The following is a 57,671-nucleotide window of genomic DNA, read 5'->3' on the forward strand; positions in this document are numbered from 1 at the left end:
ATATTAAAGATAATGAGTTGGTAAATATTACTAATCTAGCAAATATTATATGTTGACTTTTATTATTTAAATCTAAAGTTCTAAAACCATTTCTAATTTCTCTCTTAGTATTAACTATTTTAAGTAGCTTATTTTCAAAAACAAAAAATACCGACATAATAATTACACACAGAAGAGTATAATCAACATTCTCTCTTTTTATTGCACTTATGATGATTATTAATGCCGTTATTAGTCTTGAGGTTTGAAATGAGGAAGTATTTTTTTTAAAATATAGTAAGGTCGATATTAAATGGAAAGCTCCAAATAAGAATAAGACGCCAGTTACATCACCAGTACCAAAGCTTAAAGTGATGAATAAGATTAGTGCTAACACTACGAGAAAAAGATCATTTTCTTTTCTCATTTTATTTATTATGAAGTTCATATATTGTATATCAAAAAAACAGCACTTAAATTAAGTGCTGTTAATTATTTAAAGTCTAACCACTAGATTCTGGCTATCAACAAATCTACCGACATCACTCTCAAGCATGGCGATAACATTAGCAACATGACTTGGTTGCATGATTGTTGTTGGATCTTCGTCTGGTGCTAAAGTTTTACGCAAGTCAGTAGCACAGCGACCTGGAGAGATACAAACAACGCGTGTTCCATATATAGATAGTTCAGCCTTCATGACTTCACTCATATTGATCATTGCAGCCTTAGAAGCTGAATATGTTAACCAACCTGAACGACCATTCATACCTGCTGTTGATGCAATATTGACAATCAGCTCAAACTTATTTCCAGCTTGAAGCATTTTCTGAACGATCGTAAATGGAGCATATAAGTTTACTTCCATTGTACGTTCAAAATCAGAGAACTCAATTTGCTGAATACTTTCAGGCTTTGTAAAACCTGCATTGTTAATCAAAATATCAATGTTGTTATATTCAACATTAATATTATTAATTACGCTTTGAACTAATTCTCTATCAGCAAGATCAATAAAGTAATGTTTGACATTTTTATTGAATGGATTATTGTCACTTAATTCTTGCAGCAACTCTTTAAATGAATCTGATTCACGCGCCAACAAAATAAAGTTTGTTACGCTATTATCTTCATAAAAGAAGCGCTTACACGTCTCAAGCCCAATCCCTTTTGATGCGCCTGTTATTAGAATAGTTTTACTCATTTGAATCATTTCCACTTAGTAAAAAACCAGCAACTTTTACGTCAACTGGGGTTGTAACTTTAAAATTATTATCAGAGCCATCTGTAAATAAAACTTCAAAACCCATTGATGCTAAAAGCGTTGCATCCTCAGTAAAATTTAAACCTTTATCTTTCGCCATTGTATGAGCGGACTCAAGCTCTGACTTAACAAACTTTTGAGGTAGTTGTACATTACGCAATTTACTACGCTCTAAATAGCCAGTCACTTTACCAGTTTCTGGTTCTACAGGAGCAACAGTAAATGGAATTTCATGCATATAGCTCACATTGCTTGCATGATGTTCAACAAGCGATTGGAAATCATCAGAAGTAATCATTGGGCGAGCAGATTCATGAATGATCACATTATCAGATGAACATTCACTTACCATCAGTGCAACGGATTCATGACGGGTTGCGCCTGCTTCTACATACTTGACAGCTTTTTTAATCCCATACTTTTCAACAATTTTTTGTGTCTGCTCTAGCCACCCATGCGGGTAGTTTATCACTATCTCATTGATCTCATCACAACCATCCGCAGCCACGAGAGAAAAAACAATGATAGGGATACCATTAATATTTAAAAATTGTTTAGGTCTGTCAGCTGCTACGCGTGAGCCGACGCCACCATTCAGTAGAATTAAGCTATACATAATACTTCCTTTTTAAACAATCAAGTTTAACACTATAAATTGAATATTAGTAGTATAAAAATGAATTACCCCGGTTGGGGAATTCAAATAAAAACATTTAAGTTCAATGAGTTAAGAAAAAATGAGTAACTATTTATTTCGAATATCTTCATTTTTCACACTCACTTTAACGGGCTTTCCTAACAGGTTAATCAGCATGAAAGAGCGCTTCTCGCCATCAGGCTCCTGGTAAATCGCTTCTATCCCTTTGAATTGACCTTTACTCAATTTCAAAGTCTCGCCCGGTTGTGGTAGGTGAGAGAGCTTCTTACGCTGCTCTTCACTGTCTTCATTGACCATCAACCCATAAATCAAATCTGGCTGAACTACCTGAGGTACCGCCCCTTGGCGAATAAAATTAGCGACCCCACGAGTAGAACGGACTGTGGTATAGGTGACCACTTCAGGATCGAAGTAAACAAACATATAACTCGGGAACAAAGGCTCAAAAGCCTCAACCCGCTTGCCACGAACTACCTTTTGAACGGTAACCTGAGGGTAGTAACATTCCACCCCTTGACGATCTAGGTTGATCACGGCGCGTTCTTGCTCACTGCGCTTACAATACAAGAGATACCAATCTTTCATTTTGCCTTACCCAAGACCGTTATTTGCTGTTACTCATTATAAGTTCAACAATTTAAAGAACAATGTCTGATCTTCTTTTGGCACAATTTTCAAACAGCCCGCTTTGTAACAAATATGAAAAAGTAGATTTCACGGTTTTTCACATCACACAAACCCAAAAATTCAGCACATAACACCAAAAAATCCAACACCAAAAGATTATACATCCAAAAACCGTTTCTGGAACTTAGATTTCATTATTGAACCATTTTCATACAAGCTTTTATTAATCAAGCACTTAAAATGTTTTTAAATTGTATCGCCTATGTGATTATTTGCAGTTCTAAAATTTGTCGATTATAAAAGTCCCCGCATTAGCAAACACAAAACCAACTAAATATAGAGAATAATCATGAACAACCTTAATCGTGGCACGCTATTTGGCCACCCGAAAGGTTTGTTCTTACTGTTTGGAACCGAACTGTGGGAACGCTTTTCATACTACGCCATGCGCGCCATTCTTGTTTTATATCTAACGGATAAAACCATCAATGGCGGCCTAGGCTGGACAACCCAAGACGCCTTGAACCTTTACGGTATCTACACCGGCCTTGTTTATATCACCCCATTAATTGGTGGTTGGATTGCCGATAACTTCCTCGGCCAGCGCCGCTCAATCCTGATCGGTGGCGTGCTGATGGCTTTGGGCCAGTTTACCCTTGCCCTGCCTAACAGCATGGTTGATCCCTACTCTGCCAACGCTTTCTACCTTGGCTTAGGCTTGCTTATCATTGGTAATGGCTTATTCAAGCCAAACATTTCCACTATGGTGGGTGATTTATACCAAGAAGGCGATAACCGCCGCGACGGTGCATTTACCATCTTTTACATGGGGATCAACCTCGGCTCACTGCTTGCTGGTATTATCGCAGGCTCGGCTTCTGCCGCTTATGGCTGGAAAGCAGGCTTCTTAACTGCCGGTATCGGTATGCTCATCAGCCTGGTGACCCAAATGGTTTTCGCCGAACGCCTACTTGGTGATATCGGTAAGGTGCCAGCAGCAAAACGTGCTGCGGCAATGAACAAATCAGGCAAACAGGAGCCACTGACCAAAGAAGAACGTGACCGCCTGAAAGTCATTATGATCATGGGTATGTTCGTGGTTATCTTCTGGGCTGGCTTTGAGCAAGCCGGTGGCCTGATGAACATCTTCTCGCAGCAATACACTGATCGAATGATCGGTAGCTTCGAAGTACCTGCTGCTTGGTTCCAGTCGCTTAACCCGTTCTTCGTGATCACCCTCGCGCCTTTGATCGCCTCTATCTGGGTGAAAATGGGGCCGAAAGAGCCAAGCTCTCCAGTGAAGTTTGCGATGGGTTTATTTTTCCTCGCTGCAGGCTTTGTGTGCATGATGGGTGCGGTAATGCAGCAGGGTGGCGACGTGACTGTGAAAACATCCATGTTGTGGCTGGTTGGCGCGTACTTTTTCCATACTCTTGGCGAACTGTGCCTGTCCCCAATCGGACTGTCGATGGTCACTAAGCTTGCACCACTTCGCCTGGCGTCTCTGATGATGGGCGCATGGTTTGGCTTCAATGCCATTGCCAACTATGTCGCCGGTATTATCGGTGCCCATGTCGGTGAAGCAGGCCCGATGGCTATCTTCAGCGGTATTGCTATCGCGGCTACCGTATCGGGGATCTTGCTACTGCTTTGCTCTAACCAACTTATCCGCTGGATGCATGGTGCCGAAGGCAAAGTCGTTGACGATGAAGCCGCTGCCCAGCCGGTGGAAGCATAAAATAGAAGCATAGTTTATTGCCGTTGGCACAATAGCAATAAAAAGCGAGAGCCTAGCTGCTAGGCTCTCGCTTTTCAATTTAGGTCCAATTGAAAGTCAGCGTTTACGCTTAATGGTCAAGCTAAAACTGGCTGAGCCAATCTCACTCAATGAAAGCCGGCCACCCGACTCAGCCAGCTTCAATCTTACCGTCTCATTGCTGCCGGCTTTACTACCCAACCAGTTTTGCCCTTCAATCGCATAGTTGCCGTCACTCGTTTGCAACGCGGCAGACAGGCCAGCCGCGCACACCGCCACACTACGATCTGTCGCATCAAATATACCGAAAATGGCCTTGATCGGTGAGGCATAGCCCGAACTTTTCATCCCATTTTCAATTAACTTCACCAACCCTTTACTGCTTGTCTCGCTAGCCATCCGGTTGCGTAAGTAATCATTGAAAAATGCACGTATTAACAAGGTGGTTGCAGTCCCGTTCTCTTGCCCAGTGGCTGAATCCACTAAATAGAACGCCAACCGCCCGTCCATCAGCCAGGCATAATCTAACAGCACCGGTTGAACATCTGCCGGTTGTAGAACACAGTAATTGAGTTGCCAATCACCTAATGTCGATTCGGTTTCCGGCATCAATCCCATTAACAATTCACGAGAAGCAACAGGGTTAGCCTTCAGCTCTTCGATATGCCATTCCAGCTCTTCATCAACCACCGTTTCATCTTCAACACTGATCCACAGGCTGGAGAAGTCCCCTCCCTCCGTCACCGTATCATGCAGCTTCAGTACCGATAGCATGGCAGATTTCAGTACCATGATGTTATCAAGTGGCTTTACCAGAAAATCCTTAACCCCAAGGCGCAAAGCCGAAGCAACATCGGCCATATCTCCCGACCCTGAAATCACAATAATCGGTATCATTGGGTACTGAACAGAAGCTTCCTCGACAAATTCCATCCCCGTCAACACGGGCATGGCCAAGTCACAAAGGAGCACATCAGGAATCCCCTCGCGCAACGCCCTCAAACCTTGCAAACCATCCTCTGCTTCGCGAACATGGCATCCCTGGCTTTTAAGAAAGCCCACCAGCATTGTTCGGAACACAGGATCATCTTCAACAATGAGAACATCTTTATCTTCCAGCAAAGTCTGCTCCCTCCGAGAGTGGTGATGATTCTCCCCGACTGTACGATTTCGGGGATGATGTTGAGAGTTAATATTCATAAATCCCCAATTCATATCTTCTCACACGCTTAACAAAAGCATAGGTCGGATTTGTTCATCCGTCAGGAGGAAATACAGTCAATGGTTTGAATAAAACGATTTCTGTTAACAAGGTCTAAAAACGAACAAATTCAAATATTAAAGTTATCAATAAAGCTGCACCATCCCATGCAAATAACGGATACCACGCGTACAAAAATAAGCCACAACATGCATACCTTTGAGGTTAAGCGACTAAATTACCGGCATCCGGATGTTAATATCATGAATAGTTTGCAAGCTATAGTTTGATTTACGACAAAACATGTAACGATATGAAGCTCTCGTTAAGTATTTTGTTATACAATTCCCGATTATAAGTTTTCAATGATATGAAGTTATGAAGCTTGACGATTTAAATTTATTCCGCATGGTTGTTGAGAATGGTAGCTATACTGCCGCCTCTCGCAAGACCCAAGTACCGGTTGCAACACTGACAAGACGTATTCAGGCACTCGAAGAATGTTTGAATATCCGGCTACTAAACCGTCATGCCAGAAAACTATCGCTGACTGAAGCGGGTCAGAAGTTCTATGATGAATGCAGCCCACTGCTAAAACAGTTGGTCGATACAACTGAACATATCAGTGAAGAATCGAAGGGTGCGGCAGGTAAACTCAAAATTGCTGCCCCATCAAACCTCACCAAGGTCATGCTCCAGCCAATGCTGAATGCATTTATGGCACAGCACCCGGCGATCAGTATCGAAATCTCAATGAGCAACGATCCTGAGCTGCTTGACCCTACTGACTGGGACATTATTTTCCGCGTTGGCCCTCAACGTGACTCGACGCTTATCGCCCGAAAGATTAACGCCGTAAAAGATATTTTGGTGGCGAGCCCGGCGTACCTTAAGCAAAACCCTGAGCCTAAACACGCCCAAGATCTTCACCAATTACCATTGCTAAAAGGTAAACCGCTACTACGCTGGCGCTTAACCGACAGCAACGGAGAAACAGTGACCATTGGCGAACGCGGGCGATTTGAAGCCAATGAACTCAATGTTGTTCGTGAAGCCTGTATCTCTGGGCTCGGTATCGCACTGATGCCTGACGCCATGCTAGAAAAATACATCGGCTCGGGGCAACTCGTCCAAATACTGCATAACTGGTCTGCCAACCCGCGTGAAGTTTACCTCATGTACAACCACCGTGATTACCAACCAGAGAAACTGCGTTTGTTTATCGAGTTTGCCAGCGAATACTTCAAGCTATAGCGCAAACGACTATTCACGATAAGTTTGCCGCTAGAATCCTCCACTAAAGCGATCCCGCATACAGCTGCTGCAACTGATTTGGTCTCAAATCAGTTGCAGGCAATTTCTTGCCAACTCTCCCAACCCCGACTAAATGTTTAATATGCCCAAAATGACTTGGGATTAGCACTATGGATAAGAACACATTGTGTTTGGGGAACGTGTTCTTTGCTGAAAAGTTTGTGCACTAGGCACAATAAAAACGGGGAAACGTTATGATTCTGGGACACTTATTTGGGCTGTACACCCATCCGAAGCAAGAATGGCGTACCATAGATAAGGAACATGAAGGCGTGCAAAGCAGCCTTAGCCACGTAATGCTCATTGCGTTGCTGCCACCGACATTTGCCTTTATTTCCAGTGTATTTATAGGTTGGCGTATAGGTGTTGGCGAGCCTATCTACCTCACACAAGGCAGTGCCCTTGCCATGTCTGTTGCCATGTACTTTGCGTTAATTGCAGGCGTATTTGCTTTAGCTTACCTCACCTATTGGATGAGCCATACATTTGGTTCGACGCCGACCTACACGCAGGCACTGGAGCTGGCGTCTTATACCGCTACACCGCTGTTTATGGTCAGTATTGCCGCCATTTACCCGCAGGTTTGGTTCCTAATGATTGCGGGGTTGATCGGCATCGCCTACTCCGTCTACCTACTGTATACCGGTGTACCGATATTGATGCACATTCCTGAAGAGCGAGGCTTTATTTATTCCAGCTCTATTGTGACTTGTGGTCTGGTGCTGTTGGTATCCATCATCGCGGGATCGGTCATTCTGTGGAACCTGGGTATAGGGCCGCAGTTTAGCCACTAGAAGATGGTTCTGTGGTTCTGTGGTTCTGAATTCTATACACAAAAAAGCGAGAGCCTAGTGGCTCTCGCTTCTTTTTATTCATAGGACCTTAGGAACATAGCACCGCTCTTACACGCCTTCGTTGTGCAACTCTAGGTTTGCCAGATCCTGCTGGATTTCACGCTTGGTTTTCGAATCTTCGCTGCGTAGCGACTCAAGGTAATCAAGGTAGCCCTGATCGATATCACCCGTTACGTAAGAGCCACTGAATACTGACGTTTCGAACTTGTTGATATCCGGGTTGCCCTCGGCAACAGCCGCAACCAAGTCTTCAAGATCTTGGAAAATCAAGCCATCCGCACCAATCATCTGGCAGATTTCATCCACTTCACGGCCGTGAGCAATCAGCTCATTGGCACTTGGCATGTCGATGCCATATACGTTAGGGAAACGGACCTCAGGCGCCGCAGAAGCAAGGTAAACCTTACGCGCCCCCGCTTCACGTGCCATTTCGATGATTTGCTCGGAGGTGGTACCGCGAACAATGGAATCATCCACCAACAGTACGCTCTTGTCTTTGAACTCAGAGCGAATTGCGTTTAGCTTGCGGCGAACCGACTTGCGGCGCATTTGCTGACCAGGCATGATGAAGGTACGACCAACATAGCGGTTTTTCACAAAGCCCTGTCGGTATGGCTTATCCAGGGTACGGGCAATCTCAAGCGCACTATCGCATGATGTTTCAGGGATTGGGATCACCACGTCGATATCGAGATCGTCCCACTCACGCTTGATCTTCTCACCCAGCTTTTGCCCCATACACACGCGCGCGCTGTATACCGACACTTTATCGATGAACGAATCAGGGCGGGCAAAGTAGACAAACTCAAAAACACATGGGTTTAACGCTGGGTTATCAGCACATTGTTCAGTGAACAGCTGACCGTCGAAGGTAATGTAAACGGCTTCGCCGGGTGCAACATCACGCATGAAGTCAAAACCAACAGCATCCAGTGCCACCGACTCTGATGCCACCATGTATTCAACCTTGCCTTCGACTTCGCGCTTACCAAGGCAAAGCGGGCGAATACCGTTTGGATCGCGGAATGCAATCAAACCATGGCCAATCACCATCGCAACCACCGCGTAGGCGCCAGCAACCGTGCGATGCACTTCACGCACAGCTTTGAAGATTTCTTCCGGTTTGATTGGGTAAGACGTTGCTTCTTCGAGTTGGTTAGCCAATACGTTCAGCAAGATCTCTGAGTCAGAGGTTGTGTTGACATGGCGACGCGCTTTTTCAAACAATGTCTCGCGAAGATCGGCTGCGTTGGTCAAGTTACCATTGTGAGCCAAAGAGATGCCGTACGGTGAGTTTACGTAGAATGGCTGTGCCTCAGATGCACTAGAGCTACCTGCTGTAGGATAACGAACATGGCCAATGCCCACGTTGCCCTGAAGTCGCTGCATGTGTTTAGCTTCAAACACATCGCGTACTAATCCATTTGCCTTACGCAGACGAAAACGATTGCTTTCCAAGGTAACAATACCAGCGGCATCCTGGCCGCGATGCTGCAGCACGGTCAATGCATCATAGATAGACTGGTTTACCGGGGTTGACCCCACGATTCCGACAATACCACACATGTCCTAAATCCTCGTCACGCTTTAAGTAGCTATTTAAAATTTCAGCGGGTATCTGGCTATTTTTCAACTTACTTTAGTTGAAAACCAAATATCCGCTGATAACTGTAAAACTTGCCTTATCTCAGCAACCACTCGGTTGCTTAAGTAGATAGGCATTTATCACTTGGCGCTAGAGTCCATGGCACAAACCCTGATGTGGTTCGCCTGTTAGAACCTATCGCCAGTGAAGAAGCTCGATGTGTCTTTCAGGTAAGTAAAGAACCATTCGATAATGATGCCAAACTGTGGGATAAGCTGCGATTGTTTCCACCAATCCGCATCCGAAAACCCAGTAAATGCATCAATAAAGAACAGCACAGCCGCGACAATCAATACGCCGCGAACCCCACCAAACACAATACCCAAAACCCGGTCTGTTCCAGACAGCCCCGTTTTATGGACAAGCTGCCCTATTACGTAGTTAACGACTGCGCCGACAATCAGCGTCGCGATAAATAGAGCAGCAATGGCGCTACCATTCCGTAGCATTTCATCCTGAAAATTAGTGAAGTGGGCTGCTAGCTGCGGATAAAAGTTACTCGCGACAAAAAATGCTGCAAACCAAATCACCAGTGACAATGCTTCTTTTACAAAACCACGGATTAAACTAACCAGTGCAGAGAAGCCTATTACGCCTAAAATTACGTAATCAATCCAGATCATCATTTGTTGTATTCGTCTTGTTGGTGCGTATTCTAACAGAAAAAATGAGAACGCAAACGTTTACCTAAGGGTTTAGTGGATTAAATCTGACCAATCGGCCCTTTAATCCGGTTAATTTTTCCAATTCTTTGAGCTCGGTAGTCAACTTGGATTTTGATACATCAGGGCCAACAACCACCCGGGCCAAATCCCCAGCTTTTGGCTGCTTCGGAAAAACATGCGCTTGATAGCCTTCGTTGCGCAGCCTCTCAACCAGTTTATGCGCGTTGTCAAAGTTACGGAAAACCCCTAGCTGGACCACCCACCCGCTGTCTTGGTTTGTTCCCTTTGGCTCAGTCACAACCGGCAGCTCAACATTAACAGGTTCGTTAGCTACCGCAGTATCAACGGTGGCATCACCCGCTTCCCCATCGATAACGACAGTCACTGGCTCCGGAGGCAGACCCACCTCGGCAAACTCTGGCTCAGGAATGCGCTCATAGTCATCGTCGGCCTCCACTTCTGGTTGCAGTGGAATACTGGCAAACTGCTCCTGATAATGCTGTTTCTTACCATCGAATAGATCAGGAAGAAAAATAACGCCGATAGCGACCAAAATAATGGTACCGACTAGGCGACTCTGAAATTTACTTGCCACACTGACTCCTATTCACGTGTTGCTAGGTGACTGGAAACTTGTCCCACAGTGTAAAATGAGCCAAACACAATTACCATATCGTCATCCCCAACCTGTGTCAGGGCTGCGTCATAAGCTTGTTCCGGGGTATCAAACCCGACTGGGTTGCCCGGTAGTTGAGCGATAATTTCGCTTGCCGTGGCGGCACGCGGGCCAGAAAGCGATGCGGGATACCAAACATCAACAATGTCTGTCATCTCGGCAATGGTTGCAGCTATGTCTTTATCGTGCAGCATAGCAACAACAGCATGAATACGTACTTTGCCTTCTTGTTGCTTGATGTTGGCCAGCTGCCCTGCAAAGTACTGCGCGGAATGCGGGTTATGGGCAACATCCATGATCACCAATGGCTGCTCGCAGGCTCGCTCCATACGCCCCGGCAATGAGGCTTTAGAAAGGCCATCCGTGATATGCTGGTCAGTAATGTCCAACTCGGCGGTGGCTAACGCCATCAATGCGGTGGCGGCATTAGGGAGTGGTAGCGAAGGTAAAGGCAGGCTATCAAGATCAAATGCACCGCACTGCCAACGCCAAGTGCTGCCCTGCACTTCATAGTTGAACTGGTAGCCCACCTGATGAAGCTCAGCACCAATATCGTCGGCATGGGCCGGTACGGTAGCCGGTGGGTTTGGCTGGCCGCAAATGGCAGGCTTTTGAGCGCGGAAGATACCGGCCTTCTCGTAGCCAATCACATTGATATCATCACCCAGCCAATCCACATGGTCGACAGCCAAGCTGGTGATCACCGATACATCATGATCGGCAATGTTGGTGGCATCCAAACGGCCACCGAGACCAACCTCAAGGATCGCCACATCGACCTGCAGGCTTTTAAACAGCTGCAGCGCCGCCAAAGTGCCGAACTCAAACAGGCTTAAGCTAACATCGCCACGGTATTGCTCAACGGCCGCAAAGGCTTCGCTATGAAAGCTGTCGGCAAGCTCTTGGCCATTAATACGCACTCGCTCATTGTAGCGAACCAGGTGCGGTGAACTATAAACACCCACCTTGTAACCCGCCTCTAGCAAAATGGCTTCAAGGATTGCACAAGTCGAACCCTTACCATTGGTACCGGCAACGGTGATCACTTTCTTCGCGGGTTTGGTTAGCGCCGCCTTCTCGGCAACGGCTTGTGCCCGGTCAAGTCCGAGATCTATCGCGCTAGTGTGGAGTTGTTCTAAATAAGATAGCCATGAGGCCAAAGAGGAGGTTGCTTGTGGTGCTGTCAATCCGGACATTCTTCATCGTTTTATAGTAATCGCAATATAACGACTAATTTAACATCTTAGCGAAGAATACCAAAGCTGCCGATGCAGACATTTGTTATGAAAAGCAAAACGGGGCATTAGCCCCGTTTAACGATAACCTTTCGGTTAAAAGCAAAATACTGAGTGAATACTTACTCTTCGTCTTTCGCTTCTTCAGCATCGGCCTTCTCAGGCTCTGCTGGCTTAACCGCCGGTACGACCATTGGCGATTCAGCATGAGTCAGCTTGGCAATGATACCACCAATACGCTGGCGCATTTCGCGACGGTCAACAATCATATCAATCGCACCGTGCTCAAGCAGGAACTCACTACGCTGGAAGCCTTCTGGCAGCTTCTCGCGTACCGTCTGCTCGATAACACGCTGGCCGGCAAAGCCAATCAATGCCTTTGGCTCACCAATGTTGATGTCACCCAGCATCGCCAAGCTTGCTGATACGCCACCCATTGTTGGGTCTGTTAGTACCGAGATAAATGGTAGGCCTTTATCAGACAAGCGCTCTAGTGCCGCACTGGTTTTTGCCATTTGCATCAGCGACATCAGCGCTTCTTGCATACGCGCACCGCCACTGGCGGAGAAACAAACCAATGCACAGTTATTGGCAATGGCTTCGTCAACCGCGCGGACAAACTTGGCGCCCACAACAGAGCCCATTGAACCGCCCATGAAAGAAAACTCAAAGGCACAAGCGACAATAGGTTGCTCAAGTAGCGTGCCTTTCATTGCCACGAGGGCATCTTTCTCACCGCTGTTCTTTTGCGCGGCAGAAATACGATCTTTGTATTTCTTCGAGTCACGGAACTTCAGCTTATCTTTCGGCTCCATGTCTTCTGCGATTTCAACTTGACCTTCAGCGTCAAGGAACGTTTCTAGGCGACGACGCGCCTTCATACGCATGTGGTGGTCACACTTAGGGCAGACTTCTAAGTTACGTTCTAGATCTGCGTGATAAAGCACTTGTTCGCATGAAGTACACTTGGTCCATACCCCTTCAGGAATAGACGCTTTGCGAGAAGAAACAATATTGCTTTTTGTAAGGATCTTTTCCAGCCAGCTCATGAATGACCTTTCATCTTCTTATTTCCCTGCCAGCCCACGCTCTATCGCAAACGTATCTGGCAGAGAATTACAAATTCGTTAATTTACCGAGGTGGAATTAAAGCACAAAGTTGTCAGTCTGTAGATAAAAAACTGGTATTACAAGTTAGTCCGGCAGAAATAGAGGCCCGATCGGCGCTCTTGGCAACGCATATTCTTCCGGGTAATCAACATCGACCAGGTACAAGCCTTCCGCTTTCGCAGTCGCGCCTGCCAAGGTGCGATCTTTTTGTGCTAACAACCATTGGATCCACTCAGGCTTCTCTTCACCGCGCCCAACTTTGATCAGGCTGCCAGTGATGTTTCTCACCATATGGTGAACGAATGCATTGGCCTTGATATCAATGATCACAAAGTTACCTTGCCGCGAAACATTCAAGTGCATTAGGTTACGCCATGGGCTACGAGATTGACAATACACAGCACGGAAGGATGTGAAGTCATTCTCACCCAATAAGTACTGCCCCGCCTCATGCATGGCTTTTTCATCTAGCTCGCCGTGATAATGGCTCACGCCAGTATTAAGGATCGCAGGGCGCAGGGCATGATTATAAATCACGTAGCGGTAACGGCGGGCTGTGGCGGTAAAGCGAGCATGAAACTCTTCGTCCACTTCTTTCGCCCAGCGAACGGCAATATCTTTAGGCAAGTGGGCATTCACCCCCATCGACCATGCGACCATCTTGCGCTCGACATTCACATCGAAATGCACAACTTGCCCCGTGCCGTGCACGCCTGCGTCAGTTCGACCAGCACACTGGACTTCAATCGGCTGATTGGCAATTTTAGTCAGGGCCTTTTCCAAGCGCTCCTGAACACTGTCTACATCTCGCTGACGTTGCCAACCATAGTATTTCGCGCCGTCGTACTCGATACCTAAAGCTATTCGCATAATTTACTTCGTTCTTACCTGTGCCAATACCAACCGGATGAAAACTCGATGAGTCGTTAATCCCGGTTGGTATGAGTAACCTAAAACTAATTGTTGCAAAGAGGGATCTTTGCAAGTTCAAAAACACTACATGTGAATTAGCCCAGTAGTATATACCTAGCAGGCTTAATCCCCTAGAAAATGAAAACGCCTTCACTGCTGAAGGCATTTTCATAAAAGTGTCAACCCATATCAGGACGGGTCAAAGATACAAAAAGATAGGCGACTAGCCTAGCAGCTTCGCCAACAAGGTTTTCGCTTCCTGCTGGCTACTACCATCCCCTCGGCTTGCCACTTCCTCAAGCAGCCCCATCGCCCCCTCTTGATCGTTCATCTCAAGGTACGCCTTGGCCAAATCAAGCTTGCTGGCATATTCACCTTGGCTATCGACATCATAGCTATCGATACCCGAGAGTACATCCGGGAACTCATCCAAACCGACTTCGAGGTTAAGCGGCGCTTCGTCAAGCTCTTCATTCTGCTCTGGCGCATCAAGATCTTTCATCAGCTCATCAATGCTAATGTAGGACTCTGAGCCGGTAGCCGTGTCTTGCAACTCTTCAGGACTAACGCTGGTGACCTGCAGTGCATCCTCTGCAACCAACTCGCTACCCGCTTCGTTAACGGTATCGAACTCATCGTCCATTACGAACGGGTCGGCAGACTCGGTCAGCAATGAATCGGTATCAAATGCATCGATTTCATCATCTTGCATTTGCGGTTGGTCAGCCCAGTCTTCCACTGCCAGTTCAGGTTCAGGGTTGCTCGCCGCCCAAATTGCCGAATCTTCTTCTGACATTTCATCACCGAAGTCGGCTGAAGCATCAGTATTCTGCTCAGGCATTGCCAGTAGCTGCTCTCGCTCATCATCGCTTGTGATCGACTCGTGCGGGGCAAACGCCGTTTCCTGTGGCTCATGTACCGCTTGCACAGCCTCATCTTGTTGCGGTTCGTTGAGCAGTGCGTCCATATCAAGGCCAGCCGTGTCCACCAGCTCCTGATCAAACGCATCCATTCCTTGATGGATATCTTGACGAATACCTTGAGGCTGAGTGGCTACTTCCTCGGGTTGTACCGCAGCCTCTTGAGGCTGTACGGCAAGGTCTTGAGATTGAGTAACTGGCTGCGCCTGCTGCTCCTGGGGTTTTAAACCTTGCTCGGCTTCATATTGCTCCAGCTCGTACTGCTCATCGAATGACGCTTGCAGCGCATCATCTTCACCAAACTCTGGCAGCATTGCAGGGTCAAGCGCTTCAAACGCAATGTCCTGCTCACCGTGGATAGAATAGTTGCCATCGATACCTTGCTCGACTGACTCGTCCTGAGCAACCTGTGGTTGAATATCTTCAGGTGCAGGAGCAGATGATGGCTCTTGCGCAGAAAACCCTTGTAACAGCGCATCACGCTCAGCTTGCTGAGGCTCTGCCGCTTCAGCTGCCTGCTGCAATTGCTTCACAATGTTATCAAGTACAGCCTGCTCTTCATCTGCGCTCAGCTCAGGCGCAGCCATTTCCTCCTCAAGCTCTTGCGCTTCAGGATCATGCAGGGCGGCTTCCTCATCGAATTCAGGCAACTCATCCAGGTTGATTGGCTCGGCTTGAGGTGGTTCAGGCTGGGTTTCGTGAAGGCTATCTTCTTGTTGGAACAAGTTATCCAACATTTCAGCTTCTGCCAACGCAGTTTCTTCATCGAAAACCGGGAAGTCATCGCCCGACAAAATCGCATCGATATCAGGCTCGATTTCTTCCAGAATATCGTCATGCGCGACCGTTTGTGGCTCTGGCGACTCTTGCGGTACTGATGACTGTTGCGGCTCTAAAACATCTTGGTGGGCGACAGCCGTTTCTTGAGCGGCGGCCTGTTGTTCACCAGCTTCAATTTCAAATCCAACGTTGTCGCTGCTCTCAAGATCAGTATCTTCAAAATCAGTGCCCTCAAAATCGATGCTCTCCAGCAGCTGATCGACCGTTTTACCAATCGTTTCAATATCATCTTCATCAGATGACTGGAGTGACTCGGCAGATAAAATGTCTTCAACATCCGCCACCAGCGTATCGATTGTTTCGTCCGGTGCACCATTCAAGCTTTCAGCAGGAGCCTCATCTAGCTCACCTAACGTGGCATCGACATCATCAGCGGCCGCCTCTGATCCAGTCACTGACTCGGCTTCAGGCTCCGAACCGGTATTTTCCGCCAGCGCTTCTTGGAAAATGTCATCAAATGCCGCACTTTCAGGGAAGTCAGCATCTTCTTGTTGTTGCGCAGCTTGCTGAGGCTTTTGCTCAACTTCAAGCGGCTGTTCAAACTCAGGATCGAATTCAGAGTCAAGCCCCGGCTCTTGCATAGCCTCTTGGACTATCTCTTGCGTAGCCTCTTGCGCTTTATCCGGCGTAGCCGCTGGTTCTGGCATTGCCGCTTCGGCAGCTGGCTCAACCTCACCACTGTGCTGCGCCAAGATATCATCCAGCAAATCAGTGCTGGTTGGCTCAATATCAATGTTATCGATATCGACTACCGGCTCAAGATCATCAGCCAGTAATGCTTCATCGACGTTTTTTTCTTCGTCGTCGAGATCCGAGACTAACTCATCCAGCAAGGCGGTGCTGTTTTCATCGACAACAACATCGGTACTCAGGGTGTCGGCCTCTGCCTCTTCTGCCAGCAGCTCATCGAGCAGTGCGGTGCTGTTTTCCTCAAGCTCGATGTCACTGCTTAAGCTGTCGTCGTCGCCTTCGATCATCTCATCAAGCAGCGAGGTGTTATTGGCATCGAAAATCGACTCAATATCATCTTGAGTCATGTCCGGGCTTTCAACGGCCGCTTGGCTCTCAGCGTTTGCCGGTAGTTCAGGCTCGACCTGTTCGTCCGCTTGCGCTTGTACAGGCTCTGGTGAGTTAGACTCACTCGCTAGCAGCGCATCGATATCGTCGAGATCAACATTGTCTAAGTCAGACGTATCTAGCAGTTCAGCTTCAGAAGCCGCAAACATATCGGCATCAGCTAGCGCTTGATCGACGGCTTCATCCTGTGCTTCTGAAACCGCCACACTATCAAACAAGGAATCTAGCTCGTCTTGGCCAATCAGTTGCTCAGGATCAACATCGGGAGTCGCTGCGGGCTCGTCGCTACTTTCTGCACGTTTTTCTTCTTGCTCCACTTCTGAGAGCAGATCATCAAGCAGCGATTGGTCAAGCAAACCATCTTCAATGCCTTGCTCATCCAGCGAGCTATCCAACGAGAAGTCGTCCTCGCCATCGGACAGATCGAAACTATCTTCGTCGTCATCATCACTTTGCAGCGATTGCTCCCACATCGCCGCAAGGGCTTCGTCTGAGCTCGGCTCAGATTTTTGATCCATTTCATCCAGCGCGCGCTCCATATCTTGAAGCCCAATCGCCTGATCATCACCCTTCACCGAGATGCTGCTTGGGCCTAAGCCACTATCGATCTCAAACTCATCATTGCCATTGCCGCCCAAGCCTTCGTCGTTAGAGAACAAGCTTGATTCCGGGTCATCAAACAAGGAGTCGTTGTCTGTCGCAAACAGATCATCAATATCGTTATCATCGCTCAATGCCAACTCTGGCATTGGCTCATCGTCAACCGCTGCCGGCGGTGGTGCCACCATCGCCGGATCGCTTGCTTGCTCAGGCGCATCCAGGGACTTAACGTCACTCTCTTCTTCTTTTCTGCGACCCAGCAAGAAGTAGGCAACTAGGCCAGCAATCAAGGCCCCAGGAATTAACGCCATGGCGGCAACAGCCCACGGGTTATCAATCAAGCGATCAAAAGCAGATGGCTGAGGCGCTTCAACCGCTACCGCTTGGGCACGTTGTTGTTCAATGAAACCCTTAATTTGCTCACGCAGCACTTCATCATCGCTGATTTGATCTTTCAGCGCGGCAACTTCATGCTGCATTTCAGCCAAGCGAACACGCAGTAAGTGGTTACTTTCTAGCAGCTTGGTGATCTGCTCATCCGATGCATCCAACTGGTTTTGTAGCGCAACGGGCTTGGCAGGGATCAACGTCGGTTTTTCAGGTTGGGCGTCTGTGCTATTCGCGGCCACTTTTGGCTCGGATACCACTTCTTCTTTCGGTGGTTCCGGCTGAGGGATCGGCTCAGCCACCACTTTAGGCTCTGGCTTAGGCGCCGGCGCTGCTTTTGGTGCAGGTTTTGGCGCTGGCGTTGCTGCGGCTCTGCGGGTCGCTGAACGGCCTTGATCCGCTTCTAGCTGACGTTTAACCGCGTCGGTATCTTCACGGCGAACTTGAGCAAGTGATGGCATGGTCAACACACTGCCTGGCACTAGCCCATGGATATTGTTGTTTTCGAATGCCTGCGGGTTGGCACGGTAAATCGCACCAATAACCTGATACACCGACACTTGGCTCGATGGACGGTTACGCGAGGCAATAGACCATAACGTTTCGTTATTGGTGGTTGGGCCGTAGCGGCTAGCTGATGCATTGGTTTGGGCAGCGGGTGCAGCCAATGCCGCCGTACTGGCTGCATTGGCTTGCTCTTCAGCTGACGGGCCGATAATACGTATCGTATTTGCCTGAGCCGGTATTTGAATAGCTGATGTGAGAAGTACCGGTAAAATAAGGCGTTTAATCATTGTCGAAAACTCAGACACTGCCCGCGATCCTCTTTGGCAGGAAGAAAAAATGGTTCATACGAGGTATCCCCCCGATTTTGTATGCATGATACAAGAATAATGGTTATCGGCATACTGACAATAAACTTGAAGGCGAGTTTGTGAGGAGTGTTCAGGAATCGTGGCGATAGCACGTTCTGGTGGCCTGCCTAAATACCAAGTATAAATAACAAGCACATACAAAAAACGAGAGCGCGAGGCTCTCGTTTTGCATGCTAGGTCGGTTTACAAACACAACCGATTACAGGTACTCAGCGATCAGGGTTTCGGCAATTTGAACACTGTTGGTTGCGGCGCCCTTGCGAACGTTATCGGCAACAACCCACATGTTCAGGCCACATGGGTGGCTGATATCTTCACGGATACGGGCAACCATGACATGGTCTTTGCCTGTTGCATCACTCACCTGCGTTGGGTAGTCATTGCCGTGGAAGACTTCAATGCCTTCGGCATTTTCCAGCAGGTTAATCGCTTCTTCAATATGAACTGGCTGGCATGTTTCAACGTGGACCGCTTCAGCATGGCCGTAGAACACCGGTACTCGCACACAAGTTGGGTTAACACGGATATTGTTGTCGCCCAAAATCTTCTGGGTTTCCCACACCATCTTCATTTCTTCTTTGGTGTAGCCGTTGTCCATGAACTCATCGATGTGCGGCAGGCAGTTAAACGCAATTTGCTTGTCGTATGCCTTGTTTTCAGCCGGAAGGCCGTTCAGCAGCTTGGCGGTTTGGCCCGCAAGCTCGTCAACACCCTTTTTACCCGAGCCCGATACCGACTGGTAAGTCGCCACGTTAATACGCTCGATACCATAGGCTTCGTGGATTGGCTTCAATGCCACCATCATCTGGATAGTTGAGCAGTTCGGGTTAGCAATAATGTTGCGGTTACGGTAATCCGCCAATGCATGCGGGTTCACTTCTGGCACCACCAGCGGTACATCATAGTCGTAGCGGAAACGCGAGGTGTTGTCGATCACCACCACACCGTAGTCGGCCGCAATCGGTGCCCAACGATCGGATGTTTCAGCACCGGCAGAGAAAATTGCCAGCTGTACCTGTCCCCAGTCGAATTCTTCAACATTGGTAACACGCACATTCTTACCTTTAAAGCGCACGGTTTTGCCGGCACTACGCTCAGAAGCAAGCAAATAAAGATTACGAACAGGAAAATTGCGTTCTTCTAGTACTTCTACAATGGTTTCGCCGACAGCGCCGGTTGCACCGAGTACTGCAATATCAAATTCCTGGCTCATGGCCTTTCCTCTACTGTAAAACCTAAATTAGCCAGCGACTCTACCCCAAAATGGGTCTCGCCCGCTACAGTAATCGCACTATATTCACGTCGATCCCAGTAATTTTTCCGCATCTGATCAAAAGCTGTCGCCATTTGCTCGCTATCGGCTGGCTTTTGGCTAATTTCTCGGCGGAAAAGCGCATCATCACGGCGGACATCGTAAACAATCTGGATCAAACCAAACAGATCGGCTTCGTCCCACTGCTTGCTCAAGCTAACGTGGGGAATTGGCGCAACCGGCAACAAACTCGCCGCTGCTACCTGCTTGTCGAGACCCAGGAATTGGCAATAGCTGTTATAAACCATGGTCGTGCCACGGGCCTTGCCTTCGAGTCCATAACCGGCCACATGGGGGGTGGCAAAAGCCAATAATGGCAATAGCTCAAGATCAACCAATGGTTCATGCTCGAAGACATCAAGCACCGCCGTTAGTTGTTTTCCTGTACCGTTATTACTCTGCTGCAGCGCCAGCTTCAACGCATTGTTATCCACCACAGGGCCGCGCGCGGCATTGATCAAAATGCTGCTTGGCTTCATGGCGGCAAGAAACTCGCTATCCACATAATGGTATGTCGGATAATCGCCATTACTGGTGATTGGCGTATGGAAGGTGATCACATCACACTGCGCTAGAATTTCATCAACGGTGTGAAATTCACGGCTATCGCCAGCAGCTTGTTTGATTGGGTCATTGAGCAAGTAACGGATCCCCAGCGCATCCAAGCAATTGGCAAGATAGCTACCGACGTTACCCGCCCCGATAATCCCGACGGTTTTATCGAAAATTGAAAAGCCTTGTTGCTGTCCAAGTACCATCAGGCTGCTTAATACGTACTCCGCAACCCCAACCTTGTTGCAACCCGGCGCCGCGGTGAAGGTGATCCCCTTGCCGGCCAATAACGCCTCATCGACGTGATCTTGCCCAGCTGTTGCTGTACCGACGAATTTCAGCTTATTGGCTTTCTCCAGCAAGGCTTCATTTACTTTTGTCACCGAGCGGATCATCAGCGCATCAATATCAATCAGGTCATCTGCCGTCAGTCGACGTCCAGGCTTGCTGATCACTTCGCCAAGCTCATCAAACAGCTCAGCGGCATACGGCATGTTCTCATCAATGAGAATTTTCATGGGGGAAATTCCTAGTAAAACGGTTCTGAAAGCACCTTAGCACCGATTTTAGATACAAAAAAGCCCGACAAAAACTGCCGGGCGATATCCAGGAAATAAAAACATCGACTGAGCTCATAGACAGATCCCGCAAAAGAAAATACTATTCATCCAGTTAATGTCGCGTCTGTTTCATAGGCACAGGCTATTGTTGCAACCTAATAGAGTCTCCGCTAAAAGCCCTGTTCGGTTTTGGCATTAGCCAGTGCCAACCCTGGAAAATGACAAAAGTCATTGTCAGTGGTGGCAGCCTTTCCTAACTCCCGCTCACCGCTCAATTTTTTAAAGCATGATCGACTGTTTGCGATTATGCCTCGTATTTTTTGATCACCAACGTCGCGTTAGTACCACCGAAACCGAAGCTGTTAGACATGACTGTCTTCAATTCTTGCTCGCGGGTTTCAGTCACAATGTCCAAGCCTTCCGCTGCTGGGTCCAATGTTTCTACGTTAATACTTGGGGCAACAAAGCCGTTGTCTAACATCAAAGTTGAGTAAATCGCTTCGTGAACACCTGCCGCACCCAGTGCGTGACCAGTCATCGCCTTGGTAGCTGAAATTGCAGGGCTGTTCTCACCAAATAGCTCTTGGATAGCACCAAGCTCTTTGACGTCACCCACTGGGGTAGACGTACCGTGAGTGTTGATGTAGTCGATTGGTTCTTCAACGTTCTGCATTGCCATCTTCATACAACGCACCGCGCCTTCGCCTGATGGTGCTACCATGTCGTAGCCGTCTGATGTCGCACCGTAACCCACGATTTCACCGTAGATTTTCGCGCCACGCGCCAATGCGTGCTCAAGCTCTTCGACAACCAGCATGCCGCCACCACCAGAGATAACGAAACCGTCACGGTCAGCATCGTAGGTACGTGATGCCTTAGTTGGATCATCATTGTACTTGGTTGATAGTGCGCCCATGGCATCAAACATCATAGTTAGCGACCAATCTAGCTCTTCACCACCACCGGCAAAAACCACATCTTGCTTGCCCAACTGGATAAGCTCAAGCGCGTGGCCAATACAGTGTGCAGACGTTGCACATGCCGAGCTCATGGTGTAGTTCACACCACGGATCTTAAACGGAGTCGCCAAACACGCCGAAACTGTTGATGACATCGTACGAGGTACCATGTAAGGACCTACACGCTTCACGCCTTTCTCGCGCAGGATATCCACTGCGGCAACTTGGTTATAAGACGAAGCACCACCAGAACCCGCAACTAGGCCAGTTCGGTCGTTAGAAACTTGTTCTTCTGTCAGGCCTGCATCTTCAATGGCCTGCTCCATCGACAAATACGCAAATGCGGCTGCATCGCCCATGAAACGCATTTTCTTACGGTCGATATGCTCTGACGGGGTCATTTTCAAATCGCCCCAAACATTGCTTCGCAGCTTCTTTTCCGCGAACTGTTCAGAGAAGTTAATACCGGATTTACCCGTTTTCAAAGACTCCAGCACTTCTTTCACGTTGTTACCAATGCTGGATACAATACCCATGCCTGTAATTACGGCTCGTTTCATGATGAATTCCTACTGTCATTTAACGTGGTTGATAATAACGGGTTTATTGCGCAAAAGTGGTCAGCTTTCCTTTTGATCGGGTACAATCTGCCACAATTTTATCAGCACAATGCATGGTATCGGCCAATTTTCCCGCCGCAGCCATGCTACCGATACACCAACAGTGAGGTTTCTCCCTTGTCTATAACTCCGAAACGGTCTGAAGCGTCAACTAGCCGTATTGCCAATGCCGTCCTAGACTGGAACGACTCAGGCACGCCTGTGTCCAACGACTTTGATGATGTTTACTTCTCGAATGCCAATGGACTGGAAGAGACCCGCTATGTATTCCTAAAACAAAACGGCCTGCCTACCCGCTGGGAGCATTTCGACCGCCGCCGCTTTGTTATCGCCGAAACCGGTTTTGGCACTGGCCTTAACTTTCTAGCTGTTTGGCAGTGGTTCAAGGCATTCCGCCAAGCAAACCCAGATGCCACAACCAAAGAACTGCATTTCATCAGCTTTGAGAAATTCCCGGTGACCAAAGAAGACTTGGTCAAAGCCCACCAAGCATGGCCTGAGTTGAGCGAGCTGGCTGAGCAGCTCCATGCCCATTACCCACCCGCTGTGGCCGAATGCCAACGCATCGTGCTGGAAAATGGCATGATCACCCTCGACCTCTGGTTCGGTGATATCAAAGAGTGTATGCCACAAGTATGGACCAACGATGAAGGGATGGTAGACGCATGGTTCCTTGATGGCTTTGCCCCGAGCAAAAACCCAGAGATGTGGAACCAAGATCTGTTCAACGGCATGGCGAAATTGGCAAGGGTGGGCTGCACCACAGCCACCTTTACCGCCGCCGGCTTTGTTCGCCGCGGCTTAGTTGAAGCAGGCTTTGACATGGCCAAGGTGAAGGGCTTTGGCACCAAGCGGGAAATGCTGGCCGGTGTCGTGCGAGAGCGTCAATACCGCGCTAATGCCAAGCCATGGTATGCAAGGCAGGCTGCATCTTCATTAAGTTCGACTAATGATGTTGCCATTATTGGCGGTGGCATTGCTTCGGCAACCACAGCGGCCGCCCTCACCCGCCGCGGTATCAAGGTTACGCTCTATTGTGCAGAAGCGCTTGCGGCAGAAGGGGCCTCTGGCAACCGCCAAGGTGCTGTTTACTCGCTGCTTAATGGCTCCAACGATGCACTGTCGCGTTTCTTTGCCCCTGCATTTTTATATGCCCGTCAGTTTGTTGAACAGGCTGCAGAAAAGAAGACCTTTGCCCATAGCTGGTGTGGCGTCACCCAACTTGCCTGGGATGACAACGCCACCAGCAAGCTTGAGAAAATGATGTCGGGCGGTTTCCCATCTGAGCTTATCCGCCAACTAGATGTGGAACAAACCGAGCAAGTGACAGGCGTCAAAACCGGTCACGCGAGCGTCAACTACCCACTCGGTGGCTGGCTATGCCCGCAAGCACTGACACGCGCTTTAATTGAATTAGCTATTGAGAGCGGACACCTGACATTCAAGCCAGAAACAGACATTTGTCAGTTAGAACAGCAAGCGGTGGATATTGATACCACTACTACGGACACAACTACTGATGCAACTGCCGATGCAGCTGAAGCCGCGCCATGGCTACTTACCGATAGCAAGGACAACCACTACTCTCACCAAACGGTTATTGTGGCCAACGGCCACCGTTTTGCTGAATATCCGCAAACTGAAAATATCCCTGCTTACTCGGTGCGTGGGCAGGTTAGCCATATTCCAACCAATGAATCGCTTGCCGAGTTAAAAACCGTGCTTTGCTACGATGGATACCTCACTCCGGTAAATAGCCCTAACAGCGATCACGCGGGTAGCCATTGCATTGGTGCGAGCTACCGCCGAGGCAGTACTGATCTCACCTTTAGCGAGGAAGAGCATTTAGATAACAAGCAACGCTTGGTTAACTGTTTGCCAGAGGCCAATTGGCCGAACCAAATCGACATGGCGGATAACCAAGCCCGTGTTGGCGTACGTTGCGCCAGCCGCGACCACCTTCCGTTTGTCGGTGACGTTTGCCAATATGAACAACTGCTTGAGCAGTATGCTGATTTAAGGGAAAAACAAGACAGTGCCGATGCCGTACCTACCTACCAGAACCTCTACGCCATGATTGGCCTTGGCTCTCGCGGACTCAGTTCAGCACCGCTATTAGGGGAACTATTGGCTTCGCAGATCTGTGGTGATCCGCTACCGCTGCCAAACAGTGTACTGGAAGCACTGCATCCAGGGCGGATGTGGGTGAGGAAATTGGTGAAAGGGAAGAAGGTTTAGCCACTACCTTAAACTAATCCTTCTCCTAGTTGCATAGCCCTCTTGGCTGTCAGCGAACAGGGGAAGGAATAGAGCGTAGCACTCGCTTATTTCCTACCATCAATAGGAAAGAAATACTCGTTTGGAGCAAGCTTTTGCTCCTCCCCTTTTCAAGGGGAGATACAAGGCCGGGAGGGGTAAAGACCAGAGACTACTCTGGTTCAGTCGTATTCGGCGGCCCAGAGTCCCCGCCGCTATCTGATACCGCAACACCAATGACAATAGCGGCAACACCAACGGCAACCACAGTGGCAGTAATACCACCAGCCGACGCCGCAAAGGCGGTGTCAATGCCCGCCGCAGTGCCTTTTGCATCAGCAGCTGCCTGCACAGTAGTGGTCGATGTAGTTGTTGGTGAACTGGCCGTAGAGCCCGAAGAAGCTGTTGAACTTGCAGCATTCGTTGTTGATCCATCAGCAGCAACTACCGACAGACTCATCAACGCTGATGCAACCAACGCAATGACTGATATTCTCATAACGCATCCCCAAAGAATCAAAGACCTGCAGTCATCAAAACATTATGGTGCTGCAGAATTGGTATTGATATACTTGTAAGTATAGAGGCTAATACATAACTTGCCTCTTCATTTGCTTCCGCAGGTGATACATGAAAAATAAAAAGCAAGGAAAAAAACAAACTAGCTTTTAGAAGTTGTAAAAAAAGGCAACCCAATAGGGGTTGCGCATCTAACAATGAATAATTCCGATATTAAGCAGTAATAAATAATTAATAAAAAATATCATTATTAATTATAAACTAACTTGTTACACTGCCTTTAAAAGACTTTTGAAGTCATAAATAAATTTATTTGTTTTTTTACTTTCTAAATGTTCAATAATATTTGTATGACCAACAGCTAAAAATGCCACATCAAATTTGTTATCAAGCTCAGATTTAATCTCGATACCGTACTCACTCTTAACTTCATCTACATTAGCCCAAGGATCATAAATTGTAACTTGAAAACCTAGACCTATAAGCTCTAAATACAAATTAAACACCTTTGTATTTCTAATATCTGGACAGTTTTCCTTAAAAGTAAAACCAAATAAACCAACATGACAGTCTATTGGGTTGATCTTTAACCTCACTAACTCATTCAAAAAGTCTTGAGCTAGGTAAGCAGGCATAACATCATTAATTTCTCGAGCTTGGCGAATTAAGTCTGGAATGTAACCACTTTTTTGAGACTTATCAAGCAAGTAATATGGATCAACACCAATACAATGGCCACCAACTAAGCCTGGTTGTAAAGACATAAAGTTCCATTTGGTTGAAGCAGCCGCGATAACATCTTTTGTATTGATGCTGAGTCGTGAAAATACCTGATGAAGCTCATTTACCAAAGCTATATTTACATCTCGCTGTACATTCTCGATAACCTTAGATGCTTCAGCGACCTTAATCGAAGGTGCTTTATGTGTTCCTGCAGTAATAATAGTTTTATAAAGCTGATCAACAAATTCAGCAACTTCAGGTGTAGAACCACTTGTAACTTTAAGAATATTCGTTACACGATGCTCTTTATCTCCAGGGTTGATTCGTTCGGGAGAATAACCAGCATAAAAGTCTTTATTAAATTTAAAACCAGACACTCTCTCAACAACAGGGATACAGTCTTCTTCAGTAGCACCTGGATAAACAGTTGATTCATAAATAATTATATCGCCTTTAGATATAACTGCTCCCAATGCTTCAGATGCTTTAATGAGTGGAGTTAAATCAGGCTGCTTATGCTCGTCAATAGGTGTCGGAACAGTAACAATATAAACGTTGCAATTTTTTAATTCTTCAAGAGATGAGCTATATTTCAAGCAGCTTGCTTCGGCAAGCTCTTCATCAGTACACTCTAGAGTGCTGTCAGTACCGCTAATTAGCTCTTTAACCCGCTTAGTATCAATATCAAACCCAATAGTTGCAAACTTCTTCCCAAACTCTACTGCTAGAGGTAAACCTACGTAACCTAGCCCAACAATACCTACTTTAGCATTTTCAACTATTAAGGACATTTTTATACCTTATTTGCAAATCAACCAATTTGTAATCAAACTATACAATTATCAACCAACTTCATTAACTTTCATTAACCATTACTCAACAATTTTCATTACCTGTTTTTTCAACAGAAATTTTAAGTAAAGTTTACTATTACAAACAACATTATTAGAGATTATATTGGAGTAAAGTGAGAGCAGCAAGTACAGCAGAATAAATTAAAATCTCATATAAGCTCAGTAATCGTACAGAGCAATATTCTATAGTTTCTTCGATATCTCTCTAAGAATACTTTGGAGGCAGAAACTCACAGATTAAGAAACAGGCGCCTCATCTAATGTAAGCACCTGCTGTTCTGACAGTTACGCTTTAGGTCGCATAGATGCCTCAATCAGAGCCAAACAAATCTCGAGTATAAACCTTCTCTTCAACGTCCTGCAGCTCTTCTACCATACGGTTAGAAATGATCACATCTGCCGTTTGCTTAAACTCGTTTAGATCCGAAATCACTTTAGACTGGAAGAACTCGTCTTCTTTAAGCACCGGCTCATAGACCACCACCGGAATACCCTTGGCCTTAATACGCTTCATGATGCCTTGAATAGAAGAGGCACGGAAGTTGTCAGAGCCCGCCTTCATGATCAGACGGTACACGCCAACCACAGCCGGCTTTCTCGCGATGATGGAATCAGCGATAAAGTCTTTACGGGTACGGTTAGCATCAACGATTGCACCAATGATGTTGTTTGGTACTTCCTTGTAGTTCGCAAGCAACTGCTTGGTATCTTTCGGCAAGCAGTAACCGCCATAACCAAATGATGGGTTGTTATAGTGCGAACCAATACGTGGGTCTAGACCAACACCTTCAATGATCTGGCGGCTATCCAAGCCATGCGCTTCAGCGTAAGAATCTAGCTCGTTGAAATAAGAAACACGCATCGCAAGGTATGTATTAGAGAACAGCTTTACTGCTTCAGCTTCTGTTGAATCAGTAAATAGGACATCGATATTTTCTTTTACTGCACCTTGTACCAATAAATTAGCAAATGCCTGAGCACGCTCAGATTTCTCGCCAACAATAATACGAGACGGATGCAAGTTATCAAACAGTGCTCGGCCTTCTCGCAGGAACTCTGGTGAGAAGATCAGGTTGTCACAACCCAACTCTTGCTTAACACGCTCTGTGTAGCCAACAGGTACGGTTGATTTAATTACCATGACCGCATCTGGGTTAATTGCCATCACATCCTTAATAACCGCTTCAACCGATGAAGTGTTGAAGTAGTTTGTAACCGGATCATAATCGGTTGGCGTGGCGATAATGACAAACTCAGCACCTGCATAGGCTGATTGCTTATCGATTGTCGCTGTCAGGTTCAACTGTGCCTCAGATAGATACTGAGAAATTTCTTTATCTTCAATTGGCGAAACACGTTGGTTAATCAACTCAACTTTCTCTGGCACTATATCCAATGCAACCACTTCATTGTGCTGTGCTAAAAGCACCGCATTAGAAAGCCCGACATAACCTGTACCTGCTACGGTAATTTTCATTACTGAACCTCAAAAAAACTATTTAATTCAATTAGGCAACATTTGCCTTAAATACTGTTAAATCACTTCAAGTTAGTTATCTTTGCAAAGATGTCTTTACCAAGAAGACCTGTAACGAAGTCAACTACTTGAAACAACTTTCTAACCACGGCTTATATGGAATAGCCTAAAACTTGCCACAAAATACTACTTCTCATCGAAAATGTGAAAGCCTCGCTAAGAAAAGGCTGGAAAAAAATATCAAAATTATGGTTGTCGATCATAACTGGGTACTTATTGCTCAGCCGCCAACACAATTTCACTCTCAGGCCGTATTGCTTGCAATGCTTTCGCCAAGGCTTTTTGAGCGGCATATTCACCATGGACAATGTGTATTTTGGATGGCCCGTGATTAATATTGGCGACAAATTTCAGTAAATCGCTCTGATCTGCATGGGCAGAATAGCCAGACATAGTATGAACACTGGCTTTCACCGATACTTGCCGCTGGTTAATTTGCACTTTACCCCTTTCCTGAGCCAATTGGTTACCAAGTGTTCCCCTCGCTTGATAGCCAATCATAATTATGTCGGTACGCTTATCTGGCAACAATGCTTCGAGATAGTTCATGATCCTACCTCCAGTACACATCCCACTGGCAGCCACAACGATAGCGGGCTCGCCAGACGCTTTAAGCCGATTAACCAGCGCAAGGTGTTCTTGATGGCTTTCAATGGTAATGCATTGCTTAAATGAAAGAGGGTGGCGCCCACCAATAACCCGCTCTTTTGCCTCCTTCGACCATAACCGTTGAAACAACTCATACTGGTCAGTAATTTCAGCTGCTAATGGCGAGTCCAGAATCACAGGCAAACGCTGCCAGTCGATATCCTCTTCACCATTACTTGGCATTAGCGGAGACACCTGGGAAATAATAGTTTCAAGATCAAACAGCAGCTCTTGGGTTCTCCCCACACTAAAGGCTGGAATCAATATGGCCCCGCCATCTTGTAGCGATTGGGTAATAATGCCCTTTAATCGCCTTCCCCTATCTGCCACACTTTCGTGGTTACGTTGACCATACGTACTTTCAATCACTAATGTGTCTGCTTGAACGGGAGAAACCGGATCAACTAACAACGGTGTATTGCAAGGCCCAAGATCACCGGAAAACACCACATTGCTATTATCAGGTAATGTAAATTCGATATAAGCAGAGCCCAGTATGTGGCCAGCTGGCTGAAACCGAGCCTCAATTTGGCTGCCATCAGGGAAGGTAATGGGCGCATGCGCATCAAAGGGGACGGGACGAAGTTGTGAGTTAACAAGGTTAATGAAACTCGCCCGTTGCTGCCGATTCAAGTTGAGCTGGATCTTCAAACCATCATCCAGCATCAAGGGTAAAAGGGCAGCTGTAGCTTCTGTTGTATAAATCGGCCCTCGAAACCCGGCAGCCAGTAACCATGGGATGCGACCTATGTGATCAATATGGCAATGGGTTAACAACAAGGCTTGGATATGACTAATTGGAAAGTCAATATCTAGTGATTGCTTGGTTTCATCGCCTTGGAACAGGCCGCAATCAATAAGCACGCCATATTGGCCTAACCGAAGCTCATGGCAAGAGCCGGTTACGCCCGTTTTTGCCCCGTGATGAATAATCTGCATCGCCCCACCTAAATCAACGTCACTACATAGATGGCGTGATCTTGGCAAAGACGATAAGGAGATACAGTCAACGAATGAGATTAGCCGAGTTATATCACGAAAATACTTTTACCAATTTCTTATTTCAGCCTAAAAAAGCGCACTATACCGAAACCACACACTAGTAGTAGCTAGCCTGAAAGGTAAATTACTGGAACCAGCTCGCATTAATGTGCAATATGTCAATAAATTGACTACCATTAGAAGACAAATAAGTCACACTAAGCGTAAAAACTTGTTACCCTGCTCGCTTTTTAAACTATTTTGTGTGAAATCTGTTTTAAGTCACTTTTCTGCAATATGCCACAGGTGTAATATTTCGAGGTTTTTTGATACCTCAAAGGAAAGAGCATGGATAGTCGACTCACTATTATTTTCTTTTTTTCACTTCTAAGCCTCATCGTGTTACGAAAGTTGGCAAAGAAAGTTGCCCTAGTCGATATCCCTACAGCCAGAAAGCAACATCAAGGTAGCATTCCACTCATTGGCGGTATTAGCATCTTTCTCTCTGTGTGCCTGGCCATTGCTATCATGCCAGCGGCAATGCCTCACAGTACACTCTACCTACTCAGCGCTTTCATCTTAGTTACCGTGGGTGTTATTGATGACAAATACGATATCAGCGTCAAAGCAAGGCTGCTCGTGCAAACTATCGTTTCTATCACCATGATTACGGTGGGTTCGATGTCACTCAACCAGCTCGGTGATATTGCAGGTTTTGGCGATTTAGCCCTAAACAACACTGCCAGCTATTTTGTTACCACACTTGCGATAATCGGGGCTATCAATGCGTTCAATATGGTAGACGGCATCGATGGCTTACTTGGAGGTTTAGCCGCTGTAACCTTCAGCTCTCTTGGTATCTTATTCTTGGCTAACAACCAAGTTCATTTATTCCAGTTCTGTCTGGTGATCGTCACCGCCGCCATCCCGTATATCATGCTCAACTTAGGCTTTCCTTTCGGGCAACGATATAAAGTCTTTATGGGCGATGCTGGTAGTATATTTATCGGTTTCACCGTTATCTGGCTGCTGATTTGCGGCTCCCAAACAGTTGATAGTTCACCGCTTGGTAATTCCACGCTTGATACTTCAGCGCTTAATGATCCGGCATTTCGTCCGGTAACAGCACTATGGCTTATTGCCTTACCGTTGATGGACATGGCAACGATTATGATCCGGCGTATACGTAAAGGCCAGTCACCATTTAAACCTGATAGAGAGCACCTGCACCATATTTGCCAACGCCTTGGCTTAACACCAAGAATGACATTAATCTGTATTTGTAGCTTCGCCAGCTTGCTTGCCTATGTCGGTATCATTGGCGAGCAATACCAAGTTGCTGAAAGTATCATGTTCGTGTCGTTCGTCATGGTCTTTGTGATCTACTACACCACAATATGCCATATCTGGCGTATCACCACCTTCATCCGCCAAAAGCTCACCAGTGATATGGTAACTGCAAAAAATGACAACCCGCGTGGTAATATACCGAAGTAAATCGGGCTCTAACGTCTTAGGTTCTCACTTCTATTCTGAGAATTGAAATTGAGTGAATAGACGTCTCACGAAAATAGCATGTTTGTCTTGTTCTTGCTGTAATAACAACTTACAACTACACAATTGGTCAAATCACCATATACTAAATATATAGTTGAGTGATTTGGGAGGTTGTGATGTACGTTAACCGATTGAATAAAAAACTATTACCCCGGCCTCCCTACTTTGCTACCGATATTCTATTCATTGGCATGCTCAAGCTCTCCCTTTGCCTTGAACAGCTCGAAAAATACGATAAAGAAGCGAAGGCGATGAGAAGAGAGGATAGGATGAATCAATAATCTAAAGTCATTGGCTCTATACTCTTTAGCACTAAATTCATAGGCACTAAACTCATTGCACACTACCTTCTTGCAGGCAGTTACCTCCAAATTCCCCCAATAAAAAGGAGCTATGCCTTTCAGCATAACTCCTTTTTAATTTGGTTCTAGCTACCGCAAAGCTAGAGGATCTTAGTTCAGTAAAATTATTTTTTAGTTGGCTGCGCCGAGTCCATTTCAACATTGAACTCTATTGGTTTATTGGTACCAAATAGTTTGTGAATAGCAGTGATAATTCGCCAAATGTGGCTGATAACAAAAAAGTAAACTGCAAATACTGCCAAGAAGCTCATAAACATGACTGATTCACGGACATCGTTCATGTCCGACCAAATGCCAATAGCTGCCATTAAACTTGCCATTGAGCAGATCACCACCAGGGAAGCTCCAGACGACAAACCAATACGCTGGCAGATATGGTGCAGGTGCTCTCTATCTGGTTTAAATGGCGACTGCCCCTTACGAATGCGACGCACCATAATGGTCGCCATATCCATTAATGGGATGGCAATAAGCCATAGCGCAGTGACAGGGCGAATCGATGTTGTATCAGGTCCTTGTGTCGCTTCAATCAAAAGCCAAATAACGGTAAAGCCGATAAAAATACTACCAGCATCACCCATAAATACCTTAAAACGACGGCCAAGAGGAATACCAAGGTTAAGCATGATGTACGGCAGCATCGCGACTACAATAAGCATGCATACCGCAGCTGGTTGGCTATTGCCATCCATATAGAACATAAACCCAAGCGCACCAAAAGTCACCGATGCCAAACCACCTAGCAGGCCATCAATACCATCAACCATGTTAAATGCATTGATTGCACCAATAACACCCAATACAGTGATTACATAGCTCATACCAACGGAAAGCTGAATCGCATCACTACCCATTAAGTAGCCTAAGCTATGCAAACTCATATCGCCAATGAGCATCATGGCAAAAGAGACGCCAGCCTGGATGAATAGACGAACCTTAAAGCTAATGTCGTAACGATCATCAATGACACCAGTGATCACCAGTATCGTTGCACAGACCAAGAACAACACCGTATTTGGGGTAAGCTCTGAGAACAACAAAAAGGTAATCGCGATAGTGGTAAAAATAGACACGCCACCCACAAGTGGGATAACGCCTTGATGAAGTTTGCGTGCGTTAGGTTTATCAACTAAGCCAACACGCTTTGCAAGCTTACGAAAAATAAATAAGCTACAAAACGATAAGACAAACACAAAAAACAATGCGGTAGTTGTCATAATAATTTTTCTTTTTAATTTATGATAAAAACATCAGCGTCATCAATAGCCACTGCAAACGCTGATATTCAGTGAGGGGATTTTAACTAACTAGTTTTAAATTTTCATTATGTTTTAAAAGCGTCTTCAAATATGATGAAAATTCATCACCTAGCGAGTCATGGCGAAGACCATACTCAACAAAGGCTTTTAAATAACCAAGCTTATCACCACAGTCATGAGATCTACCGGTCATATGGAATGCTTCAACCGTTTCTTCAGCCATCAACATGTCAATCGCATCGGTAAGCTGTATTTCATCACCTGCTCCAGGAGGGGTAATGGCTAGCTTCTCCCAAATATTAGAAGAAAGGACATAACGACCCACTACAGCGAGGTTTGATGGTGCATCTTCGACCGCAGGTTTTTCAACCATCGCCTTCATAGCATGGGACTGACCACCTTCAAGCACAGCACCTTCGCAGTCAACAACACCGTACTTTGACACTTCTGCCATAGGCACGGGTTCAACCATAATCTGAGATGCAGAAGACTCTTCAAAACGATTAACCATTGCTGCCAGGTTCTCAACTGACTGATCAGCAGTGTATTCATCCAAAATAACATCAGGAAGTACAACTGCAAATGGCGCATCACCTACAAGTGGTTTAGCACAAAGGACAGCATGCCCAAGTCCTTTTGCTTGACCTTGGCGCACATGCATAATAGTTACATCATTAGGACAAATAGATTGCACTTCGTCCAGTAGTTGACGCTTAACACGCTTTTCAAGAGTAGCTTCAAGTTCGAAAGATGTATCAAAGTGATTTTCGATGGCATTCTTTGAAGAATGTGTAACTAACACAATTTCCTTAATTCCCGCTTCAATGCATTCTTTAACAATGTATTGAATTAGAGGCTTATCAACTAAAGGAAGCATTTCTTTAGGGATAGCTTTAGTTGCAGGAAGCATACGCGTGCCTAGCCCCGCCACTGGGATGACGGCTTTTGTAATTTTTTTCATTATAATTCCTTAATAGAGTTAACATACCTGTCGCTCTATAGGGTTAGTCTCATAATACCAATTATTTATGCGTACTAAAAAAGCCGGTAAGTAGGAACTACCGGTTCATGATAAAGGTATTGTAAGACTATAATAGACAGCCATATTAAGCGAACCAGGCTGTCACACCCATGGTTCAGAAATGAACCTGCTTGATAAAGAGGAAGTTTTTTAACGATCTAAATGAAAGTAGTAATCATGCAAATAGGGCAAACTATTTACACTTTAAAAGTACTTAAATTAATCGCTTCCGAATAGGTCGCGGGTGTAAACTTTATCCTCAACATCAGCTAACTCTTCAGCCATTCGGTTAGAGACAATCACATCTGAAATGGCTTTGAACTGATCGAGGTCTTCAATTACTGCTGAGTGAAAGAATTCTTTCTCATCAAGAACAGGTTCATAAACAACCACATCAATACCTTTAGCCTTGATACGCTTCATGATGCCCTGAATGCTAGAAGCACGAAAGTTATCAGAACCTGATTTCATGATCAAGCGATAGATACCTACCGTCTTAGGCTTGCGGCTAATGATAGAATCAGCAATAAAGTCTTTACGCGTGGTGTTAGCATCAACAATCGCACCGATTAGGCAGTTTGGCACATCCTGATAATTGGCACGAAGCTGCTTGGTATCTTTTGGTAGGCAGTAACCACCATAGCCGAATGATGGGTTGTTGTAATGACTCCCGATACGTGGGTCCAAACCAACGCCTTCGATTATTTGACGCGCATCTAAACCATGGGATTCAGCATAAGAATCCAGCTCGTTGAAGTAGGCAACACGCATAGCTAGGTAGGTGTTAGAGAACAACTTTACCGCTTCTGCTTCTGTTGAATCCGTAAATAAGACTTCGATATCTTTTTTAATCGCACCTTCAACTAATAAATTAGCAAAAGCCTGAGCACGTTCGCTTTGCTCACCAACAATAATACGAGATGGATGAAGGTTATCAAACAAGGCACGGCCTTCACGCAAGAACTCAGGTGAGAAAATGATATTTTCACATCCAAACTGTTCTTTAATTTGTTTTGTGTAACCAACAGGAATAGTAGATTTGATGACCATCACCGCATTTGGGTTAATCTCCATCACATCTTTAATCACTGCTTCAACAGAAGATGTATTGAAGTAGTGATTAACAGCATCATAATCAGTTGGAGTAGCAATGATAACAAACACAGCATCTTTGTATGCTTGTTGTTTATCAAGAGTAGCTGTAAAGTCCAGCTCTTTATTCGCTAGGAAATCTTCAATCTCTGTATCAACAATCGGTGAAACACGGTCATTAAGCATGTTAACTTTATCTTCGATGATATCAACAGCTATGACTTCATGATGCTGAGCTAGTAGCACAGCGTTGGACAGGCCAACATAGCCTGTACCTGCAACTGCAATTTTCATTATTACCCTAAAATTTATTTATAGAACATTTATGAATAGCTTAATAAGTTACCTAGCTTGTTATCCCAATCTCCACTAGGTTTTGTTAAACCAGATTGATGATGAAAAGTTAACTCACCAAAGAAAACTTTATTATTGATTGTAAACAAATCAACTCGAACATATGGGAAATCTTCAGATAACTTACGAGAAAGAGATAACAACTCTTCAAGATTATCAGGGGGAGCAACACCTTTTTCTCCCCCCTTCACATTAAAGTTGTTATTAGAGAATGATAAGTCTAATAAATTCCATTGTTCATCGTAATAATTCTGCTTATGGGAGCCAAATCGGTCAACATCAAGTTGAATTATCTGTGTTAAAGAGCCATCGCATTGTCTAAAGCAGTGAATTTTTATGTCACTAGGTACTTTACCACTTTCATCAAGTAACATTTCCTCAACAATAATACCAGGTGGAACGTTTTTATATTGCCATTCACGACTGTGGTAAAATTGATTGAATTTCAGCCAACGGCGAAAATCATCACGAACAATATCCCAATTCATTGTAGTAGAGTCAAAAACCAAGTGATTCATTCCACTTCCATGTGTTCCTTTCATAACACATTGATTAGGAATTTCATTCAGATTAATTTCATTAAAGTCCTTGAAATATCCAACCATAGGTATCAAATATTCACTACCAACTTTATTCTCAACGTAAGTTCTTACTTGATACTTATCACAACATAAAGTCAACAATTCCTTTCGGTAAAAAAGTTTTGACCACTGTAGCTTTTCTGTATAAGTAACAGGAGCTGATAAATTTAGTTTTTTTCCAAGCTTGATCCTATAAGCTACTTTTAGAAAAATTTCATCAGAAATATAACAGGCAATATTGTTAAGTAAAAAATCTCTAGCAATTTTTACATTCATTATACAGCAATACCTTTTCTAGAACTTGACAAGTGAAGCTTATAATAAGCTACTATACCTACACCTAACCATACAAATAAACATATTGCTGAAACAAAAGGTATATTCGAATCGAACCAAGGTGTTAGTAGAAAAATGAGGAATAGCAAGGAACAAAGAGTTCCTAATACAGCATAAATTTTATACTTTAAAGTAGATGCTAACTTAAACGCTGCCATACAAGTAATAAAATAAGCAAAAGAAGCACCAACAGAAGATAAATCAACAAACCAAATTAGAGCGTTTCTACCAAAAAAAGGAACAATACACGATAAGCACCCAACAATAACAACCAAATAATTAACGCTAATTGAGGTTTCTGAATCTTTGTATTCATTCTTAATTATAGCAAAGAGAAGTCTTGACGCCCCCATAAAAAAACCATTAAGACCAGATATGACAGCACCAAACATAGCAATGGCTAGAATACCTAGTGCAAAAGAGCCTAGAATTTGGGATACGGCTTGGCCTGTTGCCCACGTAGCATTTTCTAAATCATTGCTAGATACACCAAAAGCTGTGTAAATATTCAATATATTATAAACAATGCCACCAAAGATAACAGCAACTAATGCGCTAAAGGATGCCTTTTTACTATCCACTTTAAACTCTTCAGACATTTGAGCAACTGTATCAAACCCGATAAAGGCCCAAGGTGCAAAAGCGATGATTCGAACAACTTGTGACCAATCAAAATCACCGAAGTTAGATTTAAAATTGTTATAATAAGTTGCTTCATATTTAAAAAAGGATAAAAAAACAATAATTAACAAAGAAAAAAGCAAACCAAAAACACATAGGTTCTGTGCTAACTTTGATGAATTAATTCCAAGATAGTTAATATAAGTAAAAAAAACAATAATAGATAAGGAGACTATTAAATCATTTAGATAGACAGCATATCCAGCAAAAACGTATAACATCTCACCCTTTGAGTACCAATTGGTAATACTTTCCAAAACCATTGGTACAGCAGTTGCATTTAAGGGGATGATTGACAAGTATGCTATTGTCAATAGCCAACCAGTTGCAAAACCAGTCTTAGAACCAAATGTTCTACTAGCAAACGTATACTCGCCTCCGACACTAGAATAAATACTCAACAATATAGAATAAGATTTTTCAATAAAGAAAATCATGAAAATTGCTATAGTGAAACCAATAAATGTATTAAGAACACCAGAATTAGGCAAAAAAACATTACCTGGTAAAACAAAAGCTCCCCAGCCGATTACTGAGCCTAAAGCAATAGAAAACAAATCCTTTGTACCTAATTGCTTAGTCATGCTTTTTCACCAAGCTTAAATCATATTCATAAAATTCCCGATACCAAGTTACGAACTTATTTACTCCCTCTTTTATACCTACTTGGGGTTTATAGCCCGTTGCTTCAAACAAATCTTGAGTATCAGCATAAGTTTGGTACACATCACCTGGTTGCATTTCGCGGAAGTTTTTATTAGCTTCAATGCCTAAAGCCGATTCAATTTCTTGAATAAAATCCATCAATTTAATAGGACTGCCATGACCAATATTATAGACAGCATAAGGCGCAGAGCTTGTCGCAGGTGTACCAGATTCTACTGTCCATTGTTCGTTGCAAGTAGGAATAACATCAGCAATACGTATCACACCTTCAACAATGTCATCAATATAGGTAAAATCGCGCCACATATCACCATTATTATTAATATCGATAGTTTCACCATTAAGAATTTTTTTTGTAAAAATGAAAGGAGCCATATCTGGCCTCCCCCATGGGCCATAAACGGTAAAAAAACGAAGACCTGTAGTTGGAATTCCATACAAGTGTGAGTATGAATGGCTCATCAATTCATTGGACTTTTTAGTAGCAGCATAAAGAGAAACAGGGTGATCTACAGAATCAGATGTCTCAAAAGGTGTTTTTGAATTTAGACCGTATACAGAACTTGATGAAGCATACACAAGGTGCTCAATATTATGATGACGACATGCTTCTAATATGTTTAGATGACCAATAAGATTAGAATCAGCATAGGCCATTGGATTATCAATTGAGTAACGTACACCAGCTTGTGCCCCCAAATGGATAACACGTTCAAATGTAAATCGTTCAAATAAATTTTCAAGCGATTTTTTATCAGAAAAATCTAACTCAATAAAAGTAAAGCTTTCAGACGCAATTCGTCCGAGACGTGCAAACTTAAGATTAACATCATAGTAATCATTATTGTTGTCGATACCTACAACTTTATGACCTTTCTTAGTTAAAGACTCAATGACACGGCTCCCAATAAAGCCTGATGCACCTGTTACTAAATAATTCATTACTTTTCCCAATAATTGGCTAATTTGTTAACTTAATAATTGAAGATGTATATTTATCAATTACAATCAATTCATCAAATTGACGTTGCATTTTTTTTCTACTATTTAATCCCATTCTAATTCTTTCTGAATGAGACATATTAATAATTAAATCTAGCTTTTCAACAAGGCTTTCAGTACTTTTTGGAATGCATAAGAACCCGTTAATACCATCATCGACTGTTTCTCTACACCCGACATTATCAGTCGTTACAATAGGTTTTCCCATTGCACCAGCTTCAAGTAATGTTTTAGGTACACCCTCTCTATAAAAAGAAGGCAATACTTGACAATCAATTTTTGCGATTTCATTCTCCACACTATCTGAGGTTCCTAAATAGGTTACAATCCCCTCATCAACCCATTTTTTCATTTGAGATTCTGTTACAGCCGAAGGGTTATTGACCCCAAGAAAACCTAATAACTGAAATTCAACTTTGTGACCATATTTTAATTTTAGTTCTCTAGCAGCTTCAACATAATGTCCAACTCCCTTATCATATAGCATTCGAGCTATAAGCAGAAAGCGTACAATGCCATCATCAGGCGCTTCTGAAGCTTTAAACCTTGAAGTATCTACACCTGATCCTGGTAGCCTATCAGTATTATTAGGATTTATTAATTTTTCAGATATAAATAAATTCCTATCATCTTCGTTTTGAAAGAAAATTTTATCCGCTCTTGACTGACTAATTTTATATAAAAACTTAGTCAAGTTAGACACAAGCCCATCACTGATAAAGACCATTCCAAGACCAGCTATATTGTTTATAACTTTAGCGCCACTAAATTTTGCAGCTAAAGTCCCATAGATATTATTCTTAGGTGTAAAGTTCAAAACAACAGCAGGCTTCTCGGTTCTATATATTTTGTAAAAATTAACAAAAGTAAGAAAATCAACAAAAGGATTTGTACCCCCTTGATCTATCTCGATATTTCTGTGTGTAGTCCCAAGGGAGGTAAGCTTTTGAACATATTCATCATGAGGTGCTACTGTAATTACTTCATAACCCTCATCTAATAAAGCTTTGATTGTATTTTTTCTAAAGTTATATAAATACCAAGAAGTATTAGACGATATAACAATTTTCGTCATAAATAAACCTAATAATTTTTAATGCAAGACTACCAATAAGAACCTAATATCTTATCATAACACTTTGGACTAACAGGTTCCCAGCCACTTCCATGACAGAACGTCATTTCACCGAAGTATATATTACCATTAATTGAATACATATCTATTCGTACGTAATCAAAATCTTCAGCTAGTTTTTTTGCTTTATTAAGCATTGGAATAATAGAAGCCGGTAAAGTATAGTCATTAACCGATCCATACTTCGGTTGAATATTAAATGGTAGGATCTCACCATTCTCACTATATAGACTTCTTCTGTGATTAGTAAATCTTCCCTGATCTATCTGAATGATAACTCTCGATTCAGCTGAATTGAAAATATGAAATTTATAATCACATGGTATATTCCCAAAATCATCCAACATTAGCTCTTCAATAAGTATCTGCGGCTTTTCAATGTCATAAAAATATTCATCAATTTTATGACCTATTTTATTGGTTACATACTTATTAAAATCTTTTGTTAGCTTGGCTAGATCTTCAGATTTTTTATCGTAAATAATTTTAACATTTTTACCACCTCCACCATTACTTGTCTTTATAACAAATTGATTAGGCAAAGATGCAAAGTCACTTACTTGTATTTTTTCAAATTTTGCTATTAAAGGTATAAGATATTCGCTACCTATTTTTGTGCCGACATATTCTCTTACAGTATACTTGTCAACAAATTTAGCATAATCAATTGATTTGGAACTTAATTTCCTAGATTGAATTTTTTCATTCCACGTCTTTGGATTTTTTAAATTACAGAAATATCTATGAGTAATAAAAAAACGTAGCTTGATATAATTTCTTTTTCCAATAATAATTCTAATACAATCCCTGATCATATCATTAAAAACAGACATAAATTTCAATCATCCATAATTAAGCGATTTATGATGTAATTTTTTAAATTAAACACTTCTCAAATTCTTCTACAAAGCTATCATTAGAAAACTTCATATTAGCATATTTTGATCTATAATTTTTTGCAGATAAAGAAAAATTACTAATATTTTGCATAGTAGATAAAACATCAGAAGCAACTGTACAGGAATCAGCTTTATATATATAGCCAAGGTATTTGTCAGTAATAATATCATTAATACCTTCAACCTCAGACGATATAACAAAATTCCCCATTTTAAGTGCTTCAATAACAGATCTTGGAAGTCCTTCTCGTTTAGAACTAAAGAAAAAGATATCTCCACTATTTAATAACTCAAAAATATCTTTTCGAAAGCCTAAAAAATTTACTTTACCTTTAAGTAATTTTGAATTGCTAACATAACTAGCCAACTTTTCTTTGTATAAACTATTACCTACCTCACCACCTATTATGTTAAGTTCAAAATCATTAAAACCTTTTAAAGAAACTTCATCCAGTATCTCAAGTATTTGTAACTGATTTTTTCTCTCGCAAAGCGAACCAACCGTATTAATAACCAGTTTTGAAGATAATTGTTTTGGCATTAAGTTTACCGTATCGAATCCTGTGTTAACAACGAACACATTTTCACACTTGATACTTCTGAAAGATTCTTCACAATCTGAAGATACAAATGCTATTGATTTGCAAAATCGGCTGAAAAAGTCATTTAATCTGATATTTCTTTCCTTAATTCTAACATACCAAACCAACTTATTTCTGATAAGTGGAAGAATAGGAAATAAGTAAACAAAAAGGCGAATATCATTAAAACAAACATAATCATATTGTTTTAATTTACTAAAATTTTTAAATAAATATATCCAATTAAAAATAGCTAAAATTAATATTTTAACCTTATTGAATATATTGGAATTACCAATAGGTTTTAACGAACTTGATAGTAATAAAATAGGGTCGCATTCTAAATTGTTTTTTTTTGCCTCTAATAACGTCTCACTTTCAGCAATAGAACCTATTGACACTTGATAGTCTTTTCCATCCAATAACTTTGCAAGATGAAGCATACTTTTTTGAGCACCATATAGGCTACCGACATAACTATCAATGAAAATTAATTTTTTTTTATTCATAATATGCTTACTTCAATATTAAATCTAAATAGTTTTTACAAACATTGCTTGTTAGATAGTCAAATGACATTCTTTGAAGTTTGACTCTTTCACAATATGTAATTCCGTTACATATCATTTCTTTGTACGCACTTGAATATAATTCAGGATCTCTAGAATCAATTAGTTTAATATAATCGCTTTCTTTTAATATGTAACTGGGACCACCAGGACATAGAGAACTCACGATAGGAATTCCGCACGATAAAGCTTCGACTAAAACATTACCGAAACCTTCCCATTTAGAAGTTAAAACAAACAAATCCGAATTCAATAGATCTAGTTTTACTTTGTCACTATAACCACAAAATTCAATATGCGATTCAATATTAAGATCGCTTGCTAGAGCCTTCAGCTTAGATTCAAAACTACCCTCTCCATATATTTTTAATTTAAAGTTAGAATAGATAGCCTTAAGATGATAAACCGATTGTAACATCAACTCATAATCTTTTTGTAATTCAAGCCTGCCGATAGCAATTATTTGTTTAACGTTTTTGCTATCTTTTTTATTTAATTTTGGAATATCACTGAGAACAGGGTTCGGAAGTACCTTTACTGAATTCGTATTGATTCGTCTATTTAAAAATAAAATATCATTTTTTGTATCTGGCGAATTAGCAAGTATTTTTTCTGCTTTTGGATAAATCAACTTACATAATAAATCTATTAGTCTGGACTTATATCCGTTGTTGTGTTTTGCATTAGTAAAAGTATTTGCCTCTCTTAATGTCCAATTATATTCATTATATAAAAAACGGCTTAGACCAACGATAATATTTGCACCACGAACAGTGCTCATTAAGTGACTAATTTTATTTTCTTTTAAAGTCCTTGCTAATAAAAAAGGCGCGTATAGCATTTTAGTACTGTCAAGAGGAATGACTTTGACTCTATCATCCAGAAAGTTTAAATTTGGTCCAATCTTGTCTTTTAAAATTAAGCATACTTCAAAATTTTCTGATATTAAATAGTTTGCTAAATTCACGAAAACTTTCTCAGCACCGCCCCCCTTCATTGAAGGTATAAATAGACCAATTTTCGCATTATTCATTTTTTTCACCATATTTCAAAATAGTAACCATAAATATGACTGGCACAATAATCTGTATCCAAGAATAGAATGATGTTGTTTCTGGATTAAAATAGAATAATGTCAGTATATATAACAAACCGGAAAATGTGTCCTTTTTCTTCGATTGATGGTAGGACCATAATATTTTAAGGAAAACGCCCCAAAACAAACCAACAATTATTACGCCAAAAACTCCGAAATTCCAATATGACTCACCAACTACACCAGGCGGGATCGCAGTATCATCCCTGCTGTAATTTTCAACCGCATTCAACTTACCAACACCTTGAGGTTTATTTGGATATATGCTTCTTGGAATTGGTGCAAATAACCAGTTAATATATGTCTCTCCATACTTCAACTGAGACCTATCCCCCAAAAAGTGAAAAATTGGATATACACCATTAATGTAACCAACAGTTCTTTCACTTCTCTCTTTAAAAATTGAGCTGACAGATTCACTCAGATTAACTTTGGCTTCATATTCTTCACCACTACTCCTAAGACCTGATAATGTTGCAAAGAGAATCAGTAAAGATAGTACACCAAATATAGAGTATTTAATATTTAATTTGTTCCCGTTATAAAGATATATAACAGCGATAAAAATCAAATAATAAGCAACCCCGCTTCTTGAACCAGTTAATAAAAAAATCGAAGCTAATGATGACAAGCATAGAATAAAAACAATTACTTTATTAGTGTAATTGCCTTTAGATAGTGCATGAAAAGCAATAAAACTAACTGGTATAATTATTTGCCCTAGAAAAACCCAAGTACCTCCTAACACATTTGTTATTCTTTCATCACCACTAAATGATCTTAAGTATAAAAGACTATTCAACCCACCTTTTGCAATAAATACTGAAAGGCAAAACACATTAAATAAAAAGCCTATAATAAAAAAGCAATCAAGTTTATTTGCTCTAATTTTGTAATAAGGTGCATTTTTAAATTTAATATTCGGTGTTATTAGATAAGAGAACAATGTTGAAATGTTAAAAATTGAAAATAATATTAGATAAAAAATCAAATAATTATTCAATTCAATTTTTGACAAATAACCTGAAAGTAGAACATGTTCATCTATTCCAAACACATAACCGTAAATGGAAGGAAAGAACATGAAACCTAACGTTAATAGTGATTTAAAAATTATAGGTTGATAAAAGTCTTCATAATTAAAAATAACGGCAGGAAGAGCTATAGATAATAAAAACACAAATGAAGCTATATATACAAGATTGTTTACATTATCTAGTAAATACAGCGGCAGATATAAAAGTATAGCTATAATAAAAATAAGATTTGTTTTATTCATGCGTCAAAGAATTTTTTCTATAAAATTTTTTGTTTTATTATCAATTATTTCAACTCCCCAAACCTTTAAAATATTTATTCTATTTTTCAATTTATCCTCATCAGATAAAACTTTATAAAATTCATCAGGTTCTAATTCAAATTTATTGATAGAGAATACTTTAATTTTATTTTTAGTTAAGAACTCATATGTAGGACACTCTTCTCGAAGAAAAACTCTCATTCCAATATAAATATTAAATATAATATTACCTAATGCTTGTTGACGAATGTGATTCATGAATACAGTATCACACGAGCTTATAAGTTCAATATACTCATCATATTCAAGAAACTCTTCTACTAAATTAATATTCGATAGATTATTATCACTAATATATTTTTTTACCACTTCGCAATAGGATTTAGACCCATAACTCATTGGCATTATAATATCTCTTTGTAGGTTAGATCCTGTTAACTTAACTAACGCATCTATATGATTATTTTCAATTGTTGAACTATTACCTAATAAAATTTATTCCCACTAATCTTTATATTTTTATTGGGTACAAAATCTTTTTCTATCGTACCATAATTCCAATCTAAATATTTATACTTTGTTAATTCCCCCCTATACTCTTCTTTTAACACTGGAGCAAAATGAGTTATTCTTTTTAATAAAGAACTCTTCATCAATAAGAAAAAAAACTCTCTAATTTTATTTATAGTATTGCGTTCACCTTTTAATGATTTAATTTTTCTTTTAGTTACTGGTAGAGTTAACTCTGATTCTTTACATAAATAGTCATAGTAATCTCTACCCCATCCAATCCATACTAATGGTGTTTCTTTCTTTGAGAACAATAAAATTGGATAAAATATTGGGAGAAGAGAGTGCAGAACTAAAACATCAGCGTTACGAATTTTATTAATATACTTAGGGTTGAAAAGGTCAATAAAACTCACTTTAAATGCATTACAATATTTAACTTTTAACTTATTTGAATTTGAGTAAACTAAAACCTCGTTGCAACCCGGCCAAACTCTCTCAAATGAATTAACACCCATATCGATAAATTTTTCATCTACTGCTAAATGTAATATTTTCAATCAAATTCACCTATAAGTTTTAACAAGTCCTTTTTCCTTTCGGATATCTTAATTGCAGGTGTACCTGCAAATATTTCAAACTCTGGTACATTATTTTTTACCAAGGACAATGCACCTATAGCAGCTCCACTTGAAATAGTTACGCCTGGTAATACAACGCAACCAGAACCAATAATAACATGTTTGCCAAGAGTAACTGGCGAAGATAAAACATTAGTTAGATCAGCTGGCATAGTTGGATTTGTCAAGAAAGATCCACTAAAATCATCCGTACTGGAATAGATTGCAACTTTTGAAGAAATATTTGCATAATCATCTACATTAATTTCTCCAGCACCTATTAATGAACTATAGACAGCTATGTGTACATTTCGACCAATATTTATTCCACCCACTCCAGCAGATAAAACACAGAAGTCATCTATTCTTGTATTATCACCAATCGATATTTTACTAATACCATAAAAGCTAGCCTTGTTTGATATTTGCACATTATCGCCAACAGCCTTGAAGCCAAGGTTTTTTAACTCTAATTTTGTGTAAAATGACAATTAAGATTCCTCCATGACATTAATAATATAATCTATATCAGAGAAATTTAGTTCACTATGTAATGGTAGGCATAAAATTGAATTAGATATATCTTCTGCATTTTTAAGGTTTAGCTTCCTACTTTTAGCGAACCCTTCGAAATCAGATACCAATGGATAAAAATACTTTCTTGCAATTACACCATTATTTTGTAGCCGTTTAAGAACTTCATCACGTTTTTCTAATCCACCGCTTACAAAAACTGGAAAGTAAGAATAGTTATATTGCACATCGTTTCGTTTAATAGGCAATGATAAAAATTCAGAATCAATCAATTTATCAGCATAATATGAAGATAGTTCTTTTCTTTTTAAAATAGACTGATCAATTACTTTTAGTGAAGCCAAACCAAATGCACACTGTATTTCATTTAATTTAGCATTTATTCCTACTTCAGGTAGAGATTCAACAGATTCAAATCCAAAGTTTTTCAACTGATCAATTTTGTTTTTAAGCTCTAAACTATTGCATACTACAGCTCCACCTTCTATTGTTGAGTATGTTTTCGTCGCATGAAAACTTAAAATGGAACAATCGCCCCAATTTAAGATTGATTCTTCATTAACTCTAACATTAAATGCATGTGCTGCATCATAGATTAATTTCAAGCCATGCCTTTCAGCAATTTGATTCAACTTTTCATTATTGCAAGGTTCTCCGTAAACATGAACAGGAAGAATTGCTGAAGTATATTTTGTAATAGCTTTTTCAACTTCAGCGTAATCCAAATTCATTGTTATCGGATCTATATCTACAAAAACAGGTTTTAAATTGTTCCATAGAACTGAATTTGCTGTTGCTGTGAAGGTATATGGTGTTGTAATTACTTCACCCTTAAGGTTAAGGGCTTGTAGGGCTGTAATTAATGCTAATGTACCATTGGAAAACAATGAAATGTATTTAACATCAAGATAGTCACAAAGTTCATCTTCTAACCTTTTATGTAGCTCACCATTATTCGTTAGCCATTTATTATCCCATGCAATTTTCGATAATTCCATAAACTCTTCAAAAGAAGGAAGAAGTGGACTGCTAACATTTATATTTTTCATTTATAAACCTAAACTCGAAAAAATTATATATTTTATAGAAAAGAGCTCTTTGAAAGTTAAAAATGCATAAAGCATATAAGAACAATGAAATAGTCAAACAAGTAAAAATTCTTATCAAATCACTTTCAATCGACATTGAAAGAAAATAGCCGATAAATGCTGAAAAAATAACAGAAAAATAGATTGGAAAAACTATTTTAATCTGCTTAATCGTATTAACCCTTGATAGTTTTCCAGTATAGTAAGTGTTAATAATAAGACACAAATACATTTGAATTGCAATTCCAATACATATAGCGGTTAAACCATATTTGAATGAAATCACTATAATAATAGTCATTATTACTTTTTTGATCACTTCAAGCTTTAGAAATAAGTCAGATCTACCTTTTACTTTTAATAAGTTTAAATTTATAGCATGTAGTGGATAAACCATATAAGCAATACATAATATTGATATATATACCGGTATCTCCTTCCATTCTTCACTTAATAAGATACTAATAAGAGGCTCAGAGATTACAGCTATCCCAACCATAATAGGAAAAACGACCATACATGCTAGCTGAATGGTTGACTGTAAAGCCTCATCTGTGTAATTTGAGTTTGAATTCTCAATACTACTCAACATAGGATATGTAACATTCTGTATCACAGTAGATAGTGTCGTAGCAGGAAGCATCGATAGTTGCTTAGACTGTGTAAATCTTCCTAGCGTTGATGGATCAAAATACTTCCCAATTAGAACAAGATATATATTATTGTATACCGTGTCTAATAAACTAGACAATAATAGTTTTGACCCGAATCCAAATAGACTTCTAAATCTTGTTAGACTGAATTTAGGTTTTATCTTTAATGGATAATACACATAAAAAAATGTTGTATTTAATATAGATTGAGTTAAAACTTGTAAAGCTAAAGATAAAGTTCCAAAACCATTAGTGGCTAATAATATTGCTATCAAACCACTAAATAATGCACTAAAAAATGAAATTTTCGCTTGCAACTTAAAATTCATTTCAACTATAGTTTTAGTTTTATGTATCAAACTTAAGGAGTTAACTACGATAGGTAAAGCTATTATTTTTATCAGTAAAGAAAGTTCAGGCTCATTATAGAATAAAGAAATCTTATCTGCTAATAGAAAAAGAATCAGATATATTATTACTGAAACCAATATATTAAATACATATACTGTTGAATAATCTAAATTATCTGCATTCTTTTTCCTAATTAATGCAGCGCTAAATCCGCTATCTACAAACACATTAGAAATAGCAATAAAAATCGTTAACATTCCTATTAAACCATACGATTTCGGACCCAATAGTCTTGCCAAAACAATCATGATTAACAATTGAATTATTTGAGTAAGAAATCTTTCTACTGCACTCCATTTTAGGCCTTTTACAGCCTTTTTCGCTAAACCTTGCATTCTAGCTCTTTACTATATCTCGTAAATATTGACCATAAGAATTTTTTGACATCAGTTCTGCTCGAGTACGTAATTTGTCAAGTTCCAGCCATCCGTTGTTAAAGCCAATTTCTTCTAAACACGCAATCTTAAACCCTTGCCTTTTTTCTATTGTCTCAACAAATTGAGCAGCCTCAAGTAAACTTTCATGTGTTCCAGTATCTAACCAAGCAAATCCTCTACCTAGCATTTCGACATTCAAGTTATTTCGGCTTAAGTAGAATTCATTCAATGTCGTAATCTCAAGCTCCCCCCTCTTTGAAGGTTTAACTTCTTTAGCTAAATTAACTACATTGTTATCGTAAAAGTATAGGCCTGTCACAGCATAGTTACTTTTAGGCGTTTCTGGTTTTTCTTCTATTGATATCGCTTTTTGATTAGAGTCAAACTCAACAACACCAAACCTTTCAGGATCTTTTACCTGATAACCAAAAACAGTTGCACCTTCACCATTTTCTGCCTTTCTAACAGCTTCTTTCAACTTAGGCGAAAAAGACTGACCATAAAATATGTTATCTCCAAGCACTAAACAAGCAGCATCATCAGAGATAAAATCCTCTGCAATTATAAACGCTTGTGCTAATCCTTCAGGTCTAGCTTGTACCTCATATTTTAATGAGATTCCAAATTGACTACCATCACCAAGGAGTCTTTTAAAGCTTTCGTTATCTTCTGGAGTAGTTATTATTAATATATCCCGAATACCAGCAAGCATCAAAACTGATAACGGATAATAAATCATAGGTTTATCGTATACAGGTAGTAATTGCTTAGATACACCCATTGTTATTGGATATAAGCGCGTACCTGAACCACCAGCTAGAATAATACCTTTCATATGATTTCCTTAATCTTTTTTTCCAAGGCGTTCCATACTATAAGAACCATCAAGTACTCGGCTCCACCATTTTTTATTATCCAAATACCATTCTACTGTTCTTCGTATACCTGAATCGAATGTTTCTTCTGGAATCCAACCTAATTCATTAGCAATTTTAGTTGCATCTATTGCATAGCGAACATCATGTCCTGGACGGTCTGTTACGTATGTGATCAGATCTTGATAATTTGTAACTCCAATGGGTTTTGTCGGGACAAGTTCTTCTAACAAATTGCAAATAGTTCGAACAACTTCAATGTTAGTTTTTTCGTTATGACCGCCAATATTATAAGTTTCGCCTATTTTTCCTTTTGTAACGACGGTATACAATGCTCGAGCATGGTCTTCAACAAAAAGCCAATCACGTATCTGCATACCGTCACCATATACAGGTAGCGCTTTCCCATCTAGTGCATTAAGGATTACTAATGGAATTAGCTTTTCTGGAAAGTGGTATGGACCATAATTGTTTGAGCAGTTTGTAATAATGGTTGGAATGCCATAGGTACGAAGCCAGGCACGTACTAGATGATCACTTGATGCTTTTGAGGCAGAATAAGGACTGCTTGGCGCATAAGCAGTATTCTCTTTAAATAAGTCATCTGTATCTTCCAAATCACCATATACTTCATCAGTCGAAATATGATGAAAACGAAAGCCAGCCTTTTCATCGCCAGTCAATGTATTCCAATACATTCTGGATGCTTCAAGCAAATTATAAGTACCTACAACATTTGTCTCGATGAAAGCAGCGGGACCATCAATTGACCGATCAACATGTGATTCTGCCGCCAAATGCATCACCGCATCAGGTTGGTATTTCGTAAATATTCGGTCGAGTTCATTACGATCACAAATATCAACCAGTTCAAAATTGTAACGCTCGTCAAAATCCACATCTGATAATGATTCTAAATTTCCAGCATATGTTAATTTATCTACATTTATTACAGTGTCTTTTGTATTTCTTATTATATGACGAATTACTGCTGAACCAATAAAGCCTGCACCACCAGTTATGAGTATTTTCATTTTTATCTCTTATTTATTAGCTTAGTTATCTAATTAAGCTTTGAATTTTATTCTTAAAATAAAAAAGAGGTATCTGTACAGTACCTCTTTAATAATTTATATAATTCTTATTTTTGCGATTCATAACTATAATTATAATAACCATAGTTACCACCATAATAACTGCTCGCCTTACGCACAACAGCATTCAAAATAAAGCCTTTCACTTCAATACCGTTTTGCTCAAAACGCTGTTTAGTTATTTCAATTTCTTTCACTGCATTTTGGCCAAAGCGCCCAACCAGTAATGTAGTACCCGCATGGGCCCCGACTATAGCAGGGTCGGTTACCGCTAGAATTGGCGGGGTATCGACAATTACAATGTCGTAGTTTTTTGAAGCCCAATCCATTAACTCTTTAAAACGCGGATGCATTAACAATTCAGATGGGTTTGGTGGTACATCACCACGACCAATGAAATCGAGCCCTTCAACACCAGGTTGCTTTAACAAAGATTCAATATTCGTTTGGCCACTTAAGAAATCGGAAAGGCCTGGTTTATGACTAACCGCCATTTGCTTTTCCATACGCCCTTTCCGCATATCAGCATCAATAACTAGTACTTTTGAGCCAGATTTAGCGACAACGGCTGCCATGTTGGCTGAAACGAAGGATTTGCCGATACCAGGACTTGGACCTGAGATCATCAATATATTGTTTTTCGCTTCCATCATAGCGAAATGCAAACTGGTACGTAGGCTTCTAAGAGCCTCGATAGAAAGGTCAGCAGGATTAGAAACTGCTAATAGCGTATCTTCAACTGTCAGCTGTTTTTTACTTTTTTGTTTTTTCTCAAGCTCTATTTGCCAGTCAGACATTGGCACACTGGCATATACCGGCAAACCAATACTTTCAATTTCATCGGGGTTTTCAACACCTCGATGGAAAGCTGCACGCAATAGAGCAATTGCTACTGCCAGCATTCCACCAAGTAATGTTGCCAATACCACAATCAGAGACTTTTTAGGCTTCACTGCACGGGTATATGACTGAGCGACATCCAAAATACGAACGTTACCTACCGTACTGGCTTTCATGATATTCAGCTCTTGCACTTTGTTTAATAACTGAACATAGATTTGCTGGTTGACTTCAACATCTCGGGTTAGGCGCAACACTTCCCGTTGGGTTTTCGGTAGTTTCTGTACTTGGCGATTTAAGCGGTCACGCTCACCTAAGAGGGTTTGTCGTTTATCAAGAAGAGCTATATATGCTGGGTGTTCTTTTGTAAAACGCTGTGAAATTTCACTCTCTTTAAAAGTCAATTCATTGAGTTGCGCTTCAAGTTTTACCATTACATCAAGAGTTGATTTTGCTTCTAGTCCCAAATCAATTGATTCATTTTCTTGACGGAATTGGTTTAGCATATCTTCAGATGCAGTCAATTCTGTTTTAATGTCGGGCAAATGAGTACGCAAAAAAGCTAAACTATTTTCAGCTTCAGCTGAGTTACGCGCTACATTTTGCAAAAAGTAATTCTGACTAATATCGTTAAGAATTTCTTCAATGTCTGCGCGCTCTTCGCCCTCATAAGAGAGTTGCAAAATCCCTGTTTGCTTTCCTCGCTCACTCACAGATAGGTTTTTCTGCAAGCTTTGAATCGCATCTAACCGTGAACGTTTAACAACAGTAAACGAATCATTAGCCTCAGCACTGATAGAGGACACAAATAATGTGAACTCGCCCTCTTGTGCAATTTCTCCCACTTTACCGTTTAATACTATACGTTCATTAGTGTCAACTAATTCATATTCACCAGTTTCAGCATCTACAACCGTTAAAGTAAACACAGGGGCATCGATATATTTCGGAATATCGAAGCGGCTAATTTCTACTCGATTACTGACGCCTTGAATACGAGCCAGGCCTTTGCCGATAACAGGTAGATAATTAGGTGTTGCAACTGTGGTTAAGTTCAACTTATCAACAGTTTTGCCTAAGATCATTCTTGATTTAATGATCTCAATCTCAGTAGATGAAGATGACTCACTGGCAAACAGTTCGCCCATTTCGCCTAAAGCCGGCATACCAGAGTTTTTTTGTTCAACTTGAATAAGTGCATCGGCTTTATAAACAGGTGTTGCCAATAGCGCATAAATAACGCCAACAATAGCAAACAGAAAGGTAAGCGCGATAATACTCCAGCGATTATCGAGCAAGATACCAAACAACTTACCTAAATCAATTTCATCCGATTCTTGTTTGGCTTGTATATTTTGATTAATGGTCATAAGTATTCAACAAGTATAAGTGCTTTAGATTGTGAAGGATTCATACGATATTGACATACCGTTATGGCCAAGTTCTTACACGCAGTGCGGCTTCCGTTAAGTCGTTAAAGCCACTGATAGTTGGTACAAGCTGTGAGATAACTCGATTCCAGCGAACAATTGGGGCAGCGGTTACATACACAATATCGTATGGTTCAAGTTCGAACTCAGTACCGATAACAAGCGCAGATGCATCTTGAATATTAAGCTGATATACATTGGCTAACGTACTATCTTGGTCGTTGTTAACATTACTACGAATTACAAACACACCTGTTGCATCTGCCGAAAGCTGGTTAATCCCACCTACATTGCTAAGCGCCTCGGTTAAGCTCATGCCTGCGCGGTCAATTTTAAGCAGTTGCGGGTCGTTCACTTCGCCCATCACGAATACTTTTTGTGCATCGTTGCGCGGAACATGAACAATATCGCCAGGGCGCAAGAGACGATTTTGGGTTAAATCACCACGCTGCATCAATGCATACAGAGAAACATTTTCCTCTGTTCCTTCTCGAGTCAATGTCACATTGCGCCAATCGGCATCTTCAGCCAAACCACCAGCACGGTTAATCGCATCCAATAAAGTCAGCGGTACATTGGTAATCGCTTGCTGACCTGCTTTATCGACCTCGCCTGTTATGTACACCTTTTGAGAACGAAACGAAGCAACATTAACATCAACTTGTGGGCTTTCAATATAAGCGGCTAAACGGCGTGCCATTTCATCACGCACTTCAGTCACTGTCTTTCCTTCAACTTTAACCAAGCCAATGTATGGATAGAAAATCGTGCCATCGGCATGCACCCAGTTACCCGCTTCAGCCGAACTACGATATGAACCAGCAGGAATAGTGAGCTCAGGATGATCCCATATGGTCACATTTAGGATATCACCAGGGCCAATACGATATTGATAACGGGCAATTTCTGCATCTAACGCTGTATTTACCTGCGAGTAGACTTTTGGTGTTTTAAATTGGCTAACCGCAGCCGCAGTGAGTGGGTAGACGTTTACTTGCTCATTAATATCTGACTCAGCACCTTGTGCATCATTACTCGCAATAACATTCTTGTTATCGACAGTTAAATGTGAACCTGGCACTGTACATCCCGCAAGCATGGCCGTCGCCATTGCGGTAAAAAGAAGCTTCTTTGTGAAATGCATAATTTGTAATCGATAATAAAAAGATAAGGATAAGCTTGATCTGAATAATCAAGTTGCAGCCAAACATTGTGCACTTGCTTGGCTGTCATAAATTTTTTTATGGAATTTATTGAACAGTAGCTAGATGCAACTACCGTGCTCATGTGGTGAATTTTAACCATTAGGATGCCTAATTAGTGTAATCACCCATGCTACCGCCCTTAGGTTATGGCTCCCAATGACCGTAATTTGATATATTTTTAACTAGTTACGTTGTACTTTAGAGTGTGCGTTTTTGCTAACTCAATCTTTCAACAACCGAACCTCATAATCAAGCTGACTAAAGGAGGCTTTAGCTAACATACGTAAAAGTGGTGTGTATTTTACACACATTTTCCCCTAAACAAAAGTGAGTTTTTAGCTTCTGCTTTCTATCTTGCTCGACCTTGCACTTCCTAATTTATTAATTACGCATCTTATCAACTCACAACAATCCTTCTGACAAAAGCACCTAGCTTTGTATTTGCTCTATTATCGTGATTTAGAGCACTAAGGTGTAAATCTTTTGTTTCACCATTCGTGTTTGATTGCACATTTTAACTAACCGCCATATCATTGCATTGAAGGCAATTGCTTTTAGAGTTATTTAGAATAACGATTGATTTGTGAACTTTTATTACTGTAAGGGAATAGGATGAAAAAGAGTGCTATTGCTCTGCTAGCGGCAATGACCATGGCTAGCTCTGCATTTGCAGCAACTGAAACAGGCTCTACTGCTGGTACGGCTGGTGGTACAACTGGTTCTACAGCTGGTGCAACCTCTACAACTGCTGCGACTGCAGGTGGTACAACTGGCGCAGCAGCTGGTACTGCTGGTGCAACCGCGGCCGCAGCTGGCGGTATTACTGCAACAGCTGTTGCTGCAGGTATTGCAGTTACTGTTGCAGCTGTTGCCGTTGCTGATTCTGGTAATAACAACACCAGCACCAACAGTAACTCTACTCAGGGTTAATAGAAAGCTAAAGACACATAAAAACAGCTGTGTATCCCATAACCGCACTCTTGTGCGGTTATTTTTTGTATTCATGCTAGCTTTAAAGTTAAGTTTCCGTTAAAACAACAACTTAGTAGCAGATTTTTACTTTTCGTTTTTTGCTGTATAAGGAATTATTGCCGGATGCAACCTTTCCTCTTTAAAAAGTGTATAGCGCTTTTGTGTTCAGTCGCCCTTCTGGCCCTTACTGGCTGTAGCCAGAAATTCAAAGATGTTAACGATACCCTCTCGCTAGCTTTTTTTGGCGATCCTGATGTCGAACTTCAGAGTGATGAAATCACTAACTTACCCTATGCCAGCATCTATGCCCGTGTTGATGATGGCCCTCAGGCTTTTATGGTGCTAGCACTAGCTGAATCAAAGCCATCTTTGAGTTCCAACCAATCAAGTCAGCAGAATAACACACCAGAGAAGTTACAGCTTAAATGGCTATCTTCTGACGGTGGTATGTTAGTCACCGAACATGGCCGGTTAGTTAAAACCCTTAATTTACCCGTTGGCAACCTAGTCAATATTGCCAGCCAGCAAGTTGACCCATTGCAAGCAGGTTTGCACTTGCCCAACTCGCCTAAAACTTGGCAACGTATTATAGATTGGCAGCCAGGCTATCACTTCGGCTACACATTAACCTCGACGTTTGACCAACAAGGTACTGAAATCATCATGGTTAACCAGCAGCCAGTTGAGGCCATGCATTTTAAAGAAGCCGTATATGTGGAAGAGCTGGATATGAGCTATAACAACCAATTTTGGATTGAGCCAACGACAGGTAAAGTGCTTAAATCACAACAAAAATTGGCACCTGGGCTGCCCTATATTGACATTACGCTCTTGAAGCCGTTTTCTTAGAACTAGGGGAAGGAATAATAATGACAAAATCAAAGGCCTTTAGCATGCCCCGTGTTAGATTTTTTGCAGCACTACTTGCCATTTTCGCACCGGTAGCTTTTGCTAATACTGTAGCATCAAGTACTGATTCTGAATCAGTTACTGTTATGGTGAGCACAAGCAAGGCCTATACTACGCAGCTGAAACGGCAACTTCAACTTCGTTATCCAGCACCGGTGCGAATAGAGCAGGTATTGGCAGACAGCTTTGCCAACTCAGCTCTTCTATTAGAAAAAGGACAGACCTCCAATGATGTTGGTTCTAATGCTAAATCTAAAGTTGAGGCCATTCAGAGTAATGACATCTATTGGCTAGGGGCTGGTTTATATACTGGCTTCCCCCACCCTGATAAAGCTCTGGTTATTAATCAGCTTGAGCAGCTCGCACTTCAATCGAATAATAATGATAAGGCCATCTATATCGCCTTATCGCAAGCACTGACTCAACTGACTATTGGCGAACGTATCTTCACACCGCTTGATTATGATGTGGTTCGTATTACCCCATCAGCCAACCCGTTGGTTAATCAAGATGTCAGTTTGGTGCTACCCAAGCGTCCACAGTCTGTATATGTACTTGGCGCTGTAGCAAAGCCTGGTGATATTCCGTGGCAAACGCGCTTAAATGCCGATGGTTATATCGCTCATACCCAGCCAAGCAGCCTTGGTGATAATAGCGTGGCAACAGTTATTCAACCGGATGGCACCGTCGAAAGCCATTCCATTGCTTACTGGAACCAAAACCACCAAGATATCGCCCCCGGTGCAATTGTGTATTTGGGCTTTTCTTCTTTGCCATCGGGCTACCGCTCTCTCAATGACGAGATCATCAACATATTAAGGAACCGAGCGCTGTGATGCACCCTGCTGTAAAAACTTCACTGTCAACCATTACCTTGGCTATGCTGCCGGTACTTAATGTTCAGGCAGACGAATTTAGCTATCCCGTATTACAACCATCGCAAACGGATTTCGGTGGTGTCGGCCTTATCCAAATGCCTTCTGGCCGAATGGCCAAAGAAGGCGAGTTCAATGTCAGCGGCACCTATAATGATGAATACCACCACTACGCCGTCTCGCTCCAGCTTTTACCTTGGTTAGAAACCACGGTTCGCTATACCTTGGTACAAGATCTCCTCTACAGTGATGACGAAAGTTTTAGTGGAGACACCAAATACACCGATAAAGGGATCGATTTTAAAATCCGCTTAATCGAAGAAAGCTACTGGCTACCAGAAACCTCAATTGGTGTGCGTGACTTTGGTGGTACTGGCCTATTTGATGGTGAATACATTGCTGCTAGTAAACACGTTGGCCCGTTCGATTTCACCGTAGGTATCGGCTGGGGCTACCTGGGTAACAGTGCTAACCTGAGTGGCGACAAATCGGTTAGCGAAGATTGTGACCGCAACACCGGTTATAAGGGCAAAGGTGGCACCATTGACTACGAGCGCTGGTTTACAGGCTGTAGTGCCTTGTATGGTGGAGTTGAATATCAAAGCCCTTGGGCGCCACTACGCTTAAAAGTGGAATACGATGGCAATGATTATGCCAGTGACTTTCCCGTC

48 protein-coding genes (1 of these 48 running past the window's edge) are annotated in these 57,671 nt (G+C 41.9%); 9 read left to right on the forward strand and 39 right to left on the reverse strand.

Annotation, left to right across the window (positions count from 1 at the left end):
* The 4 genes from C9I98_RS26725 to rfaH all read right to left on the reverse strand — a co-directional run.
* On the reverse strand, positions 1-406 hold a 406-nt coding region (locus C9I98_RS26725; protein ID WP_211318325.1), incomplete at its 3' end, for a hypothetical protein.
* Positions 407-475: 69 nt separating this feature from the next.
* Positions 476-1,183: an SDR family NAD(P)-dependent oxidoreductase gene (locus C9I98_RS11080; protein WP_107271974.1), complete on the reverse strand. Its 708-nt coding sequence runs from the start codon at positions 1,181-1,183 to the stop codon at positions 476-478.
* The gene (locus tag C9I98_RS11085) at positions 1,176-1,859 is read right to left on the reverse strand and encodes an IspD/TarI family cytidylyltransferase (RefSeq protein ID WP_107271975.1); all 684 of its coding nucleotides are present in this window, start codon (positions 1,857-1,859) and stop codon (positions 1,176-1,178) included. Before C9I98_RS11085 ends, C9I98_RS11080 begins: the two co-directional genes overlap by 8 nt.
* A 129-nt stretch (positions 1,860-1,988) precedes the next feature.
* Entirely contained in the window at positions 1,989-2,486 is a 498-nt protein-coding gene (gene rfaH / locus C9I98_RS11090; RefSeq protein ID WP_107271976.1) for a transcription/translation regulatory transformer protein RfaH, read from the reverse strand.
* 391 nt (positions 2,487-2,877) lie between these two features.
* On the opposite strand from rfaH, the gene C9I98_RS11095 reads away from it, so the two are divergent.
* A complete protein-coding gene (locus C9I98_RS11095) occupies positions 2,878-4,266 on the forward strand; it encodes a peptide MFS transporter (protein WP_036818244.1) in 1,389 nt (462 codons plus the stop codon).
* Positions 4,267-4,362: 96 nt separating this feature from the next.
* Here C9I98_RS11095 and C9I98_RS11100 read toward each other — a convergent pair whose 3' ends face one another.
* Positions 4,363-5,406, reverse strand: coding sequence for a response regulator (locus tag C9I98_RS11100; protein WP_036818246.1), 1,044 nt, complete (start codon positions 5,404-5,406; stop codon positions 4,363-4,365).
* Between the two features lie 457 nt (positions 5,407-5,863).
* On the opposite strand from C9I98_RS11100, the gene C9I98_RS11105 reads away from it, so the two are divergent.
* On the forward strand, positions 5,864-6,739 hold the full coding sequence (locus C9I98_RS11105; RefSeq protein ID WP_036818248.1) for a LysR family transcriptional regulator: 876 nt from the start codon (positions 5,864-5,866) through the stop codon (positions 6,737-6,739).
* A gap of 254 nt (positions 6,740-6,993) precedes the next feature.
* Positions 6,994-7,593 carry a Yip1 family protein gene (locus tag C9I98_RS11110; RefSeq protein ID WP_036818250.1) on the forward strand — a complete coding sequence of 200 codons (600 nt, stop codon included), beginning with the start codon at positions 6,994-6,996 and terminating at the stop codon, positions 7,591-7,593.
* Between the two features lie 108 nt (positions 7,594-7,701).
* Here the strand turns inward: C9I98_RS11110 and purF are convergent, their stop codons facing one another.
* The 10 genes from purF to fabB form a co-directional block, all read right to left on the reverse strand.
* Complete coding sequence (purF, locus tag C9I98_RS11115; protein ID WP_107271977.1) at positions 7,702-9,219, reverse strand: amidophosphoribosyltransferase; 1,518 nt, start codon at positions 9,217-9,219, stop codon at positions 7,702-7,704.
* 207 nt (positions 9,220-9,426) lie between these two features.
* Positions 9,427-9,921, reverse strand: coding sequence for a CvpA family protein (locus tag C9I98_RS11120; protein WP_107271978.1), 495 nt, complete (start codon positions 9,919-9,921; stop codon positions 9,427-9,429).
* A 64-nt stretch (positions 9,922-9,985) separates the two neighbouring features.
* Positions 9,986-10,558 (reverse strand): SPOR domain-containing protein, encoded by a 573-nt coding sequence (locus tag C9I98_RS11125; RefSeq protein WP_036826787.1) that lies wholly within the window; start codon positions 10,556-10,558, stop codon positions 9,986-9,988.
* 8 nt (positions 10,559-10,566) lie between these two features.
* Entirely contained in the window at positions 10,567-11,835 is a 1,269-nt protein-coding gene (gene folC / locus C9I98_RS11130) for a bifunctional tetrahydrofolate synthase/dihydrofolate synthase (protein WP_107271979.1), read from the reverse strand.
* Between the two features lie 161 nt (positions 11,836-11,996).
* Positions 11,997-12,923 (reverse strand): acetyl-CoA carboxylase, carboxyltransferase subunit beta, encoded by a 927-nt coding sequence (gene accD, locus C9I98_RS11135; protein ID WP_036824759.1) that lies wholly within the window; start codon positions 12,921-12,923, stop codon positions 11,997-11,999.
* A 145-nt stretch (positions 12,924-13,068) separates the two neighbouring features.
* Entirely contained in the window at positions 13,069-13,854 is a 786-nt protein-coding gene (truA, locus tag C9I98_RS11140; RefSeq protein WP_036824755.1) for a tRNA pseudouridine(38-40) synthase TruA, read from the reverse strand.
* Positions 13,855-14,119: 265 nt separating this feature from the next.
* Positions 14,120-18,532 carry a FimV/HubP family polar landmark protein gene (locus tag C9I98_RS11145; RefSeq protein WP_245907141.1) on the reverse strand — a complete coding sequence of 1,471 codons (4,413 nt, stop codon included), beginning with the start codon at positions 18,530-18,532 and terminating at the stop codon, positions 14,120-14,122.
* Between the two features lie 262 nt (positions 18,533-18,794).
* Positions 18,795-19,808: an aspartate-semialdehyde dehydrogenase gene (locus tag C9I98_RS11150; protein WP_036823266.1), complete on the reverse strand. Its 1,014-nt coding sequence runs from the start codon at positions 19,806-19,808 to the stop codon at positions 18,795-18,797.
* Positions 19,805-20,977 (reverse strand): 4-phosphoerythronate dehydrogenase, encoded by a 1,173-nt coding sequence (locus tag C9I98_RS11155; protein WP_036823268.1) that lies wholly within the window; start codon positions 20,975-20,977, stop codon positions 19,805-19,807. The genes C9I98_RS11150 and C9I98_RS11155 overlap by 4 nt, the downstream gene beginning before the upstream one ends.
* Before the next feature lie 346 nt (positions 20,978-21,323).
* A complete protein-coding gene (gene fabB, locus C9I98_RS11160; RefSeq protein ID WP_036823269.1) occupies positions 21,324-22,538 on the reverse strand; it encodes a beta-ketoacyl-ACP synthase I in 1,215 nt (404 codons plus the stop codon).
* 183 nt (positions 22,539-22,721) lie between these two features.
* Between fabB and mnmC the strand changes: the two genes are divergently transcribed.
* Positions 22,722-24,836 carry a bifunctional tRNA (5-methylaminomethyl-2-thiouridine)(34)-methyltransferase MnmC2/FAD-dependent 5-carboxymethylaminomethyl-2-thiouridine(34) oxidoreductase MnmC1 gene (gene mnmC, locus C9I98_RS11165; protein WP_107272028.1) on the forward strand — a complete coding sequence of 705 codons (2,115 nt, stop codon included), beginning with the start codon at positions 22,722-22,724 and terminating at the stop codon, positions 24,834-24,836.
* Positions 24,837-25,026: 190 nt separating this feature from the next.
* Here the strand turns inward: mnmC and C9I98_RS11170 are convergent, their stop codons facing one another.
* The 4 genes from C9I98_RS11170 to C9I98_RS11185 form a co-directional block, all read right to left on the reverse strand.
* On the reverse strand, positions 25,027-25,353 hold the full coding sequence (locus C9I98_RS11170) for a hypothetical protein (RefSeq protein WP_036829999.1): 327 nt from the start codon (positions 25,351-25,353) through the stop codon (positions 25,027-25,029).
* A gap of 289 nt (positions 25,354-25,642) precedes the next feature.
* Entirely contained in the window at positions 25,643-26,887 is a 1,245-nt protein-coding gene (locus C9I98_RS11175) for a nucleotide sugar dehydrogenase (protein ID WP_107271981.1), read from the reverse strand.
* 373 nt (positions 26,888-27,260) lie between these two features.
* Entirely contained in the window at positions 27,261-28,427 is a 1,167-nt protein-coding gene (locus C9I98_RS11180; protein WP_036829049.1) for a nucleotide sugar dehydrogenase, read from the reverse strand.
* 273 nt (positions 28,428-28,700) lie between these two features.
* Positions 28,701-30,074 carry an MBL fold metallo-hydrolase RNA specificity domain-containing protein gene (locus C9I98_RS11185; protein ID WP_036829052.1) on the reverse strand — a complete coding sequence of 458 codons (1,374 nt, stop codon included), beginning with the start codon at positions 30,072-30,074 and terminating at the stop codon, positions 28,701-28,703.
* A gap of 390 nt (positions 30,075-30,464) precedes the next feature.
* Here C9I98_RS11185 and wecA (C9I98_RS11190) point away from each other — a divergent pair, with 390 nt between their 5' ends.
* Positions 30,465-31,613, forward strand: a complete 1,149-nt coding sequence (gene wecA, locus C9I98_RS11190) for a UDP-N-acetylglucosamine--undecaprenyl-phosphate N-acetylglucosaminephosphotransferase (RefSeq protein ID WP_036829055.1) — start codon at positions 30,465-30,467, stop codon at positions 31,611-31,613.
* Positions 31,614-32,139: 526 nt separating this feature from the next.
* Here the strand turns inward: wecA (C9I98_RS11190) and wecA (C9I98_RS11200) are convergent.
* The 20 genes from wecA (C9I98_RS11200) to C9I98_RS11295 all read right to left on the reverse strand — a co-directional run bounded on the left by wecA (C9I98_RS11200) (position 32,140) and on the right by C9I98_RS11295 (position 54,183).
* The gene (wecA, locus tag C9I98_RS11200) at positions 32,140-33,252 is read right to left on the reverse strand and encodes a UDP-N-acetylglucosamine--undecaprenyl-phosphate N-acetylglucosaminephosphotransferase (protein ID WP_107271982.1); all 1,113 of its coding nucleotides are present in this window, start codon (positions 33,250-33,252) and stop codon (positions 32,140-32,142) included.
* An 82-nt stretch (positions 33,253-33,334) separates the two neighbouring features.
* Positions 33,335-34,255, reverse strand: coding sequence for a UTP--glucose-1-phosphate uridylyltransferase GalU (gene galU / locus C9I98_RS11205; protein WP_107271983.1), 921 nt, complete (start codon positions 34,253-34,255; stop codon positions 33,335-33,337).
* 279 nt (positions 34,256-34,534) lie between these two features.
* Positions 34,535-35,701 carry a nucleotide sugar dehydrogenase gene (locus C9I98_RS11210; RefSeq protein WP_036826490.1) on the reverse strand — a complete coding sequence of 389 codons (1,167 nt, stop codon included), beginning with the start codon at positions 35,699-35,701 and terminating at the stop codon, positions 34,535-34,537.
* 29 nt (positions 35,702-35,730) lie between these two features.
* Positions 35,731-36,618, reverse strand: coding sequence for an ATP-grasp fold amidoligase family protein (locus tag C9I98_RS11215; protein WP_107271984.1), 888 nt, complete (start codon positions 36,616-36,618; stop codon positions 35,731-35,733).
* Positions 36,618-37,943, reverse strand: a complete 1,326-nt coding sequence (locus C9I98_RS11220; protein WP_107271985.1) for an APC family permease — start codon at positions 37,941-37,943, stop codon at positions 36,618-36,620. The genes C9I98_RS11215 and C9I98_RS11220 overlap by 1 nt, the downstream gene beginning before the upstream one ends.
* On the reverse strand, positions 37,936-38,967 hold the full coding sequence (locus tag C9I98_RS11225) for an NAD-dependent epimerase (protein ID WP_107271986.1): 1,032 nt from the start codon (positions 38,965-38,967) through the stop codon (positions 37,936-37,938). Before C9I98_RS11225 ends, C9I98_RS11220 begins: the two co-directional genes overlap by 8 nt.
* A 19-nt stretch (positions 38,968-38,986) precedes the next feature.
* A complete protein-coding gene (locus C9I98_RS11230) occupies positions 38,987-40,102 on the reverse strand; it encodes a glycosyltransferase family 4 protein (RefSeq protein ID WP_107271987.1) in 1,116 nt (371 codons plus the stop codon).
* Positions 40,103-40,131: 29 nt separating this feature from the next.
* On the reverse strand, positions 40,132-40,995 hold the full coding sequence (locus tag C9I98_RS11235) for an ATP-grasp fold amidoligase family protein (protein ID WP_245907142.1): 864 nt from the start codon (positions 40,993-40,995) through the stop codon (positions 40,132-40,134).
* A 43-nt stretch (positions 40,996-41,038) separates the two neighbouring features.
* On the reverse strand, positions 41,039-42,151 hold the full coding sequence (locus C9I98_RS11240) for a glycosyltransferase (RefSeq protein WP_107271988.1): 1,113 nt from the start codon (positions 42,149-42,151) through the stop codon (positions 41,039-41,041).
* Positions 42,152-42,158: 7 nt separating this feature from the next.
* Complete coding sequence (locus tag C9I98_RS11245; RefSeq protein ID WP_158262680.1) at positions 42,159-43,244, reverse strand: glycosyltransferase; 1,086 nt, start codon at positions 43,242-43,244, stop codon at positions 42,159-42,161.
* Entirely contained in the window at positions 43,237-44,586 is a 1,350-nt protein-coding gene (locus tag C9I98_RS11250) for an O-antigen polymerase (RefSeq protein ID WP_107271990.1), read from the reverse strand. Before C9I98_RS11250 ends, C9I98_RS11245 begins: the two co-directional genes overlap by 8 nt.
* Before the next feature lie 3 nt (positions 44,587-44,589).
* The gene (locus C9I98_RS11255; protein ID WP_107271991.1) at positions 44,590-45,102 is read right to left on the reverse strand and encodes a TDP-N-acetylfucosamine:lipid II N-acetylfucosaminyltransferase family protein; all 513 of its coding nucleotides are present in this window, start codon (positions 45,100-45,102) and stop codon (positions 44,590-44,592) included.
* Entirely contained in the window at positions 45,093-45,677 is a 585-nt protein-coding gene (locus tag C9I98_RS11260) for a hypothetical protein (RefSeq protein WP_107271992.1), read from the reverse strand. Before C9I98_RS11260 ends, C9I98_RS11255 begins: the two co-directional genes overlap by 10 nt.
* A complete protein-coding gene (locus C9I98_RS11265) occupies positions 45,674-46,228 on the reverse strand; it encodes an acyltransferase (RefSeq protein ID WP_036829538.1) in 555 nt (184 codons plus the stop codon). Before C9I98_RS11265 ends, C9I98_RS11260 begins: the two co-directional genes overlap by 4 nt.
* On the reverse strand, positions 46,229-47,320 hold the full coding sequence (locus tag C9I98_RS11270; protein ID WP_107271993.1) for a DegT/DnrJ/EryC1/StrS family aminotransferase: 1,092 nt from the start codon (positions 47,318-47,320) through the stop codon (positions 46,229-46,231).
* Positions 47,301-48,758, reverse strand: a complete 1,458-nt coding sequence (locus C9I98_RS11275; RefSeq protein ID WP_107271994.1) for a lipopolysaccharide biosynthesis protein — start codon at positions 48,756-48,758, stop codon at positions 47,301-47,303. The genes C9I98_RS11270 and C9I98_RS11275 overlap by 20 nt, the downstream gene beginning before the upstream one ends.
* Position 48,759: 1 nt before the next feature.
* Positions 48,760-49,635, reverse strand: a complete 876-nt coding sequence (gene rfbA / locus C9I98_RS11280) for a glucose-1-phosphate thymidylyltransferase RfbA (protein WP_107271995.1) — start codon at positions 49,633-49,635, stop codon at positions 48,760-48,762.
* A 9-nt stretch (positions 49,636-49,644) separates the two neighbouring features.
* Positions 49,645-50,709, reverse strand: a complete 1,065-nt coding sequence (gene rfbB, locus C9I98_RS11285) for a dTDP-glucose 4,6-dehydratase (protein ID WP_107271996.1) — start codon at positions 50,707-50,709, stop codon at positions 49,645-49,647.
* Between the two features lie 107 nt (positions 50,710-50,816).
* Complete coding sequence (locus C9I98_RS11290) at positions 50,817-52,979, reverse strand: polysaccharide biosynthesis tyrosine autokinase (RefSeq protein ID WP_107271997.1); 2,163 nt, start codon at positions 52,977-52,979, stop codon at positions 50,817-50,819.
* Between the two features lie 61 nt (positions 52,980-53,040).
* Positions 53,041-54,183: a polysaccharide export protein gene (locus C9I98_RS11295; protein WP_036816374.1), complete on the reverse strand. Its 1,143-nt coding sequence runs from the start codon at positions 54,181-54,183 to the stop codon at positions 53,041-53,043.
* A gap of 673 nt (positions 54,184-54,856) precedes the next feature.
* On the opposite strand from C9I98_RS11295, the gene C9I98_RS11300 reads away from it, so the two are divergent.
* The 4 genes from C9I98_RS11300 to C9I98_RS11315 form a co-directional block, all read left to right on the forward strand.
* Positions 54,857-55,174, forward strand: a complete 318-nt coding sequence (locus C9I98_RS11300; RefSeq protein WP_036816372.1) for a hypothetical protein — start codon at positions 54,857-54,859, stop codon at positions 55,172-55,174.
* 201 nt (positions 55,175-55,375) lie between these two features.
* Positions 55,376-56,065, forward strand: coding sequence for a YjbF family lipoprotein (locus C9I98_RS11305; RefSeq protein ID WP_338049183.1), 690 nt, complete (start codon positions 55,376-55,378; stop codon positions 56,063-56,065).
* 20 nt (positions 56,066-56,085) lie between these two features.
* The gene (locus C9I98_RS11310; protein ID WP_036816366.1) at positions 56,086-56,961 is read left to right on the forward strand and encodes a capsule biosynthesis GfcC family protein; all 876 of its coding nucleotides are present in this window, start codon (positions 56,086-56,088) and stop codon (positions 56,959-56,961) included.
* Positions 56,961-57,671 carry the 5' end (the start) of a YjbH domain-containing protein gene (locus C9I98_RS11315; protein WP_036816363.1) on the forward strand. Its footprint extends 1,467 nt past the window's final position, so the window shows 711 of its 2,178 coding nt (coding positions 1-711); it begins with the start codon at positions 56,961-56,963; its stop codon lies off the right edge, out of view. Before C9I98_RS11310 ends, C9I98_RS11315 begins: the two co-directional genes overlap by 1 nt.

The organism is Photobacterium sanctipauli, from assembly GCF_003026495.1.
GTDB classification, from domain to species: Bacteria; Pseudomonadota; Gammaproteobacteria; order Enterobacterales; family Vibrionaceae; genus Photobacterium; species Photobacterium sanctipauli.

Bases quoted from the DNA above. Each gene is read 5' to 3' on its own strand.
- C9I98_RS11080 (WP_107271974.1), bottom strand. From the start codon at position 1,183: ATGAGTAAAACTATTCTAATAACAGGCGCATCAAAAGGGATTGGGCTT.
- C9I98_RS11085 (WP_107271975.1), bottom strand. From the start codon at position 1,859: ATGTATAGCTTAATTCTACTGAATGGTGGCGTCGGCTCACGCGTAGCA.
- rfaH (WP_107271976.1), bottom strand. From the start codon at position 2,486: ATGAAAGATTGGTATCTCTTGTATTGTAAGCGCAGTGAGCAAGAACGC.
- C9I98_RS11095 (WP_036818244.1), top strand. From the start codon at position 2,878: ATGAACAACCTTAATCGTGGCACGCTATTTGGCCACCCGAAAGGTTTG.
- C9I98_RS11105 (WP_036818248.1), top strand. From the start codon at position 5,864: ATGAAGCTTGACGATTTAAATTTATTCCGCATGGTTGTTGAGAATGGT.
- C9I98_RS11110 (WP_036818250.1), top strand. From the start codon at position 6,994: ATGATTCTGGGACACTTATTTGGGCTGTACACCCATCCGAAGCAAGAA.
- purF (WP_107271977.1), bottom strand. From the start codon at position 9,219: ATGTGTGGTATTGTCGGAATCGTGGGGTCAACCCCGGTAAACCAGTCT.
- C9I98_RS11120 (WP_107271978.1), bottom strand. From the start codon at position 9,921: ATGATCTGGATTGATTACGTAATTTTAGGCGTAATAGGCTTCTCTGCA.
- folC (WP_107271979.1), bottom strand. From the start codon at position 11,835: ATGTCCGGATTGACAGCACCACAAGCAACCTCCTCTTTGGCCTCATGG.
- accD (WP_036824759.1), bottom strand. From the start codon at position 12,923: ATGAGCTGGCTGGAAAAGATCCTTACAAAAAGCAATATTGTTTCTTCT.
- truA (WP_036824755.1), bottom strand. From the start codon at position 13,854: ATGCGAATAGCTTTAGGTATCGAGTACGACGGCGCGAAATACTATGGT.
- C9I98_RS11150 (WP_036823266.1), bottom strand. From the start codon at position 19,808: ATGAGCCAGGAATTTGATATTGCAGTACTCGGTGCAACCGGCGCTGTC.
- C9I98_RS11155 (WP_036823268.1), bottom strand. From the start codon at position 20,977: ATGAAAATTCTCATTGATGAGAACATGCCGTATGCCGCTGAGCTGTTT.
- fabB (WP_036823269.1), bottom strand. From the start codon at position 22,538: ATGAAACGAGCCGTAATTACAGGCATGGGTATTGTATCCAGCATTGGT.
- C9I98_RS11170 (WP_036829999.1), bottom strand. From the start codon at position 25,353: ATGAGAATATCAGTCATTGCGTTGGTTGCATCAGCGTTGATGAGTCTG.
- C9I98_RS11175 (WP_107271981.1), bottom strand. From the start codon at position 26,887: ATGTCCTTAATAGTTGAAAATGCTAAAGTAGGTATTGTTGGGCTAGGT.
- C9I98_RS11180 (WP_036829049.1), bottom strand. From the start codon at position 28,427: ATGAAAATTACCGTAGCAGGTACAGGTTATGTCGGGCTTTCTAATGCG.
- C9I98_RS11185 (WP_036829052.1), bottom strand. From the start codon at position 30,074: ATGCAGATTATTCATCACGGGGCAAAAACGGGCGTAACCGGCTCTTGC.
- wecA (WP_036829055.1), top strand. From the start codon at position 30,465: ATGGATAGTCGACTCACTATTATTTTCTTTTTTTCACTTCTAAGCCTC.
- wecA (WP_107271982.1), bottom strand. From the start codon at position 33,252: ATGACAACTACCGCATTGTTTTTTGTGTTTGTCTTATCGTTTTGTAGC.
- galU (WP_107271983.1), bottom strand. From the start codon at position 34,255: ATGAAAAAAATTACAAAAGCCGTCATCCCAGTGGCGGGGCTAGGCACG.
- C9I98_RS11210 (WP_036826490.1), bottom strand. From the start codon at position 35,701: ATGAAAATTGCAGTTGCAGGTACAGGCTATGTTGGCCTGTCCAACGCT.
- C9I98_RS11215 (WP_107271984.1), bottom strand. From the start codon at position 36,618: ATGAATGTAAAAATTGCTAGAGATTTTTTACTTAACAATATTGCCTGT.
- C9I98_RS11220 (WP_107271985.1), bottom strand. From the start codon at position 37,943: ATGACTAAGCAATTAGGTACAAAGGATTTGTTTTCTATTGCTTTAGGC.
- C9I98_RS11225 (WP_107271986.1), bottom strand. From the start codon at position 38,967: ATGAATTATTTAGTAACAGGTGCATCAGGCTTTATTGGGAGCCGTGTC.
- C9I98_RS11230 (WP_107271987.1), bottom strand. From the start codon at position 40,102: ATGACGAAAATTGTTATATCGTCTAATACTTCTTGGTATTTATATAAC.
- C9I98_RS11235 (WP_245907142.1), bottom strand. From the start codon at position 40,995: ATGTCTGTTTTTAATGATATGATCAGGGATTGTATTAGAATTATTATT.
- C9I98_RS11240 (WP_107271988.1), bottom strand. From the start codon at position 42,151: ATGAATAAAAAAAAATTAATTTTCATTGATAGTTATGTCGGTAGCCTA.
- C9I98_RS11245 (WP_158262680.1), bottom strand. From the start codon at position 43,244: ATGAATAATGCGAAAATTGGTCTATTTATACCTTCAATGAAGGGGGGC.
- C9I98_RS11250 (WP_107271990.1), bottom strand. From the start codon at position 44,586: ATGAATAAAACAAATCTTATTTTTATTATAGCTATACTTTTATATCTG.
- C9I98_RS11270 (WP_107271993.1), bottom strand. From the start codon at position 47,320: ATGAAAAATATAAATGTTAGCAGTCCACTTCTTCCTTCTTTTGAAGAG.
- C9I98_RS11275 (WP_107271994.1), bottom strand. From the start codon at position 48,758: ATGCAAGGTTTAGCGAAAAAGGCTGTAAAAGGCCTAAAATGGAGTGCA.
- rfbA (WP_107271995.1), bottom strand. From the start codon at position 49,635: ATGAAAGGTATTATTCTAGCTGGTGGTTCAGGTACGCGCTTATATCCA.
- rfbB (WP_107271996.1), bottom strand. From the start codon at position 50,709: ATGAAAATACTCATAACTGGTGGTGCAGGCTTTATTGGTTCAGCAGTA.
- C9I98_RS11290 (WP_107271997.1), bottom strand. From the start codon at position 52,979: ATGACCATTAATCAAAATATACAAGCCAAACAAGAATCGGATGAAATT.
- C9I98_RS11295 (WP_036816374.1), bottom strand. From the start codon at position 54,183: ATGCATTTCACAAAGAAGCTTCTTTTTACCGCAATGGCGACGGCCATG.
- C9I98_RS11300 (WP_036816372.1), top strand. From the start codon at position 54,857: ATGAAAAAGAGTGCTATTGCTCTGCTAGCGGCAATGACCATGGCTAGC.
- C9I98_RS11310 (WP_036816366.1), top strand. From the start codon at position 56,086: ATGACAAAATCAAAGGCCTTTAGCATGCCCCGTGTTAGATTTTTTGCA.